Source organism: Streptomyces beigongshangae (assembly GCF_019710745.1).
In the GTDB taxonomy this organism is placed as follows: Bacteria; Actinomycetota; Actinomycetes; order Streptomycetales; family Streptomycetaceae; genus Streptomyces; species Streptomyces beigongshangae.
This window is the reverse complement of the sequence record NZ_JAHKJW010000050.1, coordinates 1-57,671: the sequence shown is the minus strand read 5'-3', so window position 1 is coordinate 57,671 and position 57,671 is coordinate 1. Positions and strand designations below refer to the sequence as shown.

The window sequence follows — 57,671 nt, the reverse complement described above, 5'->3', positions numbered from 1 at the left end:
CGTCGGGACCGGCCCGTCGGCGCAGCACTCGTAAGTCGACTCCGTCGAACAGCTCGTACGGCTTTCCGCGGCCCTCCTGGAGAACCGATGGAGGATCGTCGCCGTTGCCGTCGAAAGTGCGGATCCCGCCGGCCTCGGCCGGCCCGCGCCCCGCAGGGACATGAAGACCGGTTGGAGCAGAGCCGGGTCATCGCGGCCGCCGGCAGGACGGCGGACCGTACCGTCGTGATCTCTCTGCGGACCAGGTCCTGTCTCCCCGCCTCCTTGACTTCATACCGGTCGGGGAACGCGCAAGGGTGGTGCCCATGCCCCAGCTCGGTCACCGTCTCCGGTCCTTCAGGTTCACGTTCGGGCTTGCCCCGACCGGCTTCGCGGCATGCCAGGAGACAGGTACCCCCGCCCTGGAGCACGCCCTGGCCGATAGAGCCACGCTCTGCGGCATCCCGTGGAACCGGGTAACGGCTCATCGGTATCTGTTCGCCCCGAAGAGGTCCGGAACATGCCCGGCAGCCACCACCGACGGTGCGGGCCCGATGACCGGTGGGTCCGCTCCTGAAAGGCGGCCTTCCACGTGGTCAGGCCGCGCGGCGCGGAACGGGACGGAAGCGAACAGCAGCGCCGGGAAGGGACGGTCCTGCGTAGATTTCCGGCCGGAATGGCATGGGCGCCTTCCGTCCGCCAGTCCGCATGGCCGGCAACCTCCGTCCGGTGGAAGGCGACGACCGTGTCGGCCAGGGCGAGTCCGTCAGCTCTGCTGCGCGCGGTGGGTCCGGTCGTCCAGGGCAGGGGATTCGGTGAGCAGGACCTCGCCGCGGATGGCCTCGCCGGCCTTCGTCGCCGCCGCCTTCACTGTCGCAGCGAGGGCCGTTCCCGCCCGTGCGGGAATGGCTCCGTGTGACTTCGTCGATCACCAGCGGTTCTGGCTCACTTTCCGTGGAGGGCTGACTGAGTGTGAAGTCAGTGACGGGGCTGGCCCGGCCGAACAGCCGAGGCGTACTCGGTCGGCCCCGGCCGTCGGGCATGATCTGCTGGATGGGACGGCGCAGGGGCGCGCCCTTCCGGAACGGCGACGGGGGGACACGTTATGGAGTGGGGGACGCTGATCGCCACACTGGGCGGCGGTCTGATCGCGATAGCGGGCACGGTGCTTGCCGACCGCCTGCGGACCCGTCAGGAACACCGCCGCGGCCTTCAGGCGCGCCGCCGGGACGTCTACACGGAGTTCATCGCGGCGGCGGGCGCGGCCCACACCGAACTGCGCCGCCTCGCGCAGAGCGGCACCGAGGCGACCGACCTGGAGGAAGCAAGCCGCCTGGCGTTGACGGACGCCCGCATTTACGAGGTGCGCGAGCGTCTCTTCCTCGACGCCAGCGTCCAGATCGCGAGCGCGGGCCAGACCATGTTCGAACGCCTTCGCGCCCTCCGAAGGACGGTCGCCGCGGGCGCCGGCATCTCGACCCCCGCATTCCACGACATCTATCACCCCTACCTGGACGCCGTCTGGGCCTACCGCGAGGCCGTCCGCAACGAGTTGGAGGGCCACGCCCTCACCCCGACCGACTTCGGTTGGTCCGCATGGGACGGCCGCGAGCGCTGCCCGCACTGCGGGCAGCGCGGGGCGGACACGGCGCCCGAGCAGCGCTGAGCCTGCGCCAGCCACGAGCGCCAGGAACAGCAGACTTCCAGCCGGAGCACCATCTCTTCGGAGAGTAGGAGCGGCCTCCAACCGTCTGGGGGACATCGGGGCAGCTCCGAGAGATCGTGCAGATCGGCGCGCTGCGCTTGCGGGAGGACTGCGCCGTCGTCGAGGAGTACGAAGCGTTGGTACGACCTGTGGTAAATCCGCAGCTGTCCGCGTACTTCACCGAACTGACCGGTATCGACCAGGCGGCGGTGGACCGGGAAGGATTTCCCGCAGCAGAGGCGATCGGTGACTTCCTGGGGTTCTGCCGTGGGCAGTCAACACTCTCTTACGGTAATGACATGGTCGTCCTCGGGGAAAACGTGGGTTGGGCCAGAGCACGAGGAGAGGAAGTCGAGAACGGTTACCTCGCTGCCCACTTCCTGAATATCCGCCCCTGGCTGAACGCCGTCGCACCGCGGACGAAAACAGTCAACGCGGGTCGGCTGTGGCAAGTTCTCGGGCTCCCCGAACCCGCAGCCGGGAACGAGCATTCAGCGCTTTTCGACTGCTACTCCTTCGCTGCCGCCATAAAGCACGTGTGCGACACCGGAGCCGCCCTGCCCGAGGGGTGCTTGCAACGTCCGTAGGCGCATGAGGGCAGGGCCGGTCCGATCACGGCCTCACCGCCGCCCGGGCAGTCGTTGCCGAGGGCCTTCAGACCTCGGCGGGGTCCGTGTCCAGGAAGCGGAACCGTCCGTCTTTCGCCCGGTAGAAGAAGACGCCCCTGTCACCCGTGTACCAGCCGTTTTCCTTGTCGAAGGCGTACGGCTTCGACACTCCTTCGTACGTCGTCGTCCGCAGCACCGGCACCAGGTCCTGGCGGGACACGCTCTCCCGGTCCAAGCCCTCCACGCATGCGGCGATCAGCCGAACCGCGTCGTACGCCTCGGCGGCGAACGGCGGCGCGGCCGCCTTGAAGCGGTCACGGAACGCCTGCGCGAAGGCGCCCGCCGACCGTGCGGACGAAGGGTCGACCGCTGTGGACACGATCAGCCAGCCGTTGCTCGCCTCGCCCGCCTCGCGCAGGAAGCGCGGGTCGTGCGCGGCCTGGGTGGCGATCTTCGGACCCCGGTAGCCGGTCTGCGCGAGTGCGCGGGCGAAGGGGGCGACGTCCTGCCAGCCACCACCGTGGACCACGGCCCCGGGCCGCTTCGCCACCAGTTGTCGGGCGTACGCCACGTAGTCCTCGCTGCCCGAGGGGAGGGTCTCGGCGAGGACGTTCAGGTTGCCGCCGGTGCGCAGGCCCTCGCTGAGGAAGCGGGTGACCTGGCGGCTGTACTCGGTCTCGTTGTCGATGAGGGCGATGTCGTCCAGGCCGTGGATCCCGAGATAGCTGGAGACCGGGACCATCTGCATCGCGTTGTTCGGCCGGGCGCACAGGAACACCCGGTTGATGTGCCGGGTGTCCCCGTCCGTCACGCTGACCACCGACAGGGCGGCCTCGTCGTACGCGGTCAGCACCGCGCCCGCCGCCGCCGTGCTCGTCGCGCCCAGGACGGCGACCACCGAGGCGTCGTCCGTGAACCGCCGGGCGGCGGCCAGGGCCCGTGCCTCGTCGCCCCGGTCGTCCACCGTGGTCAGCTTCAGGGTGAAGGGGGCGTCCTCGCGGGCGTTGTGGGCGTCGACCGCCAGCCGAGCACCCCGGCTCTGAGCCCTGCCCTGGGTGCTCAGCGCACCGCTCAGATCCGCCTGGAGGCCGATACCCAGCACGGGGCGGGTTTTCGTCCGGCCGCTGTCGCCGCGCGAGCCGGTACCGCCGTCGCCTTTCCCTCCCGTAAGCCATGCGGTCGTTGCTCCGCCTGCCGCAAGGACCGCGCCGCCTGCCGCCGTATAGGTCAGGAAACGGCGCCGGCCGGGCGCGGGGGTTTCAGGTGCGGCGGGCCGGGTGTCCGCGCCCGCCTCGCTCCGGGGCGCGACGAACTGCGTCGACTCGATGTCCGGCAGACGCAGCATCTGGGTGGAACGGGATGCGATCAGATGGGTCACCGGGGCGGGCAGCCAGCTCTGTCCGGCCGTGTCCTGCGCCCACCGGGTCCGGATCTGCGCGGCCGTCGGCCGGGACTCCGTGTCCTTGGACAGACACGCCTGAACGAGGGGCAGCAATGCCGCAGGCACACCGTCCAGGTCCGGCGGGTCGTACACCGTACGGAACAACATCGCCTCGACCGGGCCGCTGCCGAACGGGCGACGGCCGGTCGCCGCGTACGCCAGGACGCAGCCCAGTGAGAAGATGTCGCTCGGCGGGCCGATCCGGCGGCCCTGGGCCTGCTCCGGAGACAGGAAGCCGGGAGAGCCGATGACCGCGTCCGTCGCGGTGAGGACGGTGTCGTCCAGGGCGCGGGCGATACCGAAGTCGATCAGTCGGGGCCCGTCCAGACCGAGCAGGACGTTGCCTGGCTTGACGTCCCGGTGCACCATCCCCGCTCCGTGCACCGCCTCCAGGGCCTCGGCGAGCATTCCGCCGAGGGCCCGCACGCTGCGCTCCGGGAGCGGCGACCCCGTCCCGACCGCGTCGCTCAGCGCGGGACCGGGCACGAACTCGGTCGCCAGCCACGGAGCCGGTGCCTCCGTGTCCGCGTCCACCACCGGAACCGCCCAGCGATTGCGGACCTGCCGGGCGATCGACACCTCGCGGCGGAAACGGGCGCGGAACGCCGCGTCGCCGGCGTACTCGGCCCGGATCAGTTTGATCGCGACGAGCGCGCCGCCCCGGGAACGGCCCAGCAGAACCACGCCCATCCCGCCGGCGCCGAGCCGGCCCAGGACGCGGTAACCGGCTATACGAGCCGGATCGGAGGAATGAAGCGGTTCCATCAACGCTGACGTCCCAACAAGGTGAGTGCGGTCATCCGGCGGTGGCGGACGCGCGGACGCGGGTGGCCGGTCCGCGGCGGTGGACCGCCCCGCCGGGGACCGGCCACCGCCCGGGGGCGGTCACTTCAGTTCCGTCTCGACCCGGTAGAGGAGCTTGGCGCCCGCCTCGGCCGCCAGCCGGAGGAGGTCCGTGGTCCCGTACCCCTCGGCCCCCTTGACCGAGACGGCGGTCGTCACCGGGCCGATACGGGACTTCGTCCACACGTACTCCTGCTGCCCGCCCGAACCGGGGCCGGTGTACTTGCCCGCCTCGAACAAGGTGGCGTCCGCGTTGTTGACGTCCTTCCGGTCCAGATGCATGGACATCAGACCGTCCAGCCGCTGCCCACCGCCGAGTTCCTGCCCCGGGCAGCGAAAGCTCTCCTGGACCGTGTCCTTCATCTCCCGGTCGGCGTCCTCGACCGTCCGGTGGACCGTCACCGTCACCGAACCCTGCACGCGGCCCCGGTCGCCCTTCGCCGGTACGTCGATCCCGCGCGTGTAACTGTCCAGGACGTGCCCCGGCATCCCGCCCCGCGACCAGACACAGGAATCAGCGAGAACCGGCCAGGTGCCCGCCGTCTCGTACGGGTCGTGTCTCACCATCCCGGGCGTCCAGTCCGCCGGTTCCAAGGAGGCGTTCCGGGTCAGCTTCCGGGCCTGCGAGGCGCTCTTGGGGACCTTCTTCGGATCGGGCGTGAAGTCGTACGCGTCGCCGCCCTCCTGCGGATCCGCCGAGGAGCCGGCGCTCGGCTCACCGCTCGCCTCCGCATCCGGGTTCGAGCCGTCCGACGGGTCGCCGCCGCCCCGCACCGCATCCTCGGCGCCGGCGCTCGCCGGGCGCCCGCCGCCCTCGCCCGTCCTCTCCGAAGCGGAGCCATCCCCGCCGCAGGCCGTCAGAACGGCGACGGCCGATACGGCGGCCGTCCCCATCACGACAGAGCAACGCACTGTATGGACAGATACCATGATTTACCCCCCTTGCCCTGTGCCTCGGGGTTCCCACAGACCATGCCTGATCTTCCCGACGCATGGCGATATTAGGCGCAGGACCGGCTCCGCGTCTGGGGACGGATACGCAGATCCCGGTGTGAGATATCCCCAGCGCATCCCGAGGACGGGCAAGGCGCGCCAGAGTTGGGCGCGGTCGAGGTCAGGGCCAGGGCCAGGGTCGGGGTCGGGGTCGGGTGAGCTTGCAGGGGTGTCCGCCGGCTGTTGGCGAGCGCGCCGGCGGAGCCGGGGTCGTGCCCGCCCCGTGGTCGCCTGGCTCGGGCTCCCGGCCGTGCGCCGATGAGCGTGACAGGTCACAGTTTGCCGAGGGCCTTGACCAGCGCGGTCGCCGTGGTCGCGATCACCTTGTCGTCGTGCGGGGTGTCGTCGAGGTTGCGGTTGGTGAACACGGCCAGGACGATCGGCGCGTTCGCCCCGGGCGGCCAGATGATCGCCAGGTCGTTGGCGGTGCCGTGGTTGCTCGCGCCGCCGGTGCCGGTCTTGTTGCCGACGGTCCAGTTCGCAGGGATGCCCGCCCTGATCCGGTCGGCGCCGGTGAGGCTGGCCTTCAGCCAGCCGACCAGTCGGGCCCGGTCGCGGGTGTCGAGGGTGGTGCCGGTGGTGAGCTCGGCGAAAGTCCGTGCGACGGCCGCAGGAGTGGTGGTGTCGCGCTTGTCACCGGGCTGCCACTCGGTCAGCCAGGGCTCCGGCCGGTCCAGGCGGCTGGTCCGATCACCGGTCGTGCGGAAGAAGTCGGTCAGCCCGCGCGGCCCGCCGATCTGCTTCAGCAGCATGTTGCCCGCGAACCCGTCGGACTTGGTGACAGCGGCGCGGCACAGCTGCGCGGACGTCATGCCGGTGTCGGTGTATTCGGTGGTCTCCGGGGAGTTCCCGGTCAGTGCGGCCATGTCGGCGGGGGTCCAGCGCACCACTTCGTCCATCAGCCCCGGCTCACTGGTGCGCGCCTTGTCCAGCACCGCCGCGCACGCGAACACCTTGAACGAGGAGTTGAACGGGAAGCGCTCGCCGGACCGGTGCTCGACCGTGCGGCCGGTTTCCAGGTCGACGCCCACCGCGCCGATCCGTCCGTCGTAGGACTTCTCCAGTGCGCGCAGCGTCTTGTGCAGCTCGGAGCGGGAGGAGGTGTTGCTCTGCGCCCGGGCGGCCACGGTGGAGGCGTGCGTGTCGCCGGTGGGAGCACCCGCTGCACAGGCGAGACCGCCCAGCAGGGTCGACACGGTCAATGTCGCGAGCGTCGAGCTCAGCCGGGAACGTCGTGTCCTACGGGAGCGAAGGTCAGGAAGCATCGAGGGACGTCCAATACCGGGTAGGGTGCCCACCTGCGGTCCCGGGGCGTGCTGCCGCACGCCCTCCGGGACCGCGGTGCGCACGGTGTTCATGTCCTTGGCGGGTCGGCGGCTTCCGGCCCGGCCGGGCCGGAAGCCGCCCACCGGCTCACGGGCCGCATGTCGCCGTCGTACGCGGTGCGGTAGTCCGGGACGACGATCCGGGTGGCCGGAGACGCCTTCTCGACCTGGGCGAGGAAGGCGTCGAGATCCATCGCCGGGTCACGGACCGGGGAACCTCCCAGCGGTCGCTCGAAGTGGTCCCAATGGACAGGGACGACGACACCGGGGTTGTCCAGGGCACTCAGCAGCCGGGGCACGTAGCGGTGGGTGGTGCCGGAACCGGAGGGCACGGCGACCATCGCGAGGTCGGGGCGCAGGCCCCGCACCGCCCGCTCGGTGAAGTCACTGGCCCCCATGAGGAATGCCGACGGGCCGCTCTGTCCGGCCGTGACGTGGAAGGCCAGGGTGTCCCCCTCGGGCAGGTCCCCGATGGTGGCGGGAACCGTCGCCGGCGGGGCGTTGAGCGTGCCCGGGGCGAAGTACGCGCAGTTCTTGTTGCGGCTGTGCAGGCTGGGTACGGCCTCGACGGTGACCGTGCCGACGTCCAGCACCTCGCCGCCCTTCACCACGGAGATCTGTGCAGGATCGACGCCGAGTGCGGTGAGCAGGTGGTACGTGGTCTCGGTGCCGATGACGCGGGCGCCGGTGGTCTTGGCGATGTACGGCACGTCACCGAGGTGGTCCCAGTGGGAGTGGCTCACCAGCACCAGGTCGGGACGTCCGATGTGCGCGTCGACCACTGCTGGGTCCGTTCTCAACCGGGTCCGCGGGTCGAGGCCTGCGTCGAACAGGCCGGTACGGAAACGGGTGAGGTAAGGATCGAAGAGCACGGTGCGGTCCCCCACGTCGATGCGCCAGCCCGCGGTGCCGAGCCAGCGGAACGACACGGAGCGGGCGGACCGGTCACCGCTCCGGCCGCGGCCGGCGGCTGCGGACGCCGTGGCCGGGATCAGCGGGGACGCCGCACCGAGTGCGGCGCCCCACAGCACCGTACGACGGTCCGGTCCGCGGCCGGAGGAACTGTCTGGTCCGTCCGAAACATGTATGTCCTGGGTCATGGTGTCAGCAGACCAGGGGATGAAGTCCGGTGTCCAAGACCGGAGTTCGACCCTTTCGATATGCGAACGCGTATGTTTCCTGGTCAGTGGCTGCCGTCGCGGAGGAAAGCCGCCGCGATCCCGGCGGCCCGGCCGATCGCCGCGTCCACCGTGGCACGGGAGGCGGTCAGGTCGTGCGTACGCGCGAACACCGCGAACGCGTAGCACTGGCCGTCCGGGTAGCGGGCGACACCCGCCTCCATGTGCAGCCCCGGCAGCGTCCCGGTCTTGGCCGCGACCGCGACGTCGTCCGGGAAGCCCGACACCAGCCGGTGGCGGAAGACCTGTTTGCCCATCAGGTCGCGTACGAGCGCACAGGCTTCCGGCGGCCCGGCGGCATCGCTCCAGACGAGCCCGAGCAGCCGGGTGATCTCGCGGGGTGTACTGGCCGTGGTGTGGCGGGGGTCCAGCACCGCCAGCCGTCTCTTCCTGTCATCCGGCAGGGCCGGGTAGCGCACGGCGAACTCCCTTTCGTCGCGCGCCCCGACCTCCGCGAGCATCGCGTTCAGCAGGTCTCGCGGACCTCCCACGATGCGTGTCCGCTCCAGCCCGAGTTCCTTCGCGAGCAGTCTCACGGTGTCCAGACCCACTCGGTCCAGCAGCAGATCGGCCGCCGAGTTGTCGCTGACCGACATCGCGAAGTACGCCAGGTCGCGCAACGACAGCTCGACGTCGTCCAGACAGCCGGCGGTGCCCCAGCCGCCGAGGCGGTCGGCCGGGCCCACCCGCACCCGCTCCCTCGGATCGAGCTGGTCGGCCACCACCTGCCGGGCGAATTCGAGCACCAGCAGTATCTTGAAGATCGAAGCGATGACGACGGCGTCATCGGCGCCCACGGCGACTTCGCTGACGTCCCGCCCGTCATCGGTCTTCCCGGTGACCGGTGTGCACGCTCCGACGGGGGCAGCGTGCAACTGCCCTCGCGCGCCCGCTTCGGCGAAGACCTGCCGGATCCGGTTTTCGGTCGCTGTCCGCGTGCTCATCACTGCTCATCCCTGGACATCGGTGTTCCCCGTCGAACATTGGTGTTCCCCGTCAACGGACGGCCGGCCGCAGACCGACCGCCCCGTCCCCCTCGCGGCGGCTTCCGCATAGAATCCTTGATCGTGGATCTCTTGCGCCACCTGCGTCTTTTCGTCACCGTGGCCGACGAGCTGCACTTCAGCCGGGCCGCCGAGCGGCTGGGCATGGCCCAGCCGCCGCTCAGCCAGGCCGTCCGGCGGCTGGAGAAGGAGCTCGGAGCCCAGTTGTTCGACCGCTCGCAGCGCGGTGTCCGGCTCAGCGCCGCCGGGGCGGCGCTGCTGGAGGAGGCGCACGAACTCCTCGCCCGGGAGAAGCGGCTGCGCACCCTGGCCCGCCGCGCCGCCGACGGCGGCCTGGGCACGCTGCGCGCGGGCGTACCGCCCGACACCACGGCCGCCGTGCTGTCCGCGCTGCTCACCGCCTGTGCGGAACACGCTCCGGAACTCTCGGTCGACCTGCAGGAGGTCACCACCGTGGAGCAGTTGCGTCTGCTTGCCTCCGGTGGCCTGGACGTCGGACTCGTGCACCACCCCGTCGACTCCACCGAACTCCGGCTCGGCCCCGGCATCTCACTGGACCTGGGTGTCGTCCTGCCACGCACCTCACCACTGGCCCGGCTGCCCGAAGTGGCACTCAGCGACCTCTCCGGCCACGATCTGGTGCTCTTCCCCCGCGCACACGCGCCCGACTGGCACGACCGCATCCTCGACGTGTGCCGCGCCGAGGGCTTCGTACCCGGCCGCCTCCGGCATGCCTCCAATCCCGAGTTCCTGCTCGCCCTGGTGACAGCGGGGCACGGGATCGCCTTCGACCAGGGACCGGTGGCACGCAAGGAGCCGCGCGTCGCCTGGTGCCCCCTCGCGGGCCGCCCCCTCACCCTGCGCATCAGCGGCGCCTGGCTCACCGGCCGTGGAGCACACCCTGCCGCCCGTCGCTTCGCCGAACTCGCCGCCGACGTCCTGGCCCGCCACCACACCGCGACCCCACGGCGCGGGGACACTGCCCTCCCACCGGACGACACCCCTCGTCCCTGGTCGGTCGTCTACGGCTGACCGTCCTGGCTTTGTTCACGGGACCCGGGATGTTGCGGCGCGGTCGGCGGTACCGGAGTGAACGGTGGAGGGGGCCTGGGCGGGCCGGCGTCGCCGGTGCACGTGCGCGTTGATCATTGCGCTGGGATGCCGGAGAGTGGCCTGCTGTACAGCGCCCTGCCCATGGGAGAGCCTTCGCCCGTGACGTGAGCGCGGATGGACGCGATGTAGTCGTCGCGGCTGATGCTGCCGTCGCCGTCGGTGTCCAGGGCGGTGAACGCTGCTTCGGCGTTGGCGGCCGGGTTGTTCAGCGCTGTGCGCAGCGCTGTGAACCCGTAGAGGTCGAGGGCCCCGTCATGGTCGGTGTCGGCGAGGTCGAAGAGTGCGCCGAGGACGGGTGCGCAGACGGTGTCGAACGCCTCGGCTCCGGCCCATGCCGCGTATTGGTCGAAGGTCATCTTTCCGTCGCCGTCGGCGTCCATCGACTCCCATGCCCGCTCGCCGAGGGTGCGTGCGGTGACGACGAGCCGGTCGTCGTCCTTGAGGCCCATCGCCAGTGCCACGTTCCTGGTGCGCGCCAAGTACTCCTCCCTGGAGACGATTGCGTCTCCGTCCGCGTCCAGCATGGCGAAGACGAGCTTTTGTGCGGCTGTCTGATCCATCGGGGTTCCTTCCTCACCGCGTTCGAGTGCGGGCGCTTCGATCCGAGTGGGGTGTCCTTGCCCCTCGGCCGCGATGATCAAGGCACCCGTTCGGGGGGCGTGGGGGTCTTTCCTCACGCGTACTGCGTGTGACGCGCCGATGGTGCGACTCAACACGCCGGAGACGGCAGAAGCGGCCTGGGGGTAGTTACAACCCTTGTGAAGGACACATCCCGTGGAGGGCACATCCCGTGGAGGACACATGTTCGGCAGGCACTGCACAGCAGTCGTGACGAGTTCTCTGGCCCTGGTGGCCGCGTCGGTGCTCTGGGCTCCAGTGGGCCAGGCTCATGAGCCGGTGCACCGAGAGAGCGTTCTGTGCACAGGCTCCAGCACCAGCACGTACGACCCGCCCTTGACCTTGTTGCCCCGCCAGACCCGCGTCCAGACGCGTGCCGGGTACACGTGCGCGGTTGCCCCCGGCCGGACGGTGCCGGCCACCGGCCATCTGGAAGGCAGGTCGCCGTCGGCGTCCTGCGTCACGGTGAACAGCCCGCGCCTTGAGGAAGTCGTGCGCTACGGCGACGGGAAACGGTCGTCGATCGCGTACGACAACAGCACCAGTGTCCGTGTCGCCGGCGTCCTCCTGGTCAGGCTGTCGGGCCGGGTGGTCGAGGGCCGCGGTGAAGGGCTGACGGCGCATCGGACCGTTGCCGCGCTCCCCGGCGAGCTACCCACCTCGTGCCTGTCGTCCGGGCTTCGGGGCAGCAGCGGTGAGGCACAGCTGGAGATCAAGTCATGAGCCGGACCGCGGTGGGCATTCCCACCGAACCGATCGGCAGCATCCCGCGACCCGCCGGGCTGCTCGCCGCCCTGGCGGACCATGCCGCGGGCCGGATCGGCGACGAGGAACTCCGTGCCGTCCAGGACCGCGCGGTCCGCGACACCGTCCGCCGCCTGGAGGAGATCGGCTCCCCGGTCGTCACCGACGGCGAACAGGCCAAGCCCAGCTTCGTCACCTACCCCCTGACCGGCCTGGACCGGCTGGCACCCGACGGCGTCGTCATCCCGTTCGCCGACGGGCACCGGCGGCAGCTGCCCCGCCTCACGGCCGGACCACTGCGCTACGGCGTGTACGCGGACCGTTATCTGCGGGCGGCGCTCCGGCACGCGGCCTCACCGGTGAAGCAGGCTGTCATCGCGCCGTCGGCGCTCAGTCTGCTCTACCCGGCCGACGGCATCGACGGATACCCCCGCGAAGCCTTCCTCGACGACCTGAGCACCGAGGCCGAAGCGGACATCCGCCGATGTCTGGACGCCGGTGCCCACCGCGTCCAGCTCGACTTCACCGAGGCCCGTCTCGCGCTGAAGCTCGACCCGGGCGGGGACCTGCTGGATGAGTTCATCGCTCTCAACAACCGCGTCCTGGAACGCTTCTCCACCACCGAACAGGCCAGGATCGGAATCCATACCTGTCCCGGCGGCGACCAGGACTCCACCCACAGCCTGGACGTCGACTACACGGCTCTGCTGCCCGCTCTCCTCCACCTCAAGGCCGGCGCCTTCTACATCCAGCTCGCCAGCGAGCCGGAACCGGACAGGGTCCTCGCCGTTCTTGCCGAACATCTCCCCGACCAGGCCCGGGTCTTCATCGGCGTCACCGACCCGATCGACCCACGTGTCGAAACACCCGAGGAGGTACGCGACCGCGTCCTGGCCGCCTCCCGTCACCTGCCCCCCGACCGTCTGGGCACCTGCGACGACTGCGGTTTCTCCCCCTTCGCCGACGACACCTCCACCTCCCGCGACACCGCCTTCGCCAAGATCAGCGCCCGTATCGAAGGCACTGCTCTGGCCACCCGCGAACTCATCGGCTGAGCGAGCCGGGCGCCGGTGCGTGTACAGCGTGCACAGGCGGCCTTCACCCTGCCCTGCGGGCAGGGTGACTTTCTTCGTGTCCCGGTCGATGGTGAAGGCGTCGCGGTGGACGCAAGGGCGTGGGTGGAGTCGGTGCGTTGCCGACCGTGTTCACGGATCAGGGCGATGGCCTGGAGCTCCTCCAGCTTGTCTTCCGTCTTGTCTTCCGTCGGCGTTCCCCGGCGGACGGTGCCACCGCATGGACAGCGGGCACAGCACGGCCGACGCCGGCCGGCGTGCAACCGGTCGGGTGGCGGGTCCGCGTTTCGCTCCGCACTGTATTGCGCCGTCACCATGAACGATGTGGCATAGCGGTATTCGACGGCGAAGGCGGCTGAGCAGTGACACCCGGACAAAAGCTCCATGCAGCGACAACGACAGCTGATGGCGACGCCGTGCAGCGGCTCGTGTCGCCGGTGTCCTCGCACACCGAGTGGGATCCCCTGGAGGAGATCATCGTCGGTCGTCTGGAGGGCGCGACGATCCCCTCCGGCCACGACGTGGTCACCTGCAACGTCCCGCCGTGGGCGGGCCGCTTGCAGGGTCTCGCGGCCGGCTTCCGCTATCCGCGGCTGCTCGTGGAGAAGGCACAGCAGCAGATCGACGGCTTCGTCGATCTGCTTCAGTCCCTTGACGTCACCGTCCGGCGCCCTGACGCGGTCGACCACCGGCGGCGCTTCGGCACCCCCGACTGGACCTCCCGCGGTTTTTGCAACACCTGCCCCCGCGACAGCATGCTGGTGATCGGCGACGAGATCATCGAGACGCCGATGGCCTGGCCCTGCCGGTACTTCGAGACGCACTCCTACCGCCCGATCCTCAAGGACTACTTCCGCCGTGGAGCGCGCTGGACCGCGGCGCCCAGACCGCAGTTGACGGACGACCTGTTCGACCCCGACTTCACGGTCCCCGGCTCCGGCGAGCCGATGAGGTACATCCTCACCGAATTCGAACCCGTCTTCGACGCCGCAGACTTCGTCCGGGCCGGCCGGGACCTGTTCGTCACCCGCAGCAATGTCACCAACCGCATGGGCATCGACTGGCTGCGCCGCCATCTCGGACCGGAGTACCGCATCCACGAGATCCCCACCCGCTGCCGCACGCCCATGCACATCGACACCACCTTCGTCCTGCTCGGTCCAGGCAAGGTGCTCGTCAACCCCGAGTACATCGACGTCGACAGCCTGCCCCCCGTCCTGGACCCCTGGGACATCCTGATCGCGCCCGAGCCCGAGCCGATCAAGGACCGGCTGCTCAAGGTCACGTCGATGTGCGGCAAGTGGCTCAGCATGAACGTCCTCATGCTGGACGAGAAGCGGGTGATCGCCGAGCGGCACCACACCGGCATGCTGCGCGCCCTGGAGAAGTGGGGCTTCGAGCCGGTCCCCTGCGACCTGCTGCACTACGCGCCGTTCGGCGGCTCGTTCCACTGCGCGACCCTCGACGTCCGGCGCCGCGGCCCCCTGCAGTCCTACCTCGACTGATTCACCCGGGGCGAACCGGCGTCCCTGGTGCGGTCGGGCAGGTTCGGTCGGGCGAGCAGCCCGGCGGTGGGGGGTCGCATGACCTGCTGCAGGTCGCGGTGCAGGCGGTCGGCCTCCGCGCGTACCTGCCGGGGGATGTCCCCGCGCTCGGCGACGAGCCGGCTGTAGATGGGGGTCTCCTGGAACACAGTGCGATCCGCCTTCACTCGGGTGAGCGTTCAACAATACGCGTGCACGCCCCGACCCTGTGTCGAGGGTCGCGAGGGACAGACCGAGGGTGAAGCCGCAGGTCGGCGGGTGCGGTGGCGCTCGGACCGGCAGCCGGCTCGCGGGCGACGGTGCCGATCTCACCGCTGCTGCAGGCGATGCGGATACCGGAAGGTGCCATACCGCTGGCCTGCCCGAGGACATCGAGCCTGCGGGGGCAGCGGCCGTGGGACTCGCGGCCGTCAGCGAGGGAGGGCGCGGATCTCGCGGTCGGCGCGACGGCTTCGCGGCGGACGCGGGCGTTGCCCGGGGCGAACAGCAGGACGTCCTCCTCCAGTGCCTCGCACTGGGCCTCAGAGTCGGACACCTCGGTGGCACGGACCTGTTCGGCGTGGATCCGTCCTGGGGCGGATGCGGTATCCGCTCTGGTCGGACAGGCTGTGGAGCGGCACGACAAGAAGCAGGAAGAGGGAAGACCGCATGGAAGCGATCAAGGAGCCCGACTGGAAAACCGTGGGGGTCCTGGGGGCCGCCCGCGGCGCCCGGGCGACCGCAGAGGATCCCATCGGGACCGAGCACCTGCTCGCCGCGCTCACCACGTCCGAGGGGACCGCACGCGAAGCACTCGCGGACGAGGGCGCGACCAAGGTCGCACTCCTCGCGGTGCTGCGGGACAGGGAGGGCCGTGACGACGCCTGGAGCGGTGACGACGGTGTCGACGCGAGCGTGGTCGCGACGGACGTCCTGGGGGACGACGGCGACCGGCGCGTCCGCTTCACGGGTGGTGCGGCCAGGGCGCTGACCGCGGCTATGGAACACGCCCGACGGGAAGGCGCGTCGAAGTTCGGCGCCGTTCACCTGTTGCGGGGCCTGCTGGAGGGCGACAACCGTGCGGTGGAGACGCTGGCTGTGTGCAAGGTCTCACCGCAGGCCGTACGCGCCCGTCTCGATGGTGACGCCGGGAGTCCGGAGAAGGAGGACGACCTCAGCCCTCTGCTGCACGCCACCCGGGACGCTCTCCTCGGCCGCGGCCACTACCGTCACATGCCTCTGTGGAAACGGTGGCTGATCAAAAGCGGCGGGGTCAACTGGGCGTCGACGCCGGTCGAATGGGTCAGGCAGGAGAGTTATGAACAGGCACGTCGTCTTGGCGACGGCGCAGCAGGCACTGAGCACGTCCTGCTGGCGGTCCTGGCCACCCACGAGGTCGCGCTCCGGTACCCGCATCTGGCGAAGGTGGAGGACTCCGCCGCCGACACCCGGTTCGCGGGCGGTGGGCGACTGGCCGGCCTGGGCCTCAGCCATGCGTCGGTGCACGGCGTCCTGACCGGCGGGCGCGTCCCCCTGGCGGCCGACGCGCGGCCCGTCGAGCAGTACTTCGGCGAGATGACGGGTCCGGGGACGATACCGGCGGCCGGCGCCACGGCACCCGACGCGGGCACCGGTCCACTGGTCGCGCTCCTGCTGGAAGAGGAGACGCGGGCCCGGCAACTGGTCGACGTACTGACCACCGCCCCCGGCCACTGACCTGGCGGGTGCCGCGGACTCCACCCCGTCCCCCGCGCCCGCTGCCTCCCGCTCCCGCCGACGTGCCTGCTCCGGGGTTCGTTTCCGTTCTCAGCGTTCGTTCTTCGCGTCCGCACCGGCGAGCGAGAGCCTGCGCGAACCGCCGCAGAGCGGAGGACGGGCGGCTGTTGTGTGGACAGGCGGACATGGAAGCCCCCTCTCAGTGAAATGGTGCGGGGAGCGGTTCGATTACACCGGCTCGAACGTCTCCGAACTCAGCGCCATGCCTGGTGGTGCTGCCAGTTGCAGGAGAACGTGCGCAGGTTGCTGACGTTTCCGTGGTCGTCCAGACACCGGTTGGTCGCCACGTTCTTGACCTGGATGGCGCCGCCCTCGTACCGGGCGATCCGCCACTTCTGGAAGTCGGTGGCGTTGCAGGAGAACGTGCGCAGGTGACTGACGTCTCCGTGATCGTCCAGACAGCGCCCGGTCGCCACGTTCTTCAGGACGCGGGTGTCGCCACCCGTGTTGTGGACCTCCCACTTCTGGAAGTCGGTGTTGTTGCAGGGGAACGTACGCAGGTTGCTGACGTTTCCGTGGTCGTCCAGACAGCGCTTCGTCGCATCGTTCTGGAAGGTCTGGCGCGGTGCGAGCAGTGCCGTGGCGCCGGATGGGGCATCGGTGCCACGGGGCACCGCCTCCACCGCGCCGAGGCTCACCGCGGTGAGGGAGAGAACTGCCAGACCCGCGGTCAGGAGGCGAGAGGTCGTACGAGAGGGCAGTGCAGCGTGTGCACGCATGTCGGAGTTTCCTTCCAGTGAGGGATGGGACGGCCTTCGACCGGCGCACGCCGGCCTGGCCTGGATCGCCGATGCGCTCACCCTTGAAGGTGATCTCAGCAGTCGGTACGCCGAGTTTGCCTCGTTAGATGCCTCTATGACCATGCGATCCCATTTGCTTCGGTGATGTCGGGATCCATACATTCCTGACCTGCTGGGACGCCCCTGTCCCGGGATGTGACGCAGCCAGCGGGACACCGCTTCCACACCCTCGGAGACCACTGCGATGACCAACCGGCCACCCGCGCATCCCTCGCCCGCACGTCAGCTGGGACAGGCACTTCGCGAACTGCAGCAGCGCTCGGGTCGCACCCTGCGCGCCCTCGAACAGCAGGTCGCCATCAGCGACTCGTCGCTCTCCCGATACTTCCGCGGCGACACCGTCCCGCCCTGGCCTGTCGTCCGCGACCTGTGCAGGGCGCTGGGCGCCGACCCGGCCGGGTACCGGTCGCTGTGGGAAGCCGCCGAACGCACCCGCCCTCACGAAGCCCCGAGCGCCTCCACCCCTGACCCCACCCCGGCGAGCACACCGCACCCCACGGCTTCCCCGCGGCGGCACCACATGCGGGCACTCCTGGTCGGCCGCTGGGCCTTCGCAGTCGCCGGAGCCGCCACGGGGGCAGTAATTACCCTCTTTGTCCTGCTTGCATTGAGTGAATCCCCCGCCGTACCTCCGGTGCAGGGTTCAGCCGCCGAACTGCAGAGTGCAGGCACCTCCCCGTCCAATACGCGTAAACCGCCACCCATGGCCCGGATCTTCGTCAGCAGGACCACCGGAAACTGCCTCGACGACAGCCTCGACTACGGGCTGCGCTCCTTCAAATGCAACCACCTGCCCTACCAGTGGTGGACCGTCCGCTCGCTCTCCGACGACTCCCGCCAGCTCCGGAATCAAGCCACCGGAAGGTGCCTCGCCGACACGCGCACCGGTCTGCGCATCCAGGACTGCACCGTCTCTCCCGCCCAGCGTTGGACTTTGAACGCGGGCGGCGACGAGGCCGTCACGGTCAAGAACACCGTGACCGGACACTGCCTCGACGACAGCGACGCAGGCCTGCGCACCCTGCCCTGCACCGGCACACGGCACCAGGCATGGGGCTGACGACGCAGCACCAGGCTTCCTCGGTCCCACGCCGAGGAACCCGAGAACCGGCCGTGCCTGCCGTGCCTGTCATGGCTGCCGTGCCTGTCATGCCTGCCCAGTTCCACGGACACCTCGCCTGCGGCATCCTGCGCAGACGTCTCGGTCTTCTTCGGCGGGCCCGGCTGCGCTCCCCGCCGTGGAAGGTCCTGCAGACGCCGGACGCCGGACGGTGCACTCGGTCGGGTGCATCCCATGTCCCACGGCTGGAGCGAACCGCGCCGTGCGTGCGCACGTACGGACAGACGTGGAGCCCATCCAGGAAACGCACCTGTCCGAGCTCGGCCTGCAACCCCTGCCCACCGCATCACCTGCCGAGATTTCGCAGTCCTACTGTGGGGAGGCCATCGCTCTCCATCCGACAGGGTCATCGTTCCGGTGCGGTGGCGGGTGGAGATGCCGTTTCCCCATCCCGGCAACGTCCATGAGCCGGATGCGCTCGTCACGTGGGGCGGGTGCGGCGCTGGAGTGTGCTCAGCCGTCGAGCCTGGCGGAGGTCGAGGACGGTGACGAGGTGGTGGCGGTTGCCGGGCGACCCGTCAGCCGACGCTGCCTGGAACTCCTCGTCCCTCGCATGGATTACCGTTGATATTTCTGCGATCCACTCCTTCACCGAAAGCCTGCGCGTGCAGCTGTTCAAGAGCAACGTCCAGGTGACCGAGCTGATCCCGCCGGCCACCCGGACCACGCTGATGAACCGGCAGAACTCCGACGTCGCCATGCCCCTTGAGGACTTCCTCGACGAGGTGATGAGTCTCCTGGAAGCCGACCCCGAGGCCGAGCAGATCCTGGTCGAGCGCGTCAGGTGGCAGCGCAACGCCGAGGCCGAGGGCCGCTACGCCGATGTCCTGGGCGTACTCAGCGGCCGTTACCGCTCCTGACCCCTGTTCCTGCCCGTCGTTTCATTTCCGGCACATCGAGCCGGACCGGTCTCAGGACCAGGCCATCTCGCCGTGGCGGGAGACGAAGCGTCCGGTGCCGGCACCGGGTTCCTCGGTGGCGAGGGCGACGATCGCGTCCGTGCCCTCGGTGACGGTCTGGAAGCCGCTGTGGGCGTTGAAGTCGGTCGCGGTGTAGCCGGGGTCGGCGGCGTTGACACGGACGTCCTTCAGTGCCTTGGCGTACTGCGTGGTCAGCATCGTCAGTGCCGCCTTCGAGGACGTGTACAGCGGCGCCAGGACGTGCGACTCGGGCCGGGTGGGGTCGTGGGTGAGAGCGAGGGAGCCCATGCCGCTGCTGACGTTGACGATGACGGGGTCCGCCGAGCGGCGCAGCAGCGGCAGGAACGCGGTGGTGGTGCGGACGACGCCGATGACGTTGACGTCGAGGACGGTCAGGGCGTCGGCGGCGGTGAGGTCGCTGGGATCGCCGAGCGGACCGTGCACCCCGGCGTTGTTGATCAGGACGTCGATCCTGCCCTCGTGTTCGGCGACGTCCGCGGCCGCGGCGGCCACGGACGCGTCGTCGGTCACGTCGATGGGGACGTACCGTGCGCCGAGCGCTGCGGCGGTCTCCTCGCCCTGCTCACGGTTGCGGGCTCCGAGGAGCAGGGTGTGGCCGTGCTCGATCAGGCGGCGGGCGGTCTCCCGGCCGAGACCCTTGTTGGCTCCGGTGATGAAAGTGATCGTCATGCGTTCGACAATGGTCCTGGGCGAGCGGGTGGGCCAGGGACGCTTCGACGGTAGGAGGGCCAGTACCACCCTGGCGTCCACCGGCATCGTCCCGGATGCAGGATCATGGACCTCATGTCGTCTGCACCCTCAACCGGACTCGGCGCGATGATCCGCATGTGGCGGGACCGGCTGCCCCCGTCGGCCGCCGGGTTGCCCGTGGCCCACGGCCGCCGGGCGGCCGGGCTGCGGCGCGAGGAACTGGCCGATCTGGCCGGGGTCTCGGTCGACTACGTCGTGCGCCTGGAACAAGGGCGGGCCGCCACACCCTCGGCGTCGGTGGTGGCGTCCCTGGCTCGCGCCCTCATGCTGTCCACCGCCGAGCGCGACCACCTGTACCTGTTGGCGCGGCTCGTACCGCCGGCGGACGGCATGGTCTCCGACCATCTGCCGCCCGGTGTGCAGCGGGTGCTCGCCCGCCTCGGGGACGTGGCGGTCGCCGTGTTCGCGGCGGACTGGCAGCTGGTGTGGTGGAACCGCGGATGGGCCGCCCTGCTGGGTGACCCCTCCGCCGCGCCGCCGCGGTTGCGCAACTTCGCCCGCGACAGGTTCCCGGTGGACGGCGGACCCGCCCGTCTCGCTCTGTGGCCGGTCAACGAGACGGACCGCGACGCCACCGACGCCGCCGTCGTCTCCGATCTGCGCCGCGCCACCGGCCGCTTCCCCCGGGACAGCCGCCTGGCCACGCTGATCCGTGAACTGAACGCGGGCAACGAGAGGTTCGCCGAGCTGTGGGCGACCGGACAGGTCGCCGCGCACCGCGAGGACCACAAGACGATCGAGCACCCGTCGGTGGGCCCGGTCACGGTGGACTGCGACGTCCTGACCGACGGCGACTGCGAGCTGAAGATCGTCATCATGACCGCGGTGCCCGGCAGCGAGGACGAGACCAAGCTCCAGCTCACCACCGTCACCGGTCCGCCGGTCACCGCACCCGGCAACTGATCCGCCCCGGGCGCCGGCCATCGTGGAACCCGTCGCCCGGTGCCCGATGCGGACACCACCGCGGCGTCGGGCCGAGTCGGGTCGAGTCACGGCGCCTTCCGCCGACTCGAACGGCTGTCCTGTGTGCAGGACGGCTTTGCCGCCTGCGAGGCAGATGATCCTTTTTCACCGCGTTGTGGTCCGGCCGGTGCGAGGAGACCAGCTGGGGCCGGTGGAAGAGACCGACCGGCGGGCACAGGGAACGGTGGTGCGGCTGGAACTCGGGCCCTTCCGGCCGCTGCTGGTCACCCATCCCGGCCGATGGCGAGGTTGCGTAGGCCGGTCGTGACGCGCGGGAGACGACCGGCACGGATTCGCACCGCCGGTGCGATCACTGCCGGTGCGGCCGTACTCGTTCGGAGGCGTCGGTGAGGTCGGCGCCGGTGTCGGCGTTGCGCCGGGAGTGACCGGTGCCGTGCCAGTCCAGGCACCTGACGGTCGCGTCGTCCTGCAGGTGACCGCGGTGGGCGTCGACGATCGCCGCGATCAGGGCGTGGGCGGCCTCGCGGGGGTGCGGGGCGCGGGTGCGCACGATCAGGCCGGGCAGGTGGAGGCCGTCGGCGTCGCCTTCGAGCATGCCGTCGGTGAACATCACCAGGCGGTCGCCCCGGGCGCAGGTCCAGCGACTGGACCCGGTAGGCGTGCGGGGCATTTCGCCGGGCAACCGCCTCCCTCTTTCGCCGAACACGCCCTCTGCGGCAGCAACCGCACCAGGCAGGAGCGGGTCACCCGTACCGTCATCCGTGATGCCGAGGTCCGGTGGCTCGGGCAGGCAGGATCGAGCCGCTCCGGTGAGGGGATGCGCCGCCAGCGGGGTAAAGCAGTTCGTTCTGCGGCATCTGTGCCACTACGGTGGCGCGATGGTGCGGGTGCGGAAGATGGATGAGGCCGACATCGAGGCCGTTTCGATGATCCGGGTCCGAGGATGGCAGGCTGCGTACGCGGGCATTGTTCCCCGGGCGTACTTGGATGCCATGACAGTGGAAGGCGACGCCGGGCAACGGCGGCAGTCGTTTGCTCAACCCGGACGGAAGTCCCAAGACCTTGTGGCGCTCGGCGACCGTGGCCCGGTGGGGTGGATCTGTTTCGGGCCGTATCGGGGTGGGATGCCTGGTCCGGGAAGGGTCGGTGAGGTGTACGCCCTGTACATCTCGCCGGATCTGATCGGTCAGGGCATCGGTCGGACCCTCCTGGGCGAGGCTCATACTCAGATGAAGGACCAGGGCTTCGAGACGTCAGCTTTGTGGGTTCTCTGTGACAACCGACGAGCCCGTCGCTTCTACGAGCGGGCCGGCTATCGGGCCGACGGCGCAGCTCAGGATGATGTCTACGACGGGATCACTCTCACTGAGCTTCACTACCGGCGTGTGCTCTGAGCCGGGCGGAGTCGAGCGACGCTGGACGCATCCCCGCCAGTTCGAGGACCGCCCTCTCCCTCTCCGCGAAGGTGGGGCCGAGCGGGACGAATTCCCGTCGTGGCCCGCGAGGCCGGGCAGGTGGCGGGGCAGGCGGGGGTGGATGTCAACGTGCGGTCCAAGCTGGAGCCGTCGCGCAGCAAACTGGTCAGGCTTGTCGGTCACAGCTGGCTGCGGAAATTGCCCGACAGCCGGTTCACCGACCATCTGTGACCAGGAACACTGCCACTCGGAGCCGCTTGGAACGGGTCCGACCGGGTGGCCCCCGAAGGCCGTTGAAACTGTGTGACGAATACCAAAGCGCGCGCTGACGACACCCGCCCGCTTGTCTGCCAGTGCCGTCTGCCGCTGTCCGCGCGCACCGTCAGACACCTTGCCGGTCCGCTCAGGCATTGGAGGCGTTCATCCCCGCTCAGCTGTCCGAACCGGTCTCTGTCGCTTCGCGTGCCACGGTGAGGGCTCGCTGCCTGACGTCGCCGAACAACTGGATCGTGGTGGCGGCCAGAACGTCGTCCCGGTCGATGGTCCGCCCGTCTCCCGTACGGGTGGACAGGGCCAGGACGGACTCCGGCACGGGCGGGTGCGTGTCAGCCAGTTTGTCCGGTGTCCTCAGGGTGACCGTGCCGAACCGTTTGATCCCGCCCTCCCGGGCGACCATGGCCGCGTCCCGGGCGAGGTCCGTCAGGAACGTGCTCGCGAGTCCGTCCAGATCGCGGACCATCGCCGGGACAGCTGTCACCCCCCGGTCGCGTAGCAGCTTTCTGACCCCGGCCCCGAACCTGTGGGCGCCCACCACAGCGCTCGGCTTGCGTGACCTGCTGCGCTTGCGGGCGTGCACGACGACACCCTCGGCGTCGTACAGGACGCCGGTCAGCCCTTTGAACGTAGGACTGTGGTGGTACCACCCGTCCCCCACCTCCAGCTCGACGTCCCGGTCGACGGCTGTCACTAGGTCCCTGGGAAGCAGCTTCTTCCGGGCCTCCGCCGCCGCCGCCCGCCGCGCGCCGTCGATGATGTCCGTCAGCACTGTCCGCGTCACCGACGCGGCAGCCTTCGCGGCCGACCGCGAGACGTGCAGCGAGGTGACGTCCCTGAACACCGCCTTGACGAGAGAAGGCTTGAACGGCGGAACGTCGATGCCCGCGGCGGACGCGGAACCGGTGCGCTCAAGGCGTGTGGAATGTACGGGCTTTACGGTCTTCGCTGGCTTGGCGGGCATCAGAAAGGACGCTCCCTGCTGTCGGTATGTGTCAGGGGCCGCTTCGCCTCACGGACCCGTTCTTTTGCGCCGTCCTCCGTCGATGCCGCGCTCGATCAAAGGTCTGACGGGTAACCGCTCCGACGGCCGGCCGGTGCGGCTGGTGCTCTGCGGCAGCAACGGCCGTCCCGCGGAGTTGCGGGACGCCGGTCCGGCGGGCGGTGTTCACCGGGTGGTGGAAGAGGTGGTGCGGTCGGGCGGGTTCGGTCGGGCGAACAGCCCGGCGGTGGGGGGCGCATGACCTGCTGCAGGTCACGGTGCAGGCGGTCGGCCTCCGCGCGTACCTGCCGGGGGATGTCCCCGCGCTCGGCGACGAGCCGGCTGTAGATGGGGGTCTCCTGGAACACAGCGCGATCCACCTTCACTCGGGTGAGCGTTCAACAATACGCGCGCACGCCCCGACCCTGCGCCGAGGGTCGCGAGGGGCAGACCGAGGGCGAAGCCGCAGATCGGCGGGCGCGGCCGGGCAGGCGGTGCCCGCGAGAACGGCGCTCGGAGCGGGCCACGGCGGCACACACCTGCAGGGCGGTGCCTCGGTGCGGCGGCTTCGCAGTCGAAGTCGCGGACGGCGAGCCGGTCGAGCTCGGGGTGTTCGTCGACAGCAGCCGGCGCCGGGCCGGCGAGTTCGGCCCCGGATGCCGCGGGGCGCCCGACGAGCCCGGCATGCGCCCGGCGTTCGCCCAGGCATTGACGCGGGTCGTGAGTCCGCCGACGGATCGACGTACTGGTACTGGTACTGGGTGCCGTCCATGTCGCGGAGGTAGCCACGTGCATGGTTCCCCGCACGTCCAGTGCCGCCTCCTGTGCGGCGCCGAGGGCGGCACCCGTCAACTGCTCGACGATGCCGCGGGCCCGCGCCCGGTGGAAGTCACCCTGGCACCGCTGCCCGGCTTCCCCGAAGCGAGCTGAACCGCGGTGAACCGAGCCGAACCGCGGTGCGTCGAAGTCCGCAGCGCACCTCGCAGGCCCGGCTTCCTCTGCCGACGCCGCCCAGGCACCGGCCGCGGGAAGCGCACAGACCGTTCCGGCGGACGGAACCGTCCCACCCGACGGGGAACTCACCGGGGCGTCAAAGACGATCCACCCGCCCCGAACACCTCCGGTTCGGCATCAGCCGAGGGCATGGCTGCGGCCCGTCTGCAGGATCTCGTCGGAGAGTTCGGGCTCGACGTGGCGTACGGCGCGGGCGAGCATCAGTGCGCCGACCATTTCGCTGAGCAGGCGGATGGCCGCGCGGCGGGCCTCGCCCGGGTCGAGCTCGTGCCCCTTCCCCTCGGCTTCGCGCAGGAACTCGGCGGCGAAGCCGGTGAGATAACCCTCGACCCCTTCGGCGTACGCGCTCTGCACGGCTTCGCTGTGCCGGGCGGCGTCGGTGACCAGGGAGGCGGAGGGGCAGCCGCCGTCCGGGGCGTCACGGTGTGCGGCGGACAGGTATCCGGCCACGACCCTCTTGAGCGGAGAGCCGTCCCGGTCCGGGCCGTCCTCGACCTCCTGGGCCAGGACCCCGAGCGAGGCGGCGAAGGAGGCTCCGCACACCTCGACGACCAGGTCGTTCTTGGAGGCGAAGTGGTTGTAGAAGCCGCCGTGGGTGAGTCCGGCTTCCTTCATCAGCTCGGCGATGCCGACCGCGTCGATGCCCTGCGAGCGGAACATCCGGCCCGCCGCCTCGAGGATGTTCTGCCGGTTGCGAGCCTTGTCCTCCTTGGTGATCCGCGGCATTGCCGTCCTCTCGTGTCGCTCTCAGTTTGACCTTTTCAATGACATCTCTCATCATAACAAGAGTTCCGATGATGCCCATCATCAATAACCCATGGAACGGGAGTGTCATGCGTGCAATCGTCCACGACCAGCACGGAGAAGCCAGGCGGGTACTACGCCTGAGCGAGCAGCCGTCCCCTCCTGCGCCCGCGGCCGGGCAGGTACGGGTGCGGGTGCTGTCCCGGCCCGTCCACCCCGGCGACCTGGCGGGAGTGGAGGGCTTTCCGGGCGCACCGCGAGGGCGGTTCGCCACGCCGCGGATTCCCGGTCTGGAGGGGATGGGCGTCGTCGAGACCGTCGGCGAGGGCGTGCGGGATCTGCGGCCCGGTCAGCGGGTCGCGTTCTTCCCGGTGCCGGCCGCGTGGAGCGAACTCCTCACGGCACCGTCCGGTCTGGTGGTGCCGGTGCCCGAGGGCGTCAGCGACGAGACCGCGGCCCTGATGCTGGTCAACCCGATCACCCTGCTCACTCTGCTGCGGGCGGTCGAGGACGCCCAGCACGGCCAGGCGGGTCCGGTGGTGCAGACGGCCGCCGGTTCGTCGGTGGGAAAACTGGTCTGCGCCGCAGCACTGGAGCACGGCACACCGCTGGTCAACCTGGTACGCAGCGCCACGGGGGCACAGACCTTGCGCCGGCGCTTCCCCGGACTGCCGACCATCTCGACGGCCGACACGGGCTGGCGCACCCAGGTCCGGGACGCGACCGGCGGCCGGGGTGCCCGGGTCGTACTGGACGCGGTGGGCGGATCCCTGACCGGCGAGCTGGCGGGGCTGCTCGACGACGGCGGCACGCTGATCACCTACGGACAGCTCGGTTCCGGCAGCACGCCGCTGGAGTCGCTCGCGCTGACACCGCGGGCCCTGACCGTGCGGGGCGTGTCCATCGAGCAGTGGATGGCCCGCACGCCTGAGGAACGGGCCGAGGACGTCGCCTTCGCCGCCCGTCTGGCCTCGACCGCCCCGGAACTCTTCGAGGCCGCGGCCGGCTACGACCTCGCCGACTTCGCGAAGGCCGTCGACCATGCCCGCCGCCCCGGCAGGAGCGGAACCGTCCTGCTCACCAGCCCCGCGTCCTGAACCCCACGAAAGGCACCGCCATGAGAATCGGAACCCTCGGCGCCGGAAGAGTCGCCCAGGCCGTCGCCCGGCACGCCGTGGCCCACGGCCACCAGGTCGTACTGAGCAACAGCCGCGGCCCCGCCTCCCTGACCGACCTCACCGGGGAACTCGGTCCGCTCGCCCACGCCGGCACCCCGCAGGAAGCCGCCGCGGCGGAACTCGTCCTCCTCGCGGTCGGCTGGCCCCAGATCCCGGACGTGACAGCCGGCCTGCCGCACTTCGACGGACGCATCGTCATCGACGCCACCAACCAGTTCGCCTCCCCTCCCCCGCACGCGAAGATCGCCGACCTGGGCGGGCTGACCGGCAGCGAACACGTCACCTCGCTGCTGCCCGGAGCCCGCGTCGTCAAGGCGTTCAACACCCTTTACGGCCAGTACATCGCCGCCGACCCGCGCCACCCGGCCGGACGCCAGGTGCTGTTCCTCGCCGGTGACGACGCCGACGCCAAGACGACCGTCAAGGACCTCACCGCCGCCTTCGGGTTCGCCCCCGTCGATCTCGGCTCCCTGCGCGAGGGCGGACGCCTCATGCAACTCGGCGGCCCGCTCTCCGCCCTGCACGCCCTCAAACAGGACTGAGCCGGGCCCCCGCCCCTTCCCCGCCCCCCTCCTCATTCGTCCTTCGAGACAAGGAAGTTCCTCATGACCACCCAGCCCCTGCTGCAGCCCGTCCGCCTCGGCGCGCTGGAGCTCCCCAACAGTGTCGTCATGGCCCCCATGACCCGGGCCCGCGCTCACAACGCCGAGCTGGCCCCCACCGATCTGCACGCGACCTACTACGCGCAGCGCGCCGGCGCCGGACTGATCGTCACCGAGGGAACCTGGGTCAGCCCCGACGCGATCGGCTTCATCAACGTCCCCGGCATCTACACCGACACGCAGACCGCCGGCTGGGCGAAGGTCACCGAGGCCGTCCACGGGGAGGGCGGGCGGATCGTCTCCCAGCTCGGTCACGTCGGGGCGGCCTCCCACCCCGACCACCTCGGCGGCCGCCTGCCCGCCGGACCCTCGGCCGTCAACCCCGGCGAGAAGTCCTTCACCCCCTCCGGTCCGAAGGACACTCTCACTCCGCGCGCCTACACCGCCGCCGAGATCGCCGACACCGTAGCCGACTACCGCCATGCGGCCGAGAACGCCCGCCGCGCCGGTTTCGACGGTGTGGAGATCCACGCCCAGATGTCCCATCTGATCCCGCAGTTCCTCAACCCCCGTCTCAACCAGCGCACCGACGCCTACGGAGGCAGCAGCGAGAAGCGGGCCCGCTTCCTCCTCGACGTCCTCGACGCCGTCGGTGACGTATGGGGCAGCGACCGCATCGGCGTGAAGATGTCCCCGGTCTGGGCCAGCGGAACCGCGTTCACCGCGGACGAGGAGACACTCGCCGACTACGACCAGCTGCTCAAGAAGCTCAACGACAGCAACCTGGCCTACCTGCACCTCCTGGGTACCCCCGGCACCATCGAGGAGCGCATCGCCCTCTTCTCCCGCTACCGCGCCCACTACCGGGGCAACATCGTCGCCAACCTCGGCTTCACCCGGGCCCTCGGCAATGAGATCCTCGGCCACGGCACCGTCGACGCGGTCTCCTTCGGCGCCCCCTTCATCGCCAACCCCGACCTGGTCGAACGCTTCGCGCAGGGCCACCCGCTGGCCGACGACGACCGGGACACCCATTACGCCGGTCACACCGAGGGCTACACCGACTATCCCGTCTTCACCGCCGGCTGAGTGAGGAGGCCGTACGAACCGCAAGGACTTCGCCGTTGCGCGAATGACGGGAAGACTGAACGATCACCCCTCGCGGGACGTCACCGGGCGCGATGGCCGGGGCAGTCGCCGGGGCGATGAGTCGACTCGGCTACGACCGCTGCATCGTCTCCGCCGGCGATGTGGGATGCGACGTGACGGAGCGCTCGCCGCCACCCGTCCCGAACAGGTCGCGGCCCTGCATCTGACCGACGTCTCCCGGTACCGCTGCTCGGTGGACCCGCCCCAGGACCTGTCGGAGGCGGAACGCTCCTGCATCGCGCGTGGGCACCTCTGGCGCGGAGATCAGCGGACAGGCAGGTGCCCGACACGTGGGACTGAGTGTCGTCGGCATCGCGGTGGTGGGTGCGCACGAGCCGGGGTCGCGGTCGGGGCCGGCCACCTCGGTCAGGACGAGAGATCCGGGTCACGTTCCGGCGGCGGGTGTCACAACGGAGGGCGGCGACTTCGTCGTAGGACCGGAAAGGTCCACGGGATGCGGCGCGGCAGGCACGAAGCCGTACCCGGGTCCGGCCGGGACACGGCGGAGTCGCTCCGCCGTGTCGGGACCACACGCTTCGGAGGAATCACCGCCATGACACGGACAGGACGCCGCCTTCGCCATCTGGCCGCCGCCTTCGGCACGCTGGCCCTCACCGCGCAGTTGGGGATCGACGGCCCGCAGGCCACGGCCGGCACGGACCTGAGGTTCTGGCACTTCAACATGTGCGGCAACGTCTGCTGGGAGCCCGACGCCCCGCACAACTACCTGCCCGGCACCGACTCCCGCGGGGAAGTCACCGTGCGGGCGGCCCAGATCGTGGAATCGATCGGTAACCACAGCCCGGACATCGTCACCCTGAACGAGGCCTGCTACAGCCAGTACCGCGGCATCCGTGCGGCCCTGGTCGCCCAGGGGTACCACGCGACGTACGCCAGCAGCGGCACCGGCGGCCAGTGCGACGACCACGACGCCTCCGAGGGCAACGGGTTCGGCATGGCACTCTTCTCCAAGCAGCCCGTCGCCGCTCCCCGGGAGACCCACAACCTCGGTACCGCGGCCGATCCCAACCTCCTGCTCTGCGCCGACACCGCCCTCGGCTCGCGCCCCGTGAAGGCGTGCTCCGTGCACCTCACCGCCGCCTCCGCGGAGCAGCGGGAGTTCCAGGCGACGAAGCTGGCGGCTCTGGCCTCCGGGTGGCACACCACGAAGCCGGTGGTGCTGATGGGTGACTTCAACGCGGAGCCGCTGGACCCCGTCATGGACAAGTTCTACAGCCACAGCGGCGGCGAGGGGATCTTCCAGGAGGCCGACGAGTCGGACGCGGACCACTCCTCCTCCTGGCCCGCGGGAGCCGTCCGGGGCCGCAGCGGGGAGATCACCTTCAGCTCCACGGCGGCCGGCACCCCGAAGCTGAAGAAGATCGACTACATCTTTCTCAGCGACGCCGACTTCGGAGCCGTCGAGGGCGACAGCCTCCACGGCGGCGAGCGGCGCATCTCCGACCACCGGGTCTACCGCGGCGGTGCCGCCTGGGAGTGAGCGCGACCACACCCTGCCGCCGGACAGGTCGCCCGGCAGCAGGGTGTGGGTCCTGTACGCAGGTGTTCCAGGACGTGGACGAGATCCGTCACGGAGCGGGGCGCCTTCGGCGGCCGTCCGGAGACCTGGGCGTGGTGGCAGCAGCCCGGCAACGCCGAGACGCTGGCGGGCCCGGTCCTCGCCGACAAGAACAGCCTCACCGCCATCGGCATCATGATCGGCGCGGCGGTCGCGGCGCCGCTCGGCGGGGTCTGGCCCCCTGCACAAGGGCATTCCGTGGCGCACGGCCCTCGCGGCGGTGCTCGGCGGTGTACTGATGGGTATCGGCGCCCGGCCGGCGGCTGCAACATCGGCGGCTACCTGGCGGGCATCGCCTCGGGCAGCCTCGGCGGTTGGCTGTGGGGCGCGTTCCCCCCTGGGCGGTACCTGGATCGGGCTCAAGCTGCGCCCGCTGTTCGGCCTGGGCAACCCCGAGCCGGGCGACGGCGTCCGCTGAGCGGACCCGCACCTGTCCACAGGCCGGGCACGGCACCGGGGCCCGCCTCCCGGTGCCGTGCCCGGCTTCTGTTCGCCGCCCAGGCGCAGCAGCAGGACGTCAAGACGGCGCAGGGCCGCCGGGTCGCCGGGGGTCCGGGCGCCGAGGCGTCGGGGCTGTACCCCTCAAGGGACGGACCGCGGCCGGTCGCCGGTCCGCCTCGCGCTCCCGTCCCGCACGCCTGGTCTTCCCCGGCTGTTCACCCGCCCTTCCGTCACCGCTGGTCCACGGGTGCGACGATCCGGCCGCAAACAGTAATTGAACGGTAAAACCGTAAAAAGCGGAGAGTCCATGACACCGAAGAAGACCGGCGCCGCGCTCGCGGCCCTGGCCGTCGCCGCCGGCACCCTGGCCACCGCGGGCACGGCCGACGCGGGCCAGGGGGCGCGGCACCAACCGGTGGCCTTCCAGCGCACCGCCACCTACCCCGTCTTCCAGAACCGTCCGGCCGGTGAGGACCCCGCCACCGAGACCGTCGCCGAGATATCCGCGACCAGCGAGGACGGCAGGACGCTCGTCCACACCGACGCCGCCGGCAAGCGCATCGGCTTCCTCGACATCGGCGACCCCGACCGGCCGCGCGGCCTCGGCACCCTGTCGCTGACCGAGCTCGGCGACGCCGAGGACGAGCCGACCTCCGTCACCGTCGTCGGTCAGTACGTGCTGGTCGTGGTGAACACCAGCGCCTCCTACAGCGCCCCCTCCGGCCGGGTGGACGTCATCTCGCTGCGTACCCGCGAGCGCGTGGCCAGCCACGACCTGGGCGGGCAGCCCGACTCCATCACGCTGAGCAAGGACAAGCGGTACGCCGCCGTCGCCATCGAGAACGAGCGGGACGAGGAGGCCACCCCGGCGGGCGCCGAGGAGGGCGACCTGCCGCAGGCCCCGGCCGGATTCGTGCAGATCCTCGACCTGAAGGGTTCCTCACCCGCCGGGTGGGGCGTCCGCAAGGTGGCTCTGACGAAGGCGGACGGCTCGGCGCTGCCCCTGCTGGAGGACGCCGGGATCACCGAGCCGACCGATCCCGAGCCGGAGTACGTCTCCGTCAACGGCCGGGGACAGCTCGTCGTGACGCTCCAGGAGAACAACGGCCTCCTCATCGTCGATCTCAGGAGCGGCCGTGTCACCAAGGCGTTCAGCGCCGGTACGGCCACGGTGCACGGCATCGACACCGTCGAGGACGGCGTCATCGACCAGAGCGGCTCGATCACCGACGTGCCGCGCGAGCCCGACGCCGTCGGCTGGATCGACGACCGCTACCTGGCGACCGCCAACGAGGGCGACTGGAAGGGCGGCAGCCGCGGCTGGACGGTCTTCGACAGCCGCACGGGCAAGGTCGTCTGGGACGCGGGCAACAGCTTCGAGCGCCTCGCCGTCCGCCACGGCCTGCACACCGAGAGCCGCTCGGAGAAGAAGGGCACCGAGCCCGAGGGCCTCGCCGTCGGCACCTACAACGGCGTCCGCCACGCCTTCGTCGGCTCCGAGCGCGGCAACTTCGTCGCCGTGTACGACATGAGCGACCCGGCGAAGCCGGTCTTCCGGCAGATCCTGCTCACCACCAACGGCCCCGAAGGCCTGCTGCCCATCCCCTCGCGCGGCCTGTTCGCGGTCTCCAGCGAGACGGACGACGCCGAAGCGGGCGTCCGGGCGTCGGTGAGCCTGTTCGAGCTGGGCAAGGGCACACCGGCCACGCCGGGCATCGTCTCCGCCGACGGCTCCGACGGCGCCCCCATCGGCTGGGGCGCGCTCGGCGCGCTGTCCGCCGTACCGGGCGACCCGCGCAAGCTGTACTCGGTGACGGACGCGGCGTACGCCACCACCCGCATCCTCACCATCGACACCTCGCGCCGGCCCGCGGTCATCACCGGGGCGCTGACCGTGAAGGACGCCGAGGGCAGGCCCGCCGACTACGACGCCGAGGGTGTGCACGCCCGGCCCCGGGGCGGCTACTGGCTGGCCGTGGAGGGTACGAAGGGCACGGAGAACAAGCTGGTCCGCCTCGACCGCGACGGCGTGACGAAGCAGACGGTGTCCCTGCCGGCCGGCGTCGCCGCGGGCCTGGGCAAGCAGGGCTTCGAGGGCGTCACCGCCACCACCGACCGCAAGGGCCACGAGATCCTGTGGACCGTGCTCCAGCGCGAGGTCGCCGGTGACCCGGAGGGCATCGCCCGTGTCGGCCGTTACGACACCCGGGCCGGCACCTGGAGCTGGTACGGCTACCGGCTCGCCACGACCACCGCGGACGGCGACTGGATCGGCCTCTCCGAGATCACCGTCGTCGGCGACAAGCTCGCCCTCGTCGAGCGCGACAAGCTGAACGGCCCGGCCGCCCGGGTCAAGCGCGTCCACACGGTCGGCCTGCCCGCCGGCGCCGCCCCTGAGGGCGAACTGCCGGTCCTGCGCAAGTCCCTCGCCCTCGACGTCCTCCCGGCGCTGAAGGCCGGCAACGGCTGGACGCAGGAGAAGCTCGAAGGACTGACCGTGGGCGGGAACGGCGAGGTCTACGCCGTCACCGACAACGACGCCCTGGACGACGCCACCGGGGAAACGGTCTTCCTCGACCTGGGCAGCGCGAAGAAGGTCTTCGGCCGGGACCGCTGACCGGAAGGAGGCGGCCGGGCCTGGTTCCAGACGGACACTCGCCTGTTGCGGGGCCGGTGTCCGGCGCGGCCGTTGTTCGATGTGGTGCAGGCGTGCCGGGTCGGAGGCGGGGCGGGCCTGTTCGAGCCGGTCGAGTGTCTCGGCCCGGCGGGCTGCGGGAGGGGACGGCCTGAGTACGTCTGTCGCCGCGCCCGCCGTACCCCCACCATGAAGGCACTGTCCGGTACCGGACCACCGACACCCCCGGGAGTGGCCGTGAGACGTGTGCACACCTGCCTGGCGATGCTGACCACAGCCGTGACGGCCGTGGTCAGCCTGCTCCTCGGCACCGTTCCGTCCGCAAGCGCCCTGCAACTGACCACGATCCGGGGCGGCACCGTGCTCTACGCGGCCACCGGCGCGCGGTGCGTCGTCGGCTTCAACGCGAGGGGCAACGGCGTCTTCTACGGCGTGATGGTCGGCCACTGCTCGGGCACCCACACCACCACCTGGTACGCCGACGCCGCCCGGACCGTGCAGGTCGGGGTCACCGCCGGCGCCTCCTTCCCGATCGACGACTACGGGGTGGTCCGCTACACCTCGACCACGCTGAACCTGCCCGGTGACATCGCGCTGGGCGGAGGTGTCCACCAGGACATCACCGGGGTGACGAGTCCGGCCGTCGGGCAGTCGGTCTGCCACGCCGGGCGGACCAGCGGGGTCCACTGCGGGAGGGTGACCGCGGTCAACGCCACGGTCAACTACTCCGAGGGCGCCGTCCACGGCCTGATCCGGTCCACCACCTGCTCGGAGCCCGGCGACACGGGGGCCCCGGCGTACTCCGGCACCCTGGCCGTCGGCTTCCTGGTCGGGGCCAGCGGCAACTGCGCCTCCGGCGGGGTCTCCTATTACCAGCCCGTCGCGGAGGTCCTTTCCCTCTTCGGCCTCACCGTGTACTGAGGGGATGCCGGCACCCGTCGAGGGCCTGCCGGCCGCTCCAAGGGCGTTCTCCCGCGTGCACGAGAACAGCGGACCGGGGCGCCGCCGCGGCCCGTGGGCCGCGGCGGCTTCGTTCACCCGGCCGTCATCGGCAGCGGCAGCGGCAGCGGCAGCGGCAGCGGGGGCCCTGCCACTGGCTGCCTCAGGGCGCCCACGGCTTGAGCGTGTCCTTCATCGCATCCGTCATCGCCAGTTGCAGCAGCGGGCCGTAGGTGATCCGGCCGACGCCAAGACGGCGGAAGCGCTCAAGGTCGTGCTTGACGGGATGGGCGGTGGAGTTCACGGGAACGGCGACGGCGCCGGTCACCGCCACGAGCAGATCGTCGTCGTCCTGGATGCTCACCGGGTAGACGCTGTCGGCTCCGGCCTGCTCCATGGCCCGCAGTCGCTCGATCGCCTCGTCGAGGACGCCGGAGGCGTCCTCCGCGTGCGCGAAGAGGTCGGTGCGCCCGTTGATCCAGACCGGGACCCCCGCGTCGTCGGCCGCCGCGCGCAGACCGGCGACATAGCTCGCGTGCTCCTGCGTGCTGCGTACGCGTCCGCCGTCCGAGTGGACGGTGTCCTCGATGTTGAGACCGACGCCGCCGGCCTCCACGAGTCCGGCGATGAGATCCGCGGGCTTCTGTCCGTACCCGGCCTCCAGGTCCACGGACACGGGGACGTCGACCGCCGCGACGATCGGCCTGACGGCGGCGAGCACCTCCTCGAAGGTCTGCCCCTCGTGGTCCTCGGCCCCCCGGGACTCGGCCAGCGGATGACTGCCGACCGTCAGTGCGGGGAACCCGGCGTCGGCCGCCGTCCGTGCGGACCAGGCGTCCCAGACGGTCGGCAGCACGAGGGGCTTGTATTCGGCGTGCAGTTGCTTGAGGCGTCGAGCGCGCTCGACGGTGATACGAAAGTCCATGCCGAGGACGCTACCCCGGAGCACCGCGAACAACGTACCGACGGGCGCCGCCCGCTGACGAAAAGCGGTTCACGCCGAACCCACCGGAGAGCCGCGCCCGGGGAAGCCGCCTCGGAACGTCGCGCGAGATCGGCTAGAGGACGCCTCCGTTGGCACGGATGTTCTGGCCCGTCAGCCATCGTCCGTCCGGTCCCACGAGGAAGGCGACCACGTCCGCCAGGTCCTCGGGCCGGCCGAGGCGGCCGAGCGAGGTCATGGCGACGGCCATCGCCAGTTTCTCCGGCTCGTTGGCCGCGTTCAGGAGATCGGTGTCCGTGGCACCGGGCGAGACGGTGTTGACCGTGATGCCACGTGCGCCCAGCTCGCGTGAGGCCACCAGGGTCAGCTGTTCGAGAGCTCCCTTGCTGGCTGCGTAGGCGGCGTTGCCGGGGGCGGGGAAAATGGTGTTGAGGGTGGAGATGTTCACGATTCGCCCGCCGTCCCGCATGTGTCGTGCGGCGTAACGCACGGTGAGGAACACCGACTTCGCGTTGACGGCCATCACCCTGTCGAAATCGGCCTCGGTCGTCTGCGCGATGGGCACGACCTCGGTGTGCACGGCCGCGTTGTTGACCAGGATGTCCAGGCCGCCGAGCCGGTGTTCGGCCATGGCCGGCAGCTCCTCGGCCGCGCCGGGTTCGGCCAGGTCCAGCTGGACCGCGACGACTGTCCCGCCGGCCTTCCCGGCCTGCCGTACGACCTCGTCCGCGGCGTCCCGGCTCCGCGCGTAGTTGAAGACCACGGCCGCTCCGTCCCGCGCCAGTCGCAGCACGACGGCCCGGCCTATCCCCCGTGAGCCTCCGGTGACGACAGCGGCCTTGCCCGTGAGTACCGTCATGTTCTCTCCTGCCTCGCGTACCCGTCCGTCGCGAACACCTCTACCCGTCCGTCGCGAACACCCCTACCCGTCCGGCGGCGCGGCAGGACGAGGAATCCGGTGGCGCTTTCCGTCGGATGCGGCCCGCGCGGCGAACGGACCTCGGTGTCAGCGCTGCGCGGGCCGGGCGGCCGCGGCCAGAGGCCGCGGGCCGTCGTGGGCCGGTGTGCCCTGCCCGGCGAAGTACGTGAGGAGAACGGCCCGGACGGGATGCTGCCGCGGGGTGACACGGCACGGTGCTGCGCCGGGCCAACGGTCACTCGGTCACGCTTATCGATGCGTGGGGGAAAAGGGCGCGGAGGCGGGTCCGGTCCATGCGTCGGTCCGTCCGCCGGCCCGGACCGGCGGACAGGTACAGGGTCTCGACCGAGGGGAATGCCTGCGGAAGCTGCTCCAGCACGGCTTCGGTCTCCACGTCGTGGAGGTCCAGGCGGCGGACGCCGGGGAGGCACAGACCCGATCGGGCGGCGGCGGAGGCGTGCCGTGCCGACAGCCCCAGCCGGTGCAACTTGCGCAGTTTCCGCAGACCCGCCAACGAGGCGTCCTGAGGACACTCGGAGACCGAGACGCCCTCCAGGGACGGGAACTCGCCCAGCACCGACATGTCGTCGACGGTACCGCGCAGGTCGAGGCGGACGAGCTGGCCCGGATCCAGGTAGACGAGAAGGCTCATGGCCTTGAAGTCGCCCACCAGCCTGATCCACGGGCGGCCGCCCAGTTCCCGTAGGGCACGGAGTTCCGCCACGGAGTGGGCTATCAGGTAGAGGTCGCCGTACGGAAGGTGGGCGATGACCTCCCGGCCGTACTCCTCTATGCCGAACCGGTGCCAGAACAGGGCGAGTTGGCCTCGCACCCCTTCGGACGGGTGGTCCCTGAAACGAGCCAGGTACGGAATCGCCCCGTCGGTCCCGATGAGGGACGCCGTCCTGACGCACAGCTGGGCGTACTCGTCGCTGTCCGGGGCGGGCCCCGTGCCGGCCAGTTCCTCCGGTCGCGGCAGGAAGTCGAGGGCGAGCGGTCCCACCGAGGTGAGTTCGACCACCGCTTCGGGTGTACGCGGCGGAAGCAGCGCGGACGTGCTGCTCTCGATTTCGGCCCGTACGGCCGGGTCCAGTTCCGTGGCCTGTTCGAGGCAGGAAGCGGCGAGCAGCACGGCCCGGGCCGAACCCTCGCGCAACAGCTCGCGCAGGATGTCCGCCCGGTCGCGCGGACGCCCCTGCGCCACCGCCATGCGGATGACGTCCTCCCACTGGTCGTCGGCGGCGTGCTTGCGGACCATCCCGAACGTGCCCTCGTCCAGGAGGGCCCGTGCCCCCAGGAAGTCCTGGAAAGTGCGGTGGCAGAAGTCGATGGTCCCGGGGGCCGGGGCGCGCAGCAGGCCACTGCGATCGAGCAGGTGGGCGAGGACGGTCCCGGGCTCGCCCAGGGCCGTCACCTCGGGCAGGGCGGGCAGGGCCTTTCCGATCTCGGCGAGCGCCCGATCCCGGGTCATCTCCGTACGGCCGTCCTTGATCAGCCAGTACGCGAGCCGCTGGAGGATCTGAAGCTGTGGCTCCTCCCTCAGCTCGGTGCCCGTCACCCCGCGCTCGCGGTCACGACGGGTGAGGAGCATGCTGAGCGCGGCCTGGTACAGCTCCTTGCGGCCGATCGGCAGAAAGCCGTGGCGGTCCCGGTGCAGGGCGCAGATCAGACCGCACATCAGCGGGTTGGTGGCGAGTCGCCCCAGATCGGGCTTGCTCCTGATGGCGTGCCGGAGCTGGGTCTCGTACGAGGCGAGGGCCTCGTCCTCCTCGGGCACGCCCGTGCGTGCGGCCGTGTGCCAGCGACCGACGAACGACCGGACGTCCGCGGGGCGCATCGGCGACAGCCTCAGTTCCACGAACCCCTCGGCCGCCAGCCACTCCTCGGCCACGGCGGACGGGCGGGAGGTGACCAGCCAGCGGTTGCCCGGGTATGCCTGGGCCAGGTCGCCGAGCCAGCCGCGTGCTTCTGCCCGCTCGCTCTCGGGAACCTCGTCGAGGCCGTCGACGAGGAGGAGCCCGCGTCCGGCCGTGAGGACACGGGACTGCCAGCCGGGCGGTTCCTCACCGGCCAGAGGTGCGCCCACGGCGGCGAGGAAATCCCTGGGGGCGGGAAGGCGGCCGGCGTGGCGGGTCAGGCTGCGCAGCGGGAGGACGAAGGGGATCAGGCCGGCGAGGTACGCCATGCGGTCGTCGGAGCCCTGGCGTGCGGCGGAGACGGCCAGCCGCTGGATGAGCGTGGTCTTGCCGGATCCCGCCTCGCCGCGCAGCAGGACGCGGTCGTGGTCGGCGAGGGTCTCGTCGACGGGCCGGGACCGGGGGTTCCGGCGCAGGAACGCCTCGTAGGCGTCCACGGGTGACGTGGCCTCCAGACGCAGGTACGCCACGTCCAGCGGCCATCTTCCCGGTGAGTCGACCAGATCGATGCCGTAGATCTGCAGGCGGCCGTACTTCCTGGTGATGTACGGGAGGAAGCGCCGCTCGAAGGCGGCGTCCCGGACGTCCGGCCGTGGATTCCGGGTGATCAGCTCGTCCAGTCTGGCGATGAGCCCGGCCTGGTCGCGGCTCTGCTCCACCAGCGTGCGGGCCACGAAGGCCGAGCGCCGGGTGAAGAAGTCGACGACGTGGAGGCAGGCCCATTCGGTGAGGGAGTCCAGGAACAGCGAGGCGTCGGCGGACAGATCGCGGGTGGGGGCCCGGTGGTGAAGCTGCCGGGCCAGCTCCCGGTGGCCGAGCCGTACCGCCTGCACGTCATCCATGTCCAGCTCGCCCAGTACGAGCAGCCTGGCCGTCAGCGCGTCCGTGACCGCCGTCCGCTCGTCCTCGGGGAAGGGCGCCTCCCCCGGCGACTCGACCGCCTCCCGGACCAGGTGGGCCGCGAGCTTCCACACGTCCTTCTCGGTCAGGGTCCGCTTCTCGCCGCGGAAGGAGACGAGGGCCGACAGCCGCACCGGCCTGTCGACCAGCCCGGCGCCCGGTCCCTCTCTCACGAGCAGTTTCTTCACCAACGGAGCAACCACGCTCGAAGCCAGGCGTGTGCCGATGAGTGCGGGATCCATCCGACGCCCCCAAGCCTGTGAACCGCCTCGGTCAGCGTAGTCGCCGTCGCGTGGCGACGTGCTGTGATCCCGGGAACCGGTGGCGGGTCCTGTTCCGGGACCCGACGGTCCCGTTCGGCCGGAGGGCCCGGTTCCGCCCTCTTCTCAGTGCAGTCGCTCGGCCAGCCCGACGATGACTCCCTCCGGGCCGCGGACGTAGCAGAGCAGGTGGCTGTCCTCGAAGCGGGCGATTCCGCCGAGGAGTTCGGCGCCGTGGGGGCGCAGGCGGGTGACGGTGTCCTCGATGCCGTCGACGGCGAACATGACACGGTGCGTGCCCACGATGTTGTGCGGCCGGTCGCGCGGTCCGGCGCCGGTCGCCGCGGGGCTGCGGTACTTCGCCAGTTCGAGCCGGCTGCGACCGTCGGGGGTGCGGAGCATCGCGATGTCACAGCGGACGCCGTCGAGTCCGGTGCACCGGTCGGCGACGGGGCCCTCGACCTGCGCCCTGCCTTCCAGCTCCATACCGAGTTCCACGAAGAACGCGATGGCCGCCTCCAGGTCCTCCACGACGATGCCGACGTTGTCCATCCGCTCGATCGCCATACCGGTTCCTCCTTCCGACTCGTGCGGCCGGTGACGGCCGCCGCAGTTCCCGGGACGGAGCCGACGGCGCGTTCTCGGCATCCGCGGTCACCGGATTCGGGCCCTGCGGTGTTCAGGGCCGGTACGCGGCCGTCGCGATCTCCGTGAAGGACCGGATCAGCGGGTTGGTGTCCCCTTCGTTCCAGGCCACCACCACTCGGCTCGGTGCCATGTCGATCAGCGGTACCACGGCCAGCTCCGCGGGCAGGTCGTGCCCGAGCGGGGCCAGGCCGACCGTACCGTTCCACAGCACGGCCTGCAGGCACTCCTGAACAGCGCGCACCACCGGGCCCGTACGCGGCCTGCCGCCGTTCCAGTACGACTGCCAGAGGGGGTCGGTTCCCTGCGGGAACCGGAACCAGGGGCGGTCGCCCAGGTCGGCCAGCCGCAGCCGCTCGCGGCGGGTCAGCGGATCGTCGGCGCGCAGGACCGCGCCGACCGGATCGGTCCGCAGCTCACGCATCGTCAGGGCGGTCCCGTCGAACGGCGCCCGGGTCAGGGCGACATCGACCAGTCCGGCGCGCAGTCCACACGTCGGGTCGGTCAGATCGGTGTCGCGGATGTGGATGTCGACGCCCGGGTGCCGTCGGCGGTAGGCGGTGGCCAGTCTGGTCGCGCCCGGGTCGGTGGCGTCCCCCAGGATGCCCACGGTGAGGGAGGCGGCGCCGGCCGCCGCGCTCACGCGTACCCGGACGCGGTCGGCATGGCCGAGCAGGGCCCGTGCCTCGTCGAGCAGCACCGTGCCCACCGGGGTGAGCGTGACGCCGGCAGCCGAGCGGGTGAACAGCAGGGCCCCGACGTCGGTCTCCAGCTGCTTGATCGCCCGGCTCAGCGGCGGCTGGCTCATGTGCAGTCGGGTGGCGGCCCGGCCGAAGTGGAGTTCCTCGGCGACCGCCACGAAATAGCGCAAGGTCCGCAGCTCCACACTGCAACGATACCCGCGGGGTATCGGGGAGACCCAAACGGTCTTGGACGGGTGGTGCCGGCGGACGGTCGAATCGGGACACCACATGCCGGGTCGACGCCGGCAGGTGTGCGGGACAGCGGACTCGTTGTCCCGCGTCCGGAGTCGGCCCTTGTCCGGAGCCGGCCCGTGTCCGGACGCGCCGGCTCCCGTGCCGTCGGCGGACGGCCGGCGCGACGCACGAGGGCGGACGCCGTACCCGGTGCTCCGCACAGAAGAACAGGAAAGGTGAGCAGCCATGGAGTTCGACAGGCGGCGGCGCGATGTCGTCAAGGCCGTGGTGTCCGGCGGGCTGGCGGTGGCGGGGGTCTCCGCCCTGTCCCGGCAGTCCCCGGCGGAGGCGACGGAGCGCCCGGCACGGCCGGCGGCCCGAGGGCCGTGGCGTGCGCGGAGTCCGCTGCCGGTCAAGCGGGCCGAGGTCGGGGTGGCCGCGGTCGGCGGGCGGCTGTACGTCGTGGGCGGCACCACACAGAGGGGCGAGGAACCCCCGGTGTGGGCCACCACCGAGGTGCACGGTTACGACCCCCGGCAGGACCGGTGGTCGAGCCACGCCCCGCTGCCCAGGCCGCTCACCCATGTCGGGGTGGCCGCGCTGGACGGCAGGCTGTACGCCTTCGGCGGGTTCACCGGTCCCGTCCACATGCATCCGCAGCGGGACGCGTACGTCTACGACCCGCGCCGCGACGTGTGGGAGCGCCTCCCGGACATGCCGGTGGCCCTCGGATCGGTCGGGGTGGCGGCGGTCGACGGGCGGCTGCACCTGCTCGGCGGGCGGGACTCCCACCGGGTCGTCACCCCGGAAGGGTCGCCGTTCTCGCTGGGGTACGGCGTCGTACGCACCCATCACGTCTTCGACCCCCGGCGCAACACCTACGTCACGGCGGCCCCTCTGCCGGCCGAGGGGAGGGACCACGCCGGCGTGGCGGTTCTCGGTGAGCGTATCCATCTCGTGGGCGGCCGGGTCGAGGACACCGACGACAACCTCACCCGCCACGACGTGTACGACGTCCGCCGCCGGCACTGGGTCCGGGCGGCACCGCTGCCCACCGCCCGGTCCGCCGGAGCGGCGGTCGTCCTCGACGGGCGCCTCGTCTACGCGGGGGGCGAGTGCAGGCCGGGGAGCAGCACCGAGACGTTCGACGACGTCACCGTCCACGACCCCAGAACCGGGCGGTGGAGTGCCGTCGCGGCACTGCCGGGCAGCCGTCACGGGTTCGGCGCGGCGCGGATCGGCGGCCGCGCGTACTTCGTCGCCGGTTCACCCGGCTGCGGAGGGGGAGCGAGTGCCGACACCCTGGAACTGACCCTCCCCCGGTGACACCGGGACCCCGCCGGGCACCGCGGCATGTCGGCTGCGGTGCCCGGCGGCGGTCGGTCCGTACCGGAAGGGCTCGCCGTCGTGCACCGGTGCAGGGCTGCCCGGGTGGGGGCCTCCGCCGAGGCCGACCGGTTCACGGGCTACTGGTTCTCATTACTGGTCCTCAAGGGTCCGCCAGAACCTCGTCAGCGCCTCGGCGGCCGGTCCGGGGTTCTCCGACGGCCACCAGTGCGGGGCTCCGTCGAGGACCACCGCCTGCGCGCCGGCGCGTTCGGCCGCCCAGCGGTGCTGCTCGGGTGTGCCGTTGCTGCGGTCGGTGTCCTCCGCCGCGATCAGGGCGAGGCCCGGTGCCGCCCGGGCTTTCCCGAGGTCCTCGCCGAACCGGCTCATGGCAGGCTGTGCGGCCGACCGCAGCAGGGACAGGACCGCCCGGCCCATCTCGGGACCGATGGCGGCAGCGACGGCCTCACCGGCGTCGCCGGTGATCCCCAGTCCCGCCACGACCTGCCTGCGACGGTCGAGGTCCCCGCCGAAGAGCTGCCGCACGGACTCCTCCCCGGCTTCGGGCGTCTGCCAGATCCGAGCCATGGAGTGCCATACGAACCCGGGGGCGAGGACGCCCAGAGCGTCCGACGCCCAGCTGCGGATCAGGTGCGGGTGGTGCATCGCCACCTGCGCCACGTGCACACCGCCCCAGTCGTGGCCGACGAGATCCACCGGCCGGCTGAACACCGCCAGGCGGGCCGCGAGCCACTCGCGGTACGCCTGCACCGAAGGGTCGAAGGACGGGGGTACCGGCGCTCCGAAGCCCGGCGGGGACAGGGTGACGACGTCGTCGCGGCCGAGCAGACGGAGGAACGGGTTCCAGATCGCGGCGGTTTCGGGGTTTCCGTGGACGAGGACGAGAGGAGCGGAACGACTCATGAGCACGACCCTAGACACTTGCTTGTCGACACGCAAGTATCTTGTCGATGCGCATCACCGGCCGGACCGCTCCGCACCCCGGACGCCCCCACAAGTCGCCGGTGGAACCGGGGCCGGGACATCCCGTTCCGGCCAACCCCGTCCACCGGCCCATCACCGCGGCCGGAGCCGCCCGCACCCTGGGGAACCACCTGCACCAAGGCCCACGAGGACCCCCGGGCCACTCACGCGATCCACCGGGCCCGTACGTCACGCGGCCGGACGATCGCGCCGCACGGACATCAAAGTGGCGCAAACAAACGTTGCCGCTCCGTTTCGGGGCGCGCAGCCTGGAATCGCGGGAGCGCTCCCATTCCGTCGACGCCCGCACCAGGAGTCAGACCTTCCCCCCACCGAGGAGAAAAGAGTCATGGATTGTCATGCGCATGCAACACGCATGCGGAGCCGACTGACGCTCGTTCTGACCGCCTTCGTCGCCGCGCTGCTCGGCATCGTCCCCTGGAGCAGCCCGGCCTCCGCCCATGGCTCGGTCGTCGATCCGGCCTCCCGCAACTACGGTTGCTGGCTGCGCTGGGGCAGTGACTTCCAGAACCCCGCCATGGCCCAGCAGGACCCCATGTGCTGGCAGGCATGGCAGGCCGACCCCAACGGCATGTGGAACTGGAACGGTCTCTACCGCAACGGTTCCGGCGGCAACTTCCAGGCCACCGTCCCGAACGGCCAGCTGTGCAGCGGCGGCCGGACCGAGGGCGGCCGCTACAACTCGCTGGACGCCGTGGGTGCCTGGAAGACCACGGACATCGGCAGCAACTTCACCGTCAGGCTGCACGACCAGGCCAGCCACGGTGCCGACTACTTGCTGGTCTATGTCACCCGGCAGGGATTCGACCCCACCACCCAGCCCCTGACCTGGAACGACCTCCAGCTGGTGGCGCGCACCGGCCGGTACGCGCCCGGCCAGAACTACGACGTCCCCGTGAGCACGTCCGGTTACAGCGGCCGCCATGTCGTCTACACGATCTGGCAGGCGTCGCACATGGACCAGACCTACTTCCTGTGCAGTGACGTGAACTTCCGCTGACCCGACGGATCGGCGGGACCGCCCCACCGGACATGGCGCACCGTCCGGCGGGGCGGCGTCCGTCGGGGTCCACGGACCGGTCGCGTCGGCCGTGGTCCGGCCGCGCACCCGCCGCTCCGCAGCACCGCCGCCACCTCCGCCGCTGCCACCGCCGTCGCCGCCGTCGCCGTCGCCGTACGAGCGATCCCGTCCCTGGAGCCGACATGTTCCGACACCGTTGGACCGGGCCAGTTCTGCTGGCCCTCCTGCTGACCGCCCCGACCGCCCTGCCCGCCACCGCGGCACCCGGTCCCGGGGCGGGTCCCCCCACCTCGACGCACGCTCCCGCGCAACGGACGGGGGCGCGGGAGGCCGCGCCGACCGTACCCCTGCCCTCGCTCAGCGCCACCACGACCCAGGTCGCCTCCGGACTGCGCAGGCCCACCGCGCTCGTCGCCCCGGACGACGGATCGGACCGGCTGTTCATCACCGAGAAGTCCGGCACCGTCCGCGTCTACCATCCGGACACCGGCCTGGAGCGCACCCCGCTGCTGGACATCACCGCGTCCGTCGACGAATCGGGCAACGAACGCGGACTGCTCGGCATCGCCCTCGCCCCCGACTTCGCCGACAGCCAGGAGCTGTACCTGGCGTACACGGCACCGCCCGCCGGAGCCGTCACGCTCGCCCGCTACCGCCTCGACGACAAGCGCCTGGAGGTCCTGCTCGCCCAGGAGCACGCCGAGTTCAGCAACCACAACGGCGGCCAGCTCGCCTTCGGTCCCGACGGCAACCTGTACTGGAGCATCGGCGACGGCGGCGGGTCCGCGGACCCCCTGCGCGCCGGGCAGCGGCTGGACACCCTGCTGGGCAAGATCCTGCGGATCGACGTCGGCCGCGCCTGCGGCCCCCTCCCCTACTGCGTCCCCGACGACAACCCCTTCGTGGACACCCCCGGCGCCCGTGCGGAGATCTGGCTGTACGGCCTGCGCAACCCGTGGCGGTTCTCCTTCGACAGCGCCGACGGTTCGCTGTGGATCGGAGACGTCGGCCAGGGGCGGTGGGAGGAGATCGACCACCTCGCGCCCGGCCGGGGAGGCGCGAACCTCGGCTGGTCCTGTTACGAGGGACTGGAGCGATTCGCCGACGGCGTCTGCCCGCCCGGGGAGGAGTACACCGAGCCGGTCTTCACCTACTCCCCCTACACCGGCGGCTGTTCGNGAGTACACCGAGCCGGTCTTCACCTACTCCCCCTACACCGGCGGCTGTTCGGTCATCGGCGGTCATGTCTACCGCGGCCGGGAGTACGCCGGCCTGGTGGGCGGCACCTACATCGCCACCGACTACTGCTCCTCCACCGTATGGGCGCTGCGCCCCGACGGCACGGGCGGCTACGAACAGGCCGAGATCGGGAAGATGCCCACCCAGGTGACCTCGATCGGAACGACGGCGGAGGGCGAGTTCTACGTGGTCAACGACCTGCCGGGCGGCCTGCACCGGGTGTCGTTCGCACACGAGGAGCCGACCTGCCGGGTGGAGCGGACCGTACGCGCCTGGGGCACCGGCACGACGGTCGACCTCACCCTCACCAACACCGGTGACACCCCGGTGAACGGCTGGACACTCGAATTCCCGCTGGCCCTCGGGCAGACCGTCGTCTCCGACTGGAACACCGACCTGGTCCAGCTCAGCAACACGATCGAGGCGTCCGACGCCGGGCACAACGCCACGATCGCCCCGGGAGCGAGCGTCACGCTCGGCTATCTCGCCGAGCACACCGGCGACTCCTCGCCGCCGCCCCGGTTCACCCTCGGCGGGGACGCCTGCGCCGTCGGCCGCTGAGCCGCCGTACGCGCACCGGGAGCGCTCCCGGTCCCGAGGCGGGATGCCGTTCCGCGCGGACCCGCCGCCCCGGCCGGACGCCGTGAGTCGGCGCCCGGCCGGGGCGGCGGTCATTTCAGGCCGAACCGTTTCCCGTGGGGTGTCAGCGGAAGTCTCCGAAGATGAATCCACTGAGGTACTTGTGGAGTTCTTCCTGCGACAGGTCGCCGCTGCCGTCCGTGTCCAGCTGCTCGAACGTGCCCTCGATCCGGTCCTGGGGCACGCCCCACGCGCGGTGGTAGCGCTCGAACTCGCTCTTCGAGACCCTGCCGTCGCCGTCGGTGTCGAACAGCTTGAAGAGCTGTTCGGTGAAGGGAGCCAAGGTCCGCCGGATGGCCGCCGGCTCCGCGTTGGCGTAGAAGTCGACGTACTCCTTGCGGCTGACCTTGTCGCCGGCGCTCAGGCCGATGTCCTGCTGCACGCCCTGCCACAGCTGGGTGCTCACCCGTCGGAAGTCCTCGTGCTGCTGGGAACCGGGAGCGAAACCGAACCGACCGACCAACTGCTCGGCCAGCGCCTCGATGTCCTCGACGCTCAGCTCGCCGCTACCGTCGAGGTCCATCAGGTCGAATGCCTTGCTCACCCTGCTGCGCTGGCTCTCGGTTTGTTCGATACTCACTTGGTGCACCTGCCTCTCCGTCAGCTCCGGCGAATCATTCGCTGAATGATAGACACGCCGGGAAAAACTGTTCAATGACCGAGGCGGGTGCACATCATGATGGCCGATTCAGGGGACCCACTACCGGCCACCGGGGAGCCGGAATTCTGAATTACCTGGCCGCGATCTTTCGCTCACGGCAATTTCGCACCCGGAGTCCCACGGCCGTCCCGGTGTCCCGTGCCCTCCGTCCCGGTAAAGTCTCCCTGGAGCCGAACAAAAGGAAGAACCCTCACACGGGCGGGCCCTGCCCGCCCCGTCCCGGATTTCACCCGACGCCGGGAACAGGAGCTCGCCGGACCACCGCTCCGCCGGGCCGCCGTATCCGACCATGGCCTGATTCCCCGCGGCACCCGGTGGCCGGAACACGGAAGGCCATGAGCAGACCATGAGGTGACGGGAGTTCCGGTTTCGCGCGAGCGAGTGAGCGAGTGAGCGAGCAGGACGAATTGACGGAATCGCGGCGACGACATCGGAGCGACGAGGATCCGGTCCCTCCGAAGACTTCTTCCTTTTCACTGGGCTGTTCCGGTGCCGCGCCACGGTATCCGCTGTTACGGTCGTGAAGGAGCTGTTCATTCGATGCACAGTCAGAAGACAATGCACAGCCACAGAAGAAGGGGGTTGCCTGCGTGGCCCGTCAGATCGATTCCACCGAAATCCTTCTCGACTATGTCAGGGACGTGTCCTTTCGCGACGACGAGATCTTGAGAGAACTGCGGGAGGAGACAGCGCTGCTGCCCGGTGGTGCGACCATGCAGGTCATGCCGGAGGAGGGACAGTTGCTGGCCCTGCTCGTCGGACTCACCGGAGCCCGGTCGGTGCTGGAGCTCGGGACCTTCACCGGTTACAGCACGCTGTGCATGGCCCGTGCGCTGCCCACCGGCGGCGAGGTCGTGACGTGCGACATCACCGACCGGTGGCCCGACATCGGCGCCGTGTACTGGAAGCGGGACGGCGTCGACGACCGGATCGAGCCGCGCATCGGAGACGCCGCGGACATCCTGGACGAGCTGCTCACGGAGCGGGGCGCCGGGGCGTTCGACCTCGTGTTCATCGACGCCGACAAGACCGGCTACCGCACCTATTACGAGAAGTCGCTCGCCCTCACCAGGAGCGGCGGCCTTCTGGTCGTCGACAACACACTCTTCTTCGGGCGCGTCGCGGATCCGCAGTTCGACGACGCCGACACCGTGGCCGTTCGCGAGTTCAATTCGGCGCTCGCCGCGGACGGGCGGGTGGACATCTCCCTCCTCCCGATGGCGGACGGCATCACCCTGGCCCGCAAGCGCTGAGCGTCGGGGGCCGGTGCCCGCCCGCTTCAGGACGGCCGGGACGGGGCTGCTCCGGTGTGCACGGCACGTGTACCGGGGCCGCTCCGGCGCCGGGCCAGATCGACCGCGCCCACCCTGATCGTCGTCGAGGCCGGACGGGGCGCGGGCCGCAGGTGCAGGCGCTGGAGGCCGTCGGCCGCCGCCCGCGCGAGGGCGGCGCCACAGGAACACGGGTCGCCGTCCAGGAACCCCGCGAAACGGTAGGCGATCTCCATCATGCGGTTGCGCTCGGTGGGCCTGAAGTCGGCCATCAGGTGGACGCCCGCACGGGCCGCCTCGTCGATGAGCCAGTTGAGGACGGTCGCGCCCGCGCCGAACGACACCACGCGGCACGAGGTGGCGAGGAGCTTGAGGTGCCACACGTCCGGGTGGCGCTCCAGGAGCAGCACGCCGACCGCGCCGTGCGGACCGAAGCGGTCCGTGAGCGTGACCACGAGGACCTCGTGGCCGGGATCGGTGAGCAGCCGGCGCAGGTCGGCGTCGGAGTAGTGCACCCCGGTGGCGTTCATCTGGCTGGTGCGCAGGGTGAGTTCCTCGACGCGCGACAGCTCCTCGCCGGTGGCCCGGCCGATGCGCATGTCCAGTTCCAGGGAGCGCAGGAAGTCCTCGTCCGGCCCGGTCGCCCCGGCCCGGGCGGCCTCACGCCGGAAACCCGCCTGGTACATCTGGCGCCGCCGCCGGGAGTCCACCGTCTGCAGGGGCGGGGCGAACTCCGGGCGCGCGGGCAGGAACGGGGCGGCCTCCGCCTCGTAGCAGCGGACCTCGGGCAGGTGATGGGCGACCTCGGCCCGTTCCGCGGGCTGGTCGTCGATGAAGGCGACGGTGGTCAGGGCGAAGCCCAGGGTGTCGGCGATCCGGCGCACGGAGTCCGACTTGGGACCCCAGCCGATCCGGGGCAGCACGAAGTAGTCGGCGATGCCCAGCCGCTCCAGGCGGGCCCACGCCGTCTCGTGATCGTTCTTGCTGGCGACGGACTGGAGGATGCCGCGGGAGTCCAGCTCCACGACGACGTCGCGGACCGTGTCCGGCAGCGTCACCTCGCCGTCCTCCAGCAGAGTCCCCTGCCACAAGGTGTTGTCCAGGTCCCAGACCAGGCATTTCAGCACGGGGCCGGGGTGCGCGGCCGGCACGCCGTGCGTCCCCGTGGCCGCCGCGGGCGTGTTCGCTCCGGTGGTCGTCACTTCGGTTCCCTCCACCCTTCGGTTCCCTTCACGCGCTGCTGCCGAGGACGTGCCGGGCCAGCATCAGCTGGCACATCTCGTTGCTGCCTTCGATGATCTCCATCAGCTTGGCGTCGCGGTGGGCGCGGGCCACCAGGTGCCCGTCCTGCGCTCCGGCGGAAGCCAGGACCTGCAGGGCGGTGGCCGCGCCGCGGGCCGCGTTGCCCGCGCTGACGTGCTTGGCCAGGACGGTGGCCGCGACCTGTTCCGGTGAGCCCTCGTCCCAGCAGCGCGAGGCGTGCTCGCAGACCCGGGTGGCGGTCTGCTCGGCTGCGAAGAGCTCGGCGAGATGACGGGCGACGAGCTGGTGTTCGCCCAGGGGGACGCCGAACTGCTCCCGGGTGGCGGCGTGCCGGGCGGCGGCCGTCAGACAGCCGCGCAGGATGCCGACGCATCCCCAGGCCACGGACATCCGCCCGTAGGCCAGGGCGGTGGTGACCAGCAGCGGCAACGGCAGTGACGAGCCGCCGAGCACATGGGCGGCCGGGACCCGCACCGCGTCGAGGGCGATGTCGGCGTGTCCGGCCGCGCGGCAGCCGAGCGGGTCCGCGACGCGCGTGACGCGGACGCCGGGGGTGTCCGCGGGGACGACGACGGCCACCGCCCCGTCCCCCGTCCCCGTCCCGTCTCCTGCTCCTGCGCCTGCCCCCGCGCCGTGTTCCGTCCCCGCGTCGCCGTCCTCGTACCTGCCGAACAGGACGAGGAGGTCGGCGTAGTGCGCGGCGGTCACCCAGACCTTGTGCCCGTCGAGGACGACCGCGTCGCCGTCACGGCGCACCCGCGTCGTCATGGCGGACAGGTCGCTCCCGGCGCCGCGCTCGCTGAACCCGGCCGCCGCGAGGGCGCCGCCGGTGAGTCGGGGCAGGAACGCCGTACGCTGCTCGGCGGTGCCCAGGCGCTCGACGGTCCAGGCGGCCATGCCCTGCGAGGTCATCACGGACCGCACCGAGCCGCACAGGCTGCCGACGTGCGCGGTGAACGCGCCGCCGGCCGCGCTGGACAGCCCCCGGCCCCCGTACGCGGCCGGGACCTGGGCACACAGCCATCCGGCGGCACCCAGCTCCCGCAGCAGACCGACGGGCAGCAGCCCCGCACGGTCCCAGGCGTCGGCCGCACCGGCCACCAGGGCGGTGACCGTGGCGGTCGCCTCGTCCAGGACGGGCGGGCCGGGCGGCGGCCGGTCACTCACCGGTTCCTCCGGCCGCCGCCCGCAGCCGCTCCACGAGCCCCGTCATCGACGCGACCGTACGGAAGTTGTCCAGCCGCAGATCGGCGCCGCGGACGGAGACCCCGAAGGACTTCTCCAGGTGCACGACCAGCTCCATCGCGAACAGCGAGGAGAGGCCGCCGGAGGCGAAGAGGTCGGTGCCGGTCCCCCAGGTCCGCTTGGTGCGCGCCTCCAGGAAGCGCAGGATTTCCTTCTCGGTGGCTCCGGCGTCGAAACCGTTCATCGGTTCTCCTCCTGGTACGCGTAGAATCCACGGCCGCTCTTGCGGCCGAGTTCGCCCTGCCGGACCTTGTCGAGCAGCAGGTCGCAGGGGCGGCAGCTCTCGTCCCCGGTGCGCCGGTGCAGGACGCGCAGCGAGTCCACCAGGTTGTCGATGCCGATCAGGTCGGCGGTGCGCAGCGGGCCGGTGGGATGGCCGAGGCAGCCCTCCATGAGGGCGTCGACGGCCTCGGGCGTCGCGGTGCCCTCCTGCACGACCCGGGCCGCGTCATTGATCATCGGGTGCAGGACGCGGCTGGTGACGAAGCCGGGGGCGTCCCGCACGACGACCTGGTCGCGGGCCAGGGCGGTGAGCAGGGTGCTGACGGCGGCCATGGTGCCCTCGCCGGTCCGGGCGCCCCGGACGACCTCGACGGTCGGGATCAGGTAAGGCGGGTTCATGAAGTGCGTGCCGGCGACGTCCTCGGGACGCTCCGCGTGTCCGGCGAGCTCGTCGATGGGGATCGACGAGGTGTTCGAGATCAGCGGGGTGCCGGGGCGCACCCGGGCCGAGACGTCCGCGAGCACCCCGGCCTTGACCTCGGTGACCTCGGTGACGGCCTCGACGACGGCGGTCACGTCGTCGACGCCGCCGGTGTCGGTGGCCAGTTCCAGGGCTGCGGTGCCGCCGGCGGCCGGAAGACGGCCGAGCAGCTGCGCCGTGCGCAGTTCGCGGTCGATGTCGTCCCTGGCCCGCCCGAGCCGCTCCTTGTCGATGTCGACGAGCAGGACCGGTATGCCGTGCCCGAGGGCGAGGGCGGTGATGCCCACGCCCATCACCCCGGCGCCGAGGACGGCGATGCGGTGGGGGCCGGCGGCGGGGTGCGGGTGCGGGGTGATGTGCGGACGGGGAGCGGTGTGCGGTGTTTGCGTCATGCGCCTCTCCTGAGGTGCCGGCGGGACGTCAGGGTGTGGTGGTGGCCGAAGGGGTGAGAACGGTGCCGAGCCAGTCGGCGACTGCCCGGACCGTGGTGCCGACGTGCTCCTCCATGAGGGAGAAGTGATCACCGGGCACGTCGACGACGCTCCGCGCGGCCGGCCAGGTGGCCCGCCAGTCGCCCGCGCCGGGATCCGGTGTGCCGAGCGGTTCACGGGCGCGGACGAGGAGGACGGGCGCCTTCACCACGGGCGGTGTCCAGGTGTCGAGGAGGCGGAAGTAGCGGCCCATTGCGGTGAGCCGGGTGCCGTCCATGGGGGCGGCCCGTTCCTCGCGTGCGAACATCCCGCCGATCAGGACGTCGTTGAACTGGGTCATCCCTTCGTTGTCCGAGAGGTAGGTGTCGAGCAGCACCACCGCGGCCGGGCCCGCGCCCAGCTCCTCCAGGCGGGCCGCGACGCCGTGCGCGAGGGTGCCGCCCGAGGAGGAGCCCATCAGGACGAGGGGCCGCTCGCCGAGTTCCGCGCGCAGGGTGCGCGCCTGGAAGTCGAGGAGGGCGGACATGGCGGCCGGGACGGGCTCGCCCGGCAGGAACCCGGGGGCCGCGAGGGCGCTGACGCCGTAGCGGTCGCCGAACCGCGCGGCGAAGCGCGCGTACTGGTGGGCCCCGCCCAGCGCGACGACGGAGCCGAAGCAGACCAGGTGCGGGACGCCGTCGCCGCCGCACAGGCGCAGCAGCCGGGGCCTGGTCCGCGCCGCCAGGAGTTCGCCTCCGGTGCGGAAGTCGGGGCGCAGGGCGGCGGCATGCTTCAGCAGCGCGATGCCCTCGTCGACCCGGCCCAGTTCGCAGGCCTGCCGGAACAGGGTGCTGACGGGATCGGCGGCCGGGGGCCGCCCGGTCGCGGGACCGTCGTCGGCCGCGGCCGTCGCGGCCAGTCCGGTGCGCAGCGACTCGGCCAGGCGGGCCGGGGTGCCGCTGTCGAGGACGGCTGTGGGGCGCAGGTGCAGTCCGGTGCGGGCGGCGAGCCGGTTGCGCAGTTCGACCGCGGTCAGCGAGTCGAAGCCGACGGAGAGGAACGCGTCGTCCGCGCCCAGGGCCCGGGCCGTGGTGTGTCCGAGCACGTCCGCGGCCTGGGCCAGGACGAGGTCGAGGAGGAGCCGCCCGCGCTCCTCCTCGTCGGCTGCGGCCGCGAGGCGCCGGTGCAGTGGCGCGCCGCCGGTCGTGGGCCGGGGTCCGGCCGGCGCCTTGACGAGGGAGCGCAGGAGCGGCGGCACGGCCTGGCCCCGGTAGCCGGTGAGGTCGAGGCGGACGGGGACGAGGAGGGGTCCGTGGAGCTCGTCCCGGGCCGGCGCGCGGTCGAACAGCGCCATGCCCTCCGCCGCCGACAGTGCGCGGGCGCCGCTGCGGTGCATGCGCCGCAGGTCGGTGTCGGACAGGTGCGCGGTCAGGGCGCTGCGCTGCTCCCACGGGCCCCAGGCCAGTGAGGTGGCGGGCAGGCCGAGGCGGTGCCGTTCCGTCATGAGGGCGTCGAGTGCGGCGTTGGCCGCCGCGTAGGTGGACTGGCCGGGGCTGCCGAAGACCGCGGCGGCCGACGAGTAGACGACGAACGCCGTCAGGTCCGCGTCCCGGGTGAGGGTGTGCAGATGGTGGGCCCCGTCCGCCTTGGGCCGCAGCACGGCGCTCAGCCGCTCGGCGGTCTGCGTCTCCAGCAGGCCGTCGTCGAGGACGCCGGCGGTGTGGACGACGGCGCGCAGCGGGTGCTCCGCCGGTATTCCGGCCAGGGTGCGGGCGAGTGCTTCGCGGTCCGCGACGTCGCAGGCCACCACGGTCACGTCGGCGCCCGACTCCCGCAGTTCCCCGGTCAGTTGCGTCATGCCGGGGCTTTCGGCGCCCCTGCGGCCGAGCAGCAGCAGGCGGCGTACGCCGTGCCGGGTGACGAGGTGGCGGGCGAGGATGCCCGCGAGGGTGCCGCCCCCGCCGGTGAGCAGGACGGTGCCGTCCGGGCCGAACCCGTCCGCGCCGCCCCCGGTGGGTGGCGCGGCACGGACGAGTCTGGGTGCGTACAGCGTGCCGCTCCGCAGGGCGAGTTGGGGTTCGCCGGTGGCGAGTGCGGCGGGCAGGGCCGCGGCACTCGCGGCCGGGTCGTCGGTGTCCAGCAGGACGAACCGGCCGGGGTGTTCGAGCTGGGCCGAGCGCAGCAGTCCCCAGACGGCGGCGGACGCGACGTCCACGGGCTCCACGACGGGCCCGGCCGCGCCCCGGGTGAGGACGACCAGGGGGACGGTGGCGGACGCGGCGTCCGCCAGCCAGACCCGCAGCCGGTCCAGGACGGCCGCGGTGACGGTGTGCACCGCCTCGGGCGTGCCGGGTCCGGCCGGCGGGGAGCAGGGCAGCACGACCGCGTCCGCGCCGGCGGCCGTGCCGGCCGGGACACCGAACCCTTCCGGCAGCAGCCGGGCGTCGTGCCCGCCGAGCACCGCCCAGCTGCCGCGGGCGGGCGGCGTGCGGGGCTGTTCCGCGCGGACCCAGTCCACACGGTGGAGCGAGCGGCCGGGGGCGCGCGGTCCGCCGTACGGGGCCGCGCGCAGGGTCAGCGACCCGATGTCCGCGACGGGCCGGCCGTCCTCCCCGGTGATGCGCACGCGCACCGCGCCGGGGCCGCCGGTGGCGTCGGGGCGCAGGGACACGCGCAGCGTCCGTCCCCCGCCCGGTCCGAGGAGCACCCGGCTGAACGAGAACGGCAGACGGACCTCCGGCGTGCCGCCACCGCCGTCGCCCGCGTCGGCACCGGCACCGGCGCCGGTGGTCGTGCGGAGCCCGGCCGTCTGGAGGGCCGCGTCGAGCAGCGCGGGGTGCACGGTGAAGGCATCCGTCACGCCGTCGGGCAGGGTCACTTCGGCGAAGGTGTCGTCCCCGCGGCTCCATGCGGCGCGCAGTCCCCGGAAGGCGGGGCCGTACTCGACGCCCCTGGACTCCATGGCACCGTACAGGCCGTCGACGCTCAGCCGCCGGGCGCCCGCGGGCGGCCAGCTCATGGGCCCCGCGGGCGCCGGGGGTGCCGCCCCGCCGGGTGCGAGACGGCCGCTCGCGTGCCGGGTCCAGTCCTGGTCCGGCTCGTCCTCGGGCCGGGAGTGGAAGGTGATCTCGCGCCGCCCCCGCCCGTCCCCGGGGGCCACGGTGAGCCGCAGCTGGACACCTGTGGCTTCGTCCGCCGCGGGCAGGGTCAGCGGGGCGCCGAGGGTCAGTTCCTCGACCTCCGCGCAGCCGAGCAGGCGGCCGGCGTGGGCCGCCGCCTCCAGGAAGGCCGCGCCCGGCAGCAGGACGGTGCCGGAGACGGCGTGGTCGGCCAGCCACGGACGGCCGGCCGTCGACAGCCGCCCGGTGAAGAGGGTGCCGCCGCCGGGCAGGTCGACCGCGGCGCCGAGCAGGGGGTGACCGGGGTCGCGCTGGCCGGCCGAGGCGGGGTCGCCGCCGGGTGCGGACGCGTCGAGCCAGTAGCGCCGCCGCTGGAAGGCGTACGTGGGCAGGTCCACGCGACGGGCCCCGGTCCCCTCGTACGCGGGCCGCCAGTCGACCGGGAGGCCGGCCGCGTACGCCTCGCCCAGGGCGAGCAGCAACCGCCGCGGGCCGCCCTCGTCACGGCGCAGGGTGCCGATCACCGCCACGTCGTGGAGGCCGGCGTCGGCCGCCGTGTCCGCGATGCCGTAGGTGAGCGTGGGGTGCGGGCCGACCTCGACGAAGGTGCGCCGGCCCGCGTCGAGCAGCCGGCGCACGGCCGCATGGAAGCAGACGGGCTCACGCAGGCTGCGGTACCAGTATCCGGCGGTGATGCCGTCGGCGGTCAGCCAGTCGGCGTCGACGGCGGAGAGCAGCGGCACCTCGGGCGGGCGCGGGCCGAGGCCGGCGAGCGCGGTGTGCAGTTCCTCCCGCACGGCGTCGACGGCGCCGGAGTGCGAGGCGTAGTCGACGGGGATGTGCCAGGCCATGACGCCCTGCTCCGACAGGTCCGCGACGAGGTCGCGGACGGCCGCGGACGCGCCCGCGACGACCACGACGCGAGGGCCGTTGACCGCCGCGACCGTCACCTCCGCACCGCGCCGCGCCAGGAGCCGCCGGGCCTCCTGCTCCGACATCATCACGGTGGCCATGCCGCCCCCGCCGGTGACGCCGGCCAGGGCGCGGCTGCGCAGGGCCGCGACACGGGCGGCATCCTCCAGGGTGAGGGCTCCGGCGACGCACGCCGCGGCGACCTCGCCCTGGCTGTGGCCCACGACCGCCGCGGGCTCGACGCCGTGGGCGCGCCACACGGCCGCGAGGGACACCGTCACGGCGAACAGCGCGGGCTGCAGCACCTCCACGCGGTCCAGGGACGGCGCACCCCGTTCGCCGCGCAGCACCGCGCGCAGCGACCAGTCGAGGTACGGGGCGAAGGCCCGCTCGCAGTCGGCCACGCGGGCGGCGAACACCGGTGACGCGTCGAGGAGTCCGGTCGCCATGCCGGGCCACTGCGCGCCGAGGCCGGGGAGGACGAACACCGCCTTGCGGCCGCCGCGCGGGGCGGAGCCGGTGGCGCCGTCGGCGGGGAGCTCGCCCCGCGCCAGCTCGCCGAGACCGTCGAGGAGTTCGGCGCGGTCGCGGCCCACGACGACGGCGCGGTCGGCGAACCGGGAGCGGCCGGTGGCCAGGGAGAGGCCGATGTCGGCGGGGCGCAGCGCCGGATGGGCCAGGACGTGGGCGTGCAGGGCGGCGGCCTGTCCGCGCAGCGCCGCCGCGCCCTTGGCGGACAGCGGCCAGGCGACGGGTCCTCCGCACGCCTGCGGCACCTCGCGCTCCTGCTGCCCGTCCGGCACCTCGTGCCCCTGCTGGCCGTCCGGCACCCCCTGCCCCCGTTGCCCGTCCGGCACCCCGCGCCCCTGCTGCCCGTCCATCGCTCCGTGCCCCCGTCGCCCGTCCCGGTCGCGGTCGTTGCCGCGCTCCGCGACGGGCTCCTCGGGTGCCTGTTCCAGGACGACGTGGGCGTTGGTGCCGCTGGCTCCGAAGGAGGAGACCCCGGCGCGGCGCGGGCGGCCCGTGGCCGGCCACGGCGTCGCGGCGGTGAGCAGGGCGACGGCGCCCCCGGACCAGTCCACCTGCGGGGTGGGCCGGTCGACGTGCAGGGTCCGCGGCAGCAGGCCGTGGCGGAGCGCGAGAACGGTCTTGATGACACCGCCGATCCCGGCGGCCGCCTGGGTGTGCGTGAGGTTCGACTTCAGGGAGCCGACCCACAGGGGCCTGCCGGCGGGCCGTTGCCGGCCGTAGGCGGCGAGCAGGGCCTGCGCCTCGACGGGGTCGCCGAGACGGGTGCCGGTGCCGTGCGCCTCGACGGCGTCGACGTCGGCCGGTGCGATCCCGGCGCTGTCCAGGGCCTGGCGGATGACGCGTTCCTGGGCGGGGCCGTTGGGCGCGGTCAGCCCGTTGCTGGCGCCGTCCTGGTTGACGGCGGAGCCCCGGACGACGGCGAGGACCGGGTGGCCGTTGCGGCGGGCGTCCGGCAGCCGCTCCAGGAGGACCATGCCCGCGCCCTCACCGAAGCCCGCGCCGTCGGCGGCGGCGGAGAAGGACTTGCAGCGGCCGTCCGGCGCGAGGCCGCGCTGCCGGCCGGACCCGAGGTAGAGGCCGGGCGTCGCCATCACGGTCACGCCGCCCGCGAGGGCCAGGGTGGCATCGCCCGTCCGCAGGGCCTGGCAGGCCAGGTGGAGGGCGACGAGCGACGAGGAGCAGGCGGTGTCCAGGGTGACCGCGGGCCCTTCCAGACCGAGGGCGTAGGCGACCCGGCCGGAGGCGACACTGGCGATGGAGCCGGTACCGAGGAAGCCCCCCAGCTCCTCGGGCACGCGCGCGAGGCGGGAGCCGTACTCGCTGTAGATGACGCCCGCGTAGACGCCGGTGCGGCTGCCCTTGAGCGTGAGGGGATCGATGCCCGCGCGCTCGATCGCCTCCCAGGAGATCTCCAGGAGGAGGCGCTGCTGCGGGTCCATGGCGAGGGCCTCGCGGGGGGAGATCCCGAAGAAGCCGGGATCGAAGGCGCAGGCGTCCTGGAGGAACCCGCCCTCGCGCGTGCGGGAGATCCCCGGCGCGTCCGGGTCGCCGTCGTGGACGGCGCCGAGGTCCCAGCCCCGGTCGGCGGGGAAGCCGGTGACGGCGTCCCGCTCCTTGACGAGCAGTTCCCACAGGTCCTCGGGGGAGCCGACGCCGCCGGGGAAGCGGCAGCTCATCGCCACCACCGCGACGGGCTCGCGGGCGCTGTCGGCCTCGTCGGCGAGCCTGCTGTTCTCCCGGCGCAGGCGCCGGTTGTCGAGGAGAGAGGCCCTCAGGGCCTCGACCACCCGGTCCGTGGACATGTTCTTCCCTTCCTCCCGCGCCGGATCAGACACGTCCGTCACCGCCCAGGGCCATCCGCACGAGGGCGTCCACTTCCATCTCCTCGATCGCGCCGGGGCCGTCCGCGGGGTCCGTCCCCCCGCCGTCCGCCTCCGCACCGCCGGTCCCGGCGAGGCGCAGCACCGCGTCCAGGAGGCCCGCCTCGCGCAGCCGCGTCACCGGGACGGCGGCGAGGCGCCGCTGGAGTTCCCGGTCGCCGTCCGGCCGGGCCGGGGCGGCGGGCCCGGGGGCCGGAGCGAGACGCGCGTCCACGTACGCGGCCGCGGCGGCCGGGGTCGGGTGGTCGAAGACGAGGGTGGCGGGCAGGCGCAGGCCGGTGGCGGCGTTCAGGCGGTTGCGGAGGTCGACCGCTGTCAGGGAGTCGAAGCCGAGGTCCTTGAACGCCTGCTCCGGGTCGACCGCCTCGGGCCCGGTGTGTCCGAGGACGTCGGCGACGCGGGCCCGTACCAGCTCCTCGATCCGCTCCCGGCGCTCCTCGCCGCCCAGGGACGCCAGCCGCTCGCGCAGCGGAAGCGCTCGGGCGGGGTCGGCCCCGGCGGCGGGCCGGGCGGCGCGCACCAGGCCGCGCAGCAGCG

Annotated in this window: 48 protein-coding genes and 2 pseudogenes; 25 read left to right on the top strand and 25 right to left on the bottom strand. The window is 71.8% G+C overall.

What is annotated here, in order from left to right; all coding sequences use genetic code 11:
* Positions 1-1,084 precede the first annotated feature (1,084 nt).
* Both KM933_RS30150 and KM933_RS30145 read left to right on the top strand, forming a co-directional pair.
* A complete protein-coding gene (locus tag KM933_RS30150) occupies positions 1,085-1,645 on the top strand; it encodes a CchlQ (protein ID WP_221358053.1) in 561 nt (186 codons plus the stop codon).
* Positions 1,646-1,731: 86 nt separating this feature from the next.
* A pseudogene (locus KM933_RS30145) lies at positions 1,732-2,271 on the top strand (exonuclease domain-containing protein); the annotation flags it as partial.
* A 67-nt stretch (positions 2,272-2,338) separates the two neighbouring features.
* Here the strand turns inward: KM933_RS30145 and KM933_RS30140 are convergent.
* The 5 genes from KM933_RS30140 to KM933_RS30120 all read right to left on the bottom strand — a co-directional run bounded on the left by KM933_RS30140 (position 2,339) and on the right by KM933_RS30120 (position 9,016).
* Entirely contained in the window at positions 2,339-4,498 is a 2,160-nt protein-coding gene (locus KM933_RS30140) for a bifunctional serine/threonine-protein kinase/ABC transporter substrate-binding protein (RefSeq protein ID WP_221358051.1), read from the bottom strand.
* 120 nt (positions 4,499-4,618) lie between these two features.
* Positions 4,619-5,470, bottom strand: a complete 852-nt coding sequence (locus tag KM933_RS30135; protein ID WP_260334373.1) for a hypothetical protein — start codon at positions 5,468-5,470, stop codon at positions 4,619-4,621.
* A gap of 371 nt (positions 5,471-5,841) precedes the next feature.
* Positions 5,842-6,765, bottom strand: coding sequence for a class A beta-lactamase (bla, locus tag KM933_RS30130; RefSeq protein WP_308013593.1), 924 nt, complete (start codon positions 6,763-6,765; stop codon positions 5,842-5,844).
* Between the two features lie 158 nt (positions 6,766-6,923).
* Complete coding sequence (locus KM933_RS30125; RefSeq protein WP_221358048.1) at positions 6,924-7,994, bottom strand: MBL fold metallo-hydrolase; 1,071 nt, start codon at positions 7,992-7,994, stop codon at positions 6,924-6,926.
* Positions 7,995-8,077: 83 nt separating this feature from the next.
* Positions 8,078-9,016 (bottom strand): serine hydrolase, encoded by a 939-nt coding sequence (locus KM933_RS30120; RefSeq protein ID WP_221358047.1) that lies wholly within the window; start codon positions 9,014-9,016, stop codon positions 8,078-8,080.
* Between the two features lie 123 nt (positions 9,017-9,139).
* Between KM933_RS30120 and KM933_RS30115 the strand changes: the two genes are divergently transcribed.
* Positions 9,140-10,108 (top strand): LysR family transcriptional regulator, encoded by a 969-nt coding sequence (locus KM933_RS30115; RefSeq protein WP_308013592.1) that lies wholly within the window; start codon positions 9,140-9,142, stop codon positions 10,106-10,108.
* Positions 10,109-10,221: 113 nt separating this feature from the next.
* On the opposite strand, the gene KM933_RS30110 is transcribed toward KM933_RS30115, so the two are convergent.
* Positions 10,222-10,749, bottom strand: coding sequence for an EF-hand domain-containing protein (locus KM933_RS30110; RefSeq protein WP_221358046.1), 528 nt, complete (start codon positions 10,747-10,749; stop codon positions 10,222-10,224).
* A gap of 394 nt (positions 10,750-11,143) precedes the next feature.
* Between KM933_RS30110 and KM933_RS30105 the strand changes: the two genes are divergently transcribed.
* The 3 genes from KM933_RS30105 to KM933_RS30095 all read left to right on the top strand — a co-directional run bounded on the left by KM933_RS30105 (position 11,144) and on the right by KM933_RS30095 (position 14,129).
* Complete coding sequence (locus tag KM933_RS30105; protein WP_221358043.1) at positions 11,144-11,530, top strand: hypothetical protein; 387 nt, start codon at positions 11,144-11,146, stop codon at positions 11,528-11,530.
* A gap of 11 nt (positions 11,531-11,541) precedes the next feature.
* Positions 11,542-12,606, top strand: a complete 1,065-nt coding sequence (locus KM933_RS30100) for a cobalamin-independent methionine synthase II family protein (protein ID WP_221358060.1) — start codon at positions 11,542-11,544, stop codon at positions 12,604-12,606.
* 434 nt (positions 12,607-13,040) lie between these two features.
* Positions 13,041-14,129 (top strand): amidinotransferase, encoded by a 1,089-nt coding sequence (locus KM933_RS30095; protein WP_221358041.1) that lies wholly within the window; start codon positions 13,041-13,043, stop codon positions 14,127-14,129.
* Here the strand turns inward: KM933_RS30095 and KM933_RS30090 are convergent.
* Entirely contained in the window at positions 14,117-14,335 is a 219-nt protein-coding gene (locus tag KM933_RS30090; RefSeq protein WP_430727388.1) for a hypothetical protein, read from the bottom strand. The genes KM933_RS30095 and KM933_RS30090 overlap by 13 nt on opposite strands.
* A 481-nt stretch (positions 14,336-14,816) precedes the next feature.
* Between KM933_RS30090 and KM933_RS30085 the strand changes: the two genes are divergently transcribed.
* On the top strand, positions 14,817-15,863 hold the full coding sequence (locus KM933_RS30085) for a Clp protease N-terminal domain-containing protein (RefSeq protein WP_221358039.1): 1,047 nt from the start codon (positions 14,817-14,819) through the stop codon (positions 15,861-15,863).
* Positions 15,864-16,117: 254 nt separating this feature from the next.
* On the opposite strand, the gene KM933_RS30080 is transcribed toward KM933_RS30085, so the two are convergent.
* On the bottom strand, positions 16,118-16,642 hold the full coding sequence (locus KM933_RS30080) for an RICIN domain-containing protein (protein WP_221358037.1): 525 nt from the start codon (positions 16,640-16,642) through the stop codon (positions 16,118-16,120).
* A gap of 265 nt (positions 16,643-16,907) precedes the next feature.
* On the opposite strand from KM933_RS30080, the gene KM933_RS30075 reads away from it, so the two are divergent.
* Both KM933_RS30075 and KM933_RS30070 read left to right on the top strand, forming a co-directional pair.
* Positions 16,908-17,783 (top strand): helix-turn-helix domain-containing protein, encoded by an 876-nt coding sequence (locus KM933_RS30075; protein WP_221358035.1) that lies wholly within the window; start codon positions 16,908-16,910, stop codon positions 17,781-17,783.
* Positions 17,784-18,448: 665 nt separating this feature from the next.
* Positions 18,449-18,703: a Rossmann-fold NAD(P)-binding domain-containing protein gene (locus tag KM933_RS30070; protein WP_221358033.1), complete on the top strand. Its 255-nt coding sequence runs from the start codon at positions 18,449-18,451 to the stop codon at positions 18,701-18,703.
* 51 nt (positions 18,704-18,754) lie between these two features.
* Here KM933_RS30070 and KM933_RS30065 read toward each other — a convergent pair whose 3' ends face one another.
* A complete protein-coding gene (locus KM933_RS30065) occupies positions 18,755-19,453 on the bottom strand; it encodes an SDR family NAD(P)-dependent oxidoreductase (RefSeq protein WP_221358031.1) in 699 nt (232 codons plus the stop codon).
* A gap of 114 nt (positions 19,454-19,567) precedes the next feature.
* Here KM933_RS30065 and KM933_RS30060 point away from each other — a divergent pair, with 114 nt between their 5' ends.
* Entirely contained in the window at positions 19,568-20,437 is an 870-nt protein-coding gene (locus KM933_RS30060) for a helix-turn-helix transcriptional regulator (RefSeq protein WP_221358029.1), read from the top strand.
* A gap of 370 nt (positions 20,438-20,807) precedes the next feature.
* Here KM933_RS30060 and KM933_RS30055 read toward each other — a convergent pair whose 3' ends face one another.
* Positions 20,808-21,128, bottom strand: a complete 321-nt coding sequence (locus KM933_RS30055) for a SpoIIE family protein phosphatase (RefSeq protein ID WP_221358026.1) — start codon at positions 21,126-21,128, stop codon at positions 20,808-20,810.
* A gap of 208 nt (positions 21,129-21,336) precedes the next feature.
* On the opposite strand from KM933_RS30055, the gene KM933_RS30050 reads away from it, so the two are divergent.
* Both KM933_RS30050 and KM933_RS30045 read left to right on the top strand, forming a co-directional pair.
* On the top strand, positions 21,337-21,852 hold the full coding sequence (locus tag KM933_RS30050; RefSeq protein WP_221358016.1) for a GNAT family N-acetyltransferase: 516 nt from the start codon (positions 21,337-21,339) through the stop codon (positions 21,850-21,852).
* A gap of 99 nt (positions 21,853-21,951) precedes the next feature.
* Entirely contained in the window at positions 21,952-22,104 is a 153-nt protein-coding gene (locus KM933_RS30045) for a hypothetical protein (RefSeq protein WP_221358014.1), read from the top strand.
* 199 nt (positions 22,105-22,303) lie between these two features.
* On the opposite strand, the gene KM933_RS30040 is transcribed toward KM933_RS30045, so the two are convergent.
* Positions 22,304-23,110, bottom strand: a complete 807-nt coding sequence (locus KM933_RS30040) for a hypothetical protein (RefSeq protein ID WP_221358012.1) — start codon at positions 23,108-23,110, stop codon at positions 22,304-22,306.
* A gap of 807 nt (positions 23,111-23,917) precedes the next feature.
* On the opposite strand from KM933_RS30040, the gene KM933_RS30035 reads away from it, so the two are divergent.
* Complete coding sequence (locus tag KM933_RS30035) at positions 23,918-24,058, top strand: hypothetical protein (protein WP_221358010.1); 141 nt, start codon at positions 23,918-23,920, stop codon at positions 24,056-24,058.
* A gap of 201 nt (positions 24,059-24,259) precedes the next feature.
* Here the strand turns inward: KM933_RS30035 and KM933_RS30030 are convergent, their stop codons facing one another.
* Positions 24,260-24,868, bottom strand: a complete 609-nt coding sequence (locus KM933_RS30030; protein WP_221358008.1) for a TetR/AcrR family transcriptional regulator — start codon at positions 24,866-24,868, stop codon at positions 24,260-24,262.
* 107 nt (positions 24,869-24,975) lie between these two features.
* Between KM933_RS30030 and KM933_RS30025 the strand changes: the two genes are divergently transcribed.
* The 7 genes and pseudogenes from KM933_RS30025 (at position 24,976) to KM933_RS30000 (ending at position 33,391) form a co-directional block, all read left to right on the top strand.
* Positions 24,976-25,983 (top strand): alcohol dehydrogenase catalytic domain-containing protein, encoded by a 1,008-nt coding sequence (locus tag KM933_RS30025; RefSeq protein ID WP_221358006.1) that lies wholly within the window; start codon positions 24,976-24,978, stop codon positions 25,981-25,983.
* A 20-nt stretch (positions 25,984-26,003) separates the two neighbouring features.
* Entirely contained in the window at positions 26,004-26,606 is a 603-nt protein-coding gene (locus KM933_RS30020; RefSeq protein WP_221358004.1) for an NADPH-dependent F420 reductase, read from the top strand.
* 63 nt (positions 26,607-26,669) lie between these two features.
* Positions 26,670-27,755 carry an alkene reductase gene (locus KM933_RS30015; RefSeq protein WP_221358003.1) on the top strand — a complete coding sequence of 362 codons (1,086 nt, stop codon included), beginning with the start codon at positions 26,670-26,672 and terminating at the stop codon, positions 27,753-27,755.
* Positions 27,756-28,368: 613 nt separating this feature from the next.
* On the top strand, positions 28,369-29,316 hold the full coding sequence (locus tag KM933_RS30010) for an endonuclease/exonuclease/phosphatase family protein (RefSeq protein WP_221358001.1): 948 nt from the start codon (positions 28,369-28,371) through the stop codon (positions 29,314-29,316).
* Positions 29,317-29,415: 99 nt separating this feature from the next.
* Positions 29,416-29,812: pseudogene (locus KM933_RS39815) on the top strand (YeeE/YedE thiosulfate transporter family protein); the annotation flags it as partial.
* 330 nt (positions 29,813-30,142) lie between these two features.
* Entirely contained in the window at positions 30,143-32,452 is a 2,310-nt protein-coding gene (locus KM933_RS30005; RefSeq protein ID WP_221357999.1) for an esterase-like activity of phytase family protein, read from the top strand.
* 255 nt (positions 32,453-32,707) lie between these two features.
* Positions 32,708-33,391 carry a S1 family peptidase gene (locus KM933_RS30000; RefSeq protein WP_221357998.1) on the top strand — a complete coding sequence of 228 codons (684 nt, stop codon included), beginning with the start codon at positions 32,708-32,710 and terminating at the stop codon, positions 33,389-33,391.
* A 181-nt stretch (positions 33,392-33,572) separates the two neighbouring features.
* Here KM933_RS30000 and KM933_RS29995 read toward each other — a convergent pair whose 3' ends face one another.
* The 5 genes from KM933_RS29995 to KM933_RS29975 all read right to left on the bottom strand — a co-directional run bounded on the left by KM933_RS29995 (position 33,573) and on the right by KM933_RS29975 (position 39,863).
* Positions 33,573-34,334 carry an isocitrate lyase/PEP mutase family protein gene (locus KM933_RS29995; RefSeq protein WP_221357993.1) on the bottom strand — a complete coding sequence of 254 codons (762 nt, stop codon included), beginning with the start codon at positions 34,332-34,334 and terminating at the stop codon, positions 33,573-33,575.
* A 133-nt stretch (positions 34,335-34,467) separates the two neighbouring features.
* On the bottom strand, positions 34,468-35,211 hold the full coding sequence (locus KM933_RS29990) for an SDR family oxidoreductase (RefSeq protein WP_221357992.1): 744 nt from the start codon (positions 35,209-35,211) through the stop codon (positions 34,468-34,470).
* 295 nt (positions 35,212-35,506) lie between these two features.
* On the bottom strand, positions 35,507-38,329 hold the full coding sequence (locus KM933_RS29985) for an NACHT domain-containing protein (protein ID WP_221357991.1): 2,823 nt from the start codon (positions 38,327-38,329) through the stop codon (positions 35,507-35,509).
* A 144-nt stretch (positions 38,330-38,473) separates the two neighbouring features.
* Complete coding sequence (locus KM933_RS29980) at positions 38,474-38,914, bottom strand: VOC family protein (protein ID WP_221357990.1); 441 nt, start codon at positions 38,912-38,914, stop codon at positions 38,474-38,476.
* A gap of 112 nt (positions 38,915-39,026) precedes the next feature.
* On the bottom strand, positions 39,027-39,863 hold the full coding sequence (locus tag KM933_RS29975; RefSeq protein ID WP_260334376.1) for a LysR family transcriptional regulator: 837 nt from the start codon (positions 39,861-39,863) through the stop codon (positions 39,027-39,029).
* Between the two features lie 292 nt (positions 39,864-40,155).
* Between KM933_RS29975 and KM933_RS29970 the strand changes: the two genes are divergently transcribed.
* On the top strand, positions 40,156-41,235 hold the full coding sequence (locus KM933_RS29970) for a Kelch repeat-containing protein (RefSeq protein WP_260334370.1): 1,080 nt from the start codon (positions 40,156-40,158) through the stop codon (positions 41,233-41,235).
* Positions 41,236-41,388: 153 nt separating this feature from the next.
* On the opposite strand, the gene KM933_RS29965 is transcribed toward KM933_RS29970, so the two are convergent.
* Positions 41,389-42,159 (bottom strand): alpha/beta fold hydrolase, encoded by a 771-nt coding sequence (locus tag KM933_RS29965; protein WP_221357983.1) that lies wholly within the window; start codon positions 42,157-42,159, stop codon positions 41,389-41,391.
* A 409-nt stretch (positions 42,160-42,568) separates the two neighbouring features.
* Between KM933_RS29965 and KM933_RS29960 the strand changes: the two genes are divergently transcribed.
* The 3 genes from KM933_RS29960 (at position 42,569) to KM933_RS39805 (ending at position 45,061) form a co-directional block, all read left to right on the top strand.
* Positions 42,569-43,240, top strand: a complete 672-nt coding sequence (locus KM933_RS29960; RefSeq protein WP_221357982.1) for a lytic polysaccharide monooxygenase auxiliary activity family 9 protein — start codon at positions 42,569-42,571, stop codon at positions 43,238-43,240.
* Positions 43,241-43,272: 32 nt separating this feature from the next.
* Positions 43,273-44,820, top strand: coding sequence for a PQQ-dependent sugar dehydrogenase (locus KM933_RS29955; protein ID WP_430727387.1), 1,548 nt, complete (start codon positions 43,273-43,275; stop codon positions 44,818-44,820).
* Positions 44,753-45,061, top strand: coding sequence for a cellulose binding domain-containing protein (locus tag KM933_RS39805; protein WP_308013590.1), 309 nt, complete (start codon positions 44,753-44,755; stop codon positions 45,059-45,061). Before KM933_RS29955 ends, KM933_RS39805 begins: the two co-directional genes overlap by 68 nt.
* A 142-nt stretch (positions 45,062-45,203) precedes the next feature.
* On the opposite strand, the gene KM933_RS29950 is transcribed toward KM933_RS39805, so the two are convergent.
* The gene (locus KM933_RS29950; RefSeq protein WP_221357981.1) at positions 45,204-45,719 is read right to left on the bottom strand and encodes an EF-hand domain-containing protein; all 516 of its coding nucleotides are present in this window, start codon (positions 45,717-45,719) and stop codon (positions 45,204-45,206) included.
* 671 nt (positions 45,720-46,390) lie between these two features.
* Between KM933_RS29950 and KM933_RS29945 the strand changes: the two genes are divergently transcribed.
* The gene (locus KM933_RS29945) at positions 46,391-47,053 is read left to right on the top strand and encodes an O-methyltransferase (RefSeq protein ID WP_221357980.1); all 663 of its coding nucleotides are present in this window, start codon (positions 46,391-46,393) and stop codon (positions 47,051-47,053) included.
* Positions 47,054-47,079: 26 nt separating this feature from the next.
* On the opposite strand, the gene KM933_RS29940 is transcribed toward KM933_RS29945, so the two are convergent.
* The 6 genes from KM933_RS29940 to KM933_RS29915 form a co-directional block, all read right to left on the bottom strand.
* A complete protein-coding gene (locus KM933_RS29940; protein ID WP_221358057.1) occupies positions 47,080-48,195 on the bottom strand; it encodes an HAD-IIIC family phosphatase in 1,116 nt (371 codons plus the stop codon).
* Positions 48,196-48,301: 106 nt separating this feature from the next.
* Positions 48,302-49,468, bottom strand: coding sequence for an acyl-CoA dehydrogenase family protein (locus KM933_RS29935; RefSeq protein WP_221358056.1), 1,167 nt, complete (start codon positions 49,466-49,468; stop codon positions 48,302-48,304).
* A 25-nt stretch (positions 49,469-49,493) separates the two neighbouring features.
* Positions 49,494-49,763: an acyl carrier protein gene (locus KM933_RS29930; RefSeq protein WP_221357979.1), complete on the bottom strand. Its 270-nt coding sequence runs from the start codon at positions 49,761-49,763 to the stop codon at positions 49,494-49,496.
* Complete coding sequence (locus tag KM933_RS29925; RefSeq protein ID WP_221357978.1) at positions 49,760-50,674, bottom strand: 3-hydroxyacyl-CoA dehydrogenase family protein; 915 nt, start codon at positions 50,672-50,674, stop codon at positions 49,760-49,762. The genes KM933_RS29930 and KM933_RS29925 overlap by 4 nt, the downstream gene beginning before the upstream one ends.
* A gap of 28 nt (positions 50,675-50,702) precedes the next feature.
* A complete protein-coding gene (locus KM933_RS29920; protein ID WP_221357977.1) occupies positions 50,703-57,056 on the bottom strand; it encodes a type I polyketide synthase in 6,354 nt (2,117 codons plus the stop codon).
* 25 nt (positions 57,057-57,081) lie between these two features.
* The coding region (locus KM933_RS29915) for an acyl carrier protein (RefSeq protein ID WP_221357975.1) at positions 57,082-57,671 on the bottom strand (590 nt) is incomplete at its 5' end.

What these genes read in the sequence shown, in the direction of transcription:
- KM933_RS30085 (WP_221358039.1), top strand. Translation starts at nt 14,817, where the DNA reads ATGGAAGCGATCAAGGAGCCCGACTGGAAAACCGTGGGGGTCCTGGGG.
- KM933_RS30060 (WP_221358029.1), top strand. Translation starts at nt 19,568, where the DNA reads ATGTCGTCTGCACCCTCAACCGGACTCGGCGCGATGATCCGCATGTGG.
- KM933_RS29970 (WP_260334370.1), top strand. Translation starts at nt 40,156, where the DNA reads ATGGAGTTCGACAGGCGGCGGCGCGATGTCGTCAAGGCCGTGGTGTCC.
- KM933_RS30120 (WP_221358047.1), bottom strand. Translation starts at nt 9,016, where the DNA reads ATGAGCACGCGGACAGCGACCGAAAACCGGATCCGGCAGGTCTTCGCC.
- KM933_RS29925 (WP_221357978.1), bottom strand. Translation starts at nt 50,674, where the DNA reads ATGACGCAAACACCGCACACCGCTCCCCGTCCGCACATCACCCCGCAC.
- KM933_RS29990 (WP_221357992.1), bottom strand. Translation starts at nt 35,211, where the DNA reads ATGACGGTACTCACGGGCAAGGCCGCTGTCGTCACCGGAGGCTCACGG.
- KM933_RS30020 (WP_221358004.1), top strand. Translation starts at nt 26,004, where the DNA reads ATGAGAATCGGAACCCTCGGCGCCGGAAGAGTCGCCCAGGCCGTCGCC.
- KM933_RS29995 (WP_221357993.1), bottom strand. Translation starts at nt 34,334, where the DNA reads ATGGACTTTCGTATCACCGTCGAGCGCGCTCGACGCCTCAAGCAACTG.
- KM933_RS29920 (WP_221357977.1), bottom strand. Translation starts at nt 57,056, where the DNA reads ATGTCCACGGACCGGGTGGTCGAGGCCCTGAGGGCCTCTCTCCTCGAC.
- KM933_RS30015 (WP_221358003.1), top strand. Translation starts at nt 26,670, where the DNA reads ATGACCACCCAGCCCCTGCTGCAGCCCGTCCGCCTCGGCGCGCTGGAG.
- KM933_RS30055 (WP_221358026.1), bottom strand. Translation starts at nt 21,128, where the DNA reads ATGCCCCGCACGCCTACCGGGTCCAGTCGCTGGACCTGCGCCCGGGGC.
- KM933_RS30010 (WP_221358001.1), top strand. Translation starts at nt 28,369, where the DNA reads ATGACACGGACAGGACGCCGCCTTCGCCATCTGGCCGCCGCCTTCGGC.
- KM933_RS30005 (WP_221357999.1), top strand. Translation starts at nt 30,143, where the DNA reads ATGACACCGAAGAAGACCGGCGCCGCGCTCGCGGCCCTGGCCGTCGCC.
- KM933_RS30030 (WP_221358008.1), bottom strand. Translation starts at nt 24,868, where the DNA reads ATGCCGCGGATCACCAAGGAGGACAAGGCTCGCAACCGGCAGAACATC.
- KM933_RS30110 (WP_221358046.1), bottom strand. Translation starts at nt 10,749, where the DNA reads ATGGATCAGACAGCCGCACAAAAGCTCGTCTTCGCCATGCTGGACGCG.
- KM933_RS30150 (WP_221358053.1), top strand. Translation starts at nt 1,085, where the DNA reads ATGGAGTGGGGGACGCTGATCGCCACACTGGGCGGCGGTCTGATCGCG.
- KM933_RS29985 (WP_221357991.1), bottom strand. Translation starts at nt 38,329, where the DNA reads ATGGATCCCGCACTCATCGGCACACGCCTGGCTTCGAGCGTGGTTGCT.
- KM933_RS30065 (WP_221358031.1), bottom strand. Translation starts at nt 19,453, where the DNA reads ATGACGATCACTTTCATCACCGGAGCCAACAAGGGTCTCGGCCGGGAG.
- KM933_RS29930 (WP_221357979.1), bottom strand. Translation starts at nt 49,763, where the DNA reads ATGAACGGTTTCGACGCCGGAGCCACCGAGAAGGAAATCCTGCGCTTC.
- KM933_RS30025 (WP_221358006.1), top strand. Translation starts at nt 24,976, where the DNA reads ATGCGTGCAATCGTCCACGACCAGCACGGAGAAGCCAGGCGGGTACTA.
- KM933_RS29960 (WP_221357982.1), top strand. Translation starts at nt 42,569, where the DNA reads ATGGATTGTCATGCGCATGCAACACGCATGCGGAGCCGACTGACGCTC.
- KM933_RS29965 (WP_221357983.1), bottom strand. Translation starts at nt 42,159, where the DNA reads ATGAGTCGTTCCGCTCCTCTCGTCCTCGTCCACGGAAACCCCGAAACC.
- KM933_RS30135 (WP_260334373.1), bottom strand. Translation starts at nt 5,470, where the DNA reads ATGGGGACGGCCGCCGTATCGGCCGTCGCCGTTCTGACGGCCTGCGGC.
- KM933_RS30040 (WP_221358012.1), bottom strand. Translation starts at nt 23,110, where the DNA reads ATGCCCGCCAAGCCAGCGAAGACCGTAAAGCCCGTACATTCCACACGC.
- KM933_RS29980 (WP_221357990.1), bottom strand. Translation starts at nt 38,914, where the DNA reads ATGGCGATCGAGCGGATGGACAACGTCGGCATCGTCGTGGAGGACCTG.
- KM933_RS30140 (WP_221358051.1), bottom strand. Translation starts at nt 4,498, where the DNA reads ATGGAACCGCTTCATTCCTCCGATCCGGCTCGTATAGCCGGTTACCGC.
- KM933_RS30080 (WP_221358037.1), bottom strand. Translation starts at nt 16,642, where the DNA reads ATGCGTGCACACGCTGCACTGCCCTCTCGTACGACCTCTCGCCTCCTG.
- KM933_RS30075 (WP_221358035.1), top strand. Translation starts at nt 16,908, where the DNA reads ATGACCAACCGGCCACCCGCGCATCCCTCGCCCGCACGTCAGCTGGGA.
- KM933_RS30125 (WP_221358048.1), bottom strand. Translation starts at nt 7,994, where the DNA reads ATGACCCAGGACATACATGTTTCGGACGGACCAGACAGTTCCTCCGGC.
- KM933_RS30050 (WP_221358016.1), top strand. Translation starts at nt 21,337, where the DNA reads ATGGTGCGGGTGCGGAAGATGGATGAGGCCGACATCGAGGCCGTTTCG.